Origin of the sequence: Pseudonocardia sp. WMMC193, assembly GCF_021728735.1 — a bacterium.
In the GTDB taxonomy this organism is placed as follows: Bacteria; Actinomycetota; Actinomycetes; order Mycobacteriales; family Pseudonocardiaceae; genus Pseudonocardia; species Pseudonocardia oroxyli.
Genome location: NZ_JAKKDO010000003.1, coordinates 6,054,817 through 6,112,487, shown reverse-complemented (window position 1 = coordinate 6,112,487; position 57,671 = coordinate 6,054,817). Strand labels below are relative to the sequence as shown.

The window sequence follows — 57,671 nt, the reverse complement described above, 5'->3', positions numbered from 1 at the left end:
GCGCACGACGGGCGGATCAAGCTCACCGACTTCGGCATCGCCCGCAACTCCTCGGACGCCCCCATGACCACGGCGGGCCTGGTCCTCGGCTCCCCCGCCTACATCGCCCCCGAGGTCGCGATGGGCAGCGCGGTCACCCCCGCGGCGGACCTCTGGGGCCTGGGCGCCACGCTCTACGCGGCCATCGAGGGCCGCCCGCCCTACGACGTCAAGGGCGACCCGGTCTCGACGATCACCGAGGTCGTGGACGGCGACGTGCCCCGCCCGCGGGACGCCGGGCCGGTGTCCGAGGTCATCGCGGCCCTGATGGTCAAGGAACCCGACCAGCGGATGCCACTGGAGGAGGTCCGCCGCAGGCTCCGCCCCCTGCTCGACGACCCGGACGACCCGCTCTACCCCGGCTCGCCGGACGCGCCGACCTCGTACTCCCTGGTCGCGCCGCGCCCCGAGCCGGTGCCCGAGCCCCGGGTCGCGGCCTCGGGCCCCGTCTGGGAGCCCAGCGCGCGGATGCCCGCACGCGGCGCCCCGCTGGCCGCCGCGCCCGGTCCGCTGCCCAGCGGCTCGTACGCCATGCCCGCCCGTCCGCCCGTGCACGTCGAGACGCCCGTGCGGCCCCGGCCCCCGCAGCCGCCCCCGGGCCTGCCCGCGCGCTGGGCCGTGCCGCTCGCCGTCGCCGGGGCCCTGCTGGTGCTGCTGGGTGCCGCGGGCGGCTACGCGGCCACCCGGACGCTCGGCGGGCAGTCACCGCTGTCGACGGTCACCGTGACCACCGCGACGGACGCGACCACGCTGGTCAGCGAGGGGTGGACGATCGCGGTGCCCGCGGGCTGGGAGCGGGCGGACCGGGACGGGCTGGTGCGCTGGCTGAGCCCGGACTCGTCCGAGGAGCTGGCGCTGTGGCGCACCGGCACGGTCGAGGCCGTCGCGGCCGGGTTCACCGCCGAGCGGCTCGGGGTCGACACGGTCGTCCAGGGGGCGTCCGGGCCGGTCGTGGGCGGGCAGCCGGGCGCCGTCGAGACGCACTACACCTCGGTCCTCGGCGGCGTCTCCCGCTCGACCGTCGTCCGCACGATCCCGGTGCCCGACGGCGTGTGGGCCGTCGCGCTCACCGTGCCGACCCCGCACGCGGGCGGCCGGTCCGAGGCACTGGAGACCGCGGTGGCGAACAGTTTCACCGCTCCGAGCTGAGATCTGTGGACAACTCGGGCCTCCCGGGCCCGTTCTGATCTTCCCGGGGCGTCCCCGCCCTTAGTGTGACGGCCATGAGCAGCGATCTCGCACAGGAGGCCGCCGGGGCGTTGGCCCGGGCGACCGGGGTGGCCGCGCACGACGTGGCGGTGGTCCTCGGCTCGGGCTGGCGCCCGGCGGCGGAGGTCATCGGCGGCGATGCCGAGGTCCCGATGGACGCCCTGCCGGGGTTCGTCCCGCCCACGGTGCAGGGGCACGGCGGCACGATCCGGTCGGTCACCGCGGGCGGCCGGCGGGTCCTCGTGCTGCTGGGCCGCACCCACGCCTACGAGGGCCATCCGGTCGAGGCGGTGGTGCACGGGGTGCGCACCGCGGTCGCGGCGGGCTGTCGCACCGTGGTGCTCACGAACGCGGCGGGCGGCATCCGGGAGGGCATGTCCGTCGGGCAGCCGGTGCTGATCTCCGACCACCTGAACCTGCTCGCCCGCTCGCCGCTGGTCGGGCCGCGCTTCACCGACCTGACCGACCTGTACTCCCCGCGGCTGCGTGCGCTGGCGCGCGAGATCGACCCCTCGCTGGAGGAGGGGGTGTACGCGGGCCTGCCCGGCCCCCACTTCGAGACGCCCGCGGAGATCCGGATGCTGCGCGGGCTGGGCGCCGACCTGGTCGGCATGTCGACGGTGCTGGAGGCGATCGCGGCCCGGGCGGAGGGCGCGGAGGTGTTCGGGCTGTCGCTGGTCACCAACCTCGCCGCCGGGATGACCGGGGAGCCGCTGAACCACGAGGAGGTACTGGAGGCCGGCCGGGCCTCGGCTCGGCGGATGGGCGAGCTGCTCCGCGACCTGGTGGCGCGAGTCTGATGGACCCCACCCTGCGGGACCGCGCGCTGCGCTGGATCGCGGACGACCCGGATCCGGAGACCCGCGCCGAGCTCCAGGCGCTGGTGGCCGCGGGGATGACCGGTGGCGACACGGGCGCGTTGGCGGCGGCGATGGCGGGGCCGCTCACGTTCGGCACCGCCGGCCTGCGCGGGCCCGTGCGCGCCGGCCCCGCGGGGATGAACGTCGCGGTGGTGCGGCGGGCGACGGCGGGGTTGGCGGCGTGGTTGCGGGCGCGGTGGACGGCCGGCGGGACCGGCGGCGGGTCGAGCGTCGGCGCGGGCGCGGGGCCCGGGTCCGGCGGGGCCGGGGCCGGGGCGACTGGGCCGGTCGTGGTCGTCGGGCGGGACGCGCGGCACGGTTCGGAGGTGTTCGCCGCGGAGGCGGCCGGGGTGCTGGCGGCCGCGGGGTTCGCGGCCCACGTGCTGCCCGCACCCCTGCCCACGCCGCTGCTGGCGTTCGCGGTGCGCAGGTTGGGGGCGGTGGCCGGGATCCAGGTCACCGCCTCGCACAACCCCAAGGCGGACAACGGCTACAAGGTCTACCTGGAAGACGGTGCCCAGCTCGTCCCGCCCGCGGACGCCGAGATCGAGGCGGCGATCGCGGCCCAGCCCGCGGCGGTGTCGATCCCCGTCGGCGGCCCCACCGTCGAGTACGACCCGACCGAGGAGTACCTGGCCCGGGTCGCGTCGCTCGGCCGGGCCGGGGGTGAGCTGCGGCTCGCGCTCACCCCGCTGCACGGGGTGGGTGGGGCCCTGGCGGTGCAGGCGCTGTCGCGCAGCGGTTTCACGGACGTCCACGTGGTCCGCGAGCAGGCCGCGCCGGATCCGGACTTCCCCACGGTGGCGTTCCCGAACCCCGAGGAGCCGGGCGCCACCGACCTGCTGCTGGCCCTGGCCGACCGGGTGGGCGCCGACCTCGCGATCGCCCTGGACCCCGATGCGGACCGCTGCGCGCTCGCCGTCCCCACACCCGCGGGGTGGCGGCTGCTGACCGGGGACGAGACGGGGGTGCTGCTCGGCGACGCGATCCTGCGTGAGCGCAGCGGGCTGGTCGCCACCACGGTGGTCTCGTCGAGCATGCTGGCGCGCGTCGCGGCCGCCCACGGGGCCGGGTTCGCCGAGACGCTGACCGGGTTCAAGTGGATCGTCCGGGGCGGGCCCGACCTCGTCTACGGGTACGAGGAGGCGATCGGCTACTGCGTGGACCCGGAGGCGGTGCGGGACAAGGACGGGATCTCCGCCGCGGTGGTCGCCGCGGGTGTCGCGGCCGAGCTGCGGGCGCAGGGCCGCACCCTGCTCGACCGGCTCGACGAGCTGTCCCGGGCGCACGGGGTCCATCGCACGGTGGGGATCTCCCGGCGGATGGAGCCCGCCGCCGGCGCGGCGGCCGTCGCCCGGCTGGTCGCCGACCCGCCCGCGGGCTGGGCGGCCGACCGCCCCGCGCCGGACGTGCTGCGGCTGCGGCGGGCGGGCGCACGGGCGGTGGTGCGCCCGTCGGGGACCGAACCCAAGCTGAAGATCTACCTGGAGGTGGTGGAGGACCCGACGGACGACCTGGCGGGCGCCCGGGCGCGTGCCGACACGCGGATGGCCGCACTGCGGGAGGAGGTCGAGGCGCTCATCGGGTAGGACGGGTGGCGTGGCCACCCTCCTGATCGTCCACCACACGCCCTCCCCCGCCTGCCGGGAGCTGTTCGACGAGGTGCGGCGCGGGGCGTCGGACCCGGAGATCACCGGGGTGGAGGTGCGGGCGCGTGCGGCGCTGGCCGCGACGGCGTCGGATCTGCTGGCGGCGGACGCCGTCGTCCTCGGGACCCCGGCGAACATCGGCTACATGTCCGGCGCGCTGAAGCACTTCTTCGACACCGTGTTCTACCCGTGCGGGGAGGACACCCGCGGTTTGCCCTTCGGGGTGTACGTGCACGGCAACGAGGGCCTCGAGGGCGCGGTCCGGGCCGTCGACGCGATCACCGCGGGGATGGGGTGGACGCGCGTCGCGCCCACGGTGGAGGTGGTGGGCGCGCCGGACGCGGCCGCCCGCGAGGCCTGCTGGGAGCTGGGCGCCACGGTGGCGGCCGGGATCAGCGGCTGAGCGCGACCCACGGCTGAGCGGGATTCACGACCGAGCGGGATTCACGACCGAGCGGGACTCACGACCGAACGGGACTCAGGACGACGAGGGCGCGAGCGGGGCCGCCCGGCGCGCCGCGAGCCAGCCGGAGATCTCCGTGGACCACATCGTGGCGATCTTGGCGTAGCCGCCCGCGTTGGCGTGGAGTGCGTCGGTGAAGTCCTTGCCGCCCAGCAGGTTCGAGGTGTCCACGAACTCGATCGACCGGCCCTGCGCGCGGTAGTCGGCGACGATCCCGGGGACCAGCCGGGCGAACTCGGCCCGGTCGGCGAGATGCGTGGGCAGCGCGGCCCAGATGCCGGCCACGATCACGTGGGTGCGGGGCGCACCTGCGAACACCTCGCCCAGCAGCCGGTCCAGCCGGGCGGCGGCGGTGGCCCCGGAGGCACCGGTGTTCACGTCGTTCGTCCCCATGTGCAGCAGCACGACGTCCGGGTCGGCGGCGGCCACCCAGCCGCGAGCCCGCGGGATCATGCGTTCCAGGGTCCAGCCGGAGTGGCCCTCGTTGTCCGGGTCCGCCATGCCGGGGAAGCCGGTGTGCTGCGAGCCCACGTAGTCGACGCGGATCCCGTCCGCGGCGAGGTCGGTGTAGAGCGGGCCGCGGTACCCCGCGGTCGCCGGGCTGCCGAGGCCCACGGTGCTCGAGGCACCGAGCGGCATCACGCGCAGCGGCAGGCCCGCCGTGCCCAGGGCGCTCTGTCCGGTCGTGCGCACCGTGGGCGGGATCGTCTCGTCCGCGGGCGCCGCGACGAGCACCAGACCGGCGAGCACCAGACCCGCCAGCGGAACCCGGACGAACCGCAGCCGGCCGAACCCGCGCATTCCCGCCTCCACCGCGACGGCGGGGCCCGAGCGGGTCCCGTCCTCCCGGTTGATCTGTCGGGGGGGCTCCGGCGTTACGTGCGGATCGTCACCGCTCCGTCACGCCGGCGTGTCCTGGGCGTGACACACCGATCGGCTCGGCTTGCCGGGCGGACCCGCCCGGTTCGGCGGTAGTGTCCGCCGCGTGCCACGGCCCAAGGTCCACGACGACGTGTTGCGCGCCAAGCTCCGCACCCGCGCGGGCGAGCTGCTCAGCGAACACGGCGTCGCCGGTCTGTCGCTGCGGACGCTGGCCGCGGACGTCGGCACCTCCACGACCGCGGTCTACGCGCTGTTCGGGGGCAAGCCGGGCCTGGTGAAGACCGTGGTGGACGACGCGTTCCGCCGGCTGCGGCACACCCTGGCCGACGTGCCGGAGAGCGCGGACCCGGTGGAGCGGCTCGTCGCGATCGCCGAGGCCTACCGGGCGGACGCCCTGCACGACCCCCACCTGTACGACGCCATGTTCGACCGCGACCGGCTCGACGAGGAGTCCCGCGCCCTGCAGGAGGAGGCGCTGGAGCCGCTCGTCTCCGCCGTGGCGGCGGCGCGGGACGCCAAGGCCCTGCGGGACGACGCGGACGCGGGCACCGTGGCCCTGGGCCTGTGGTCCGCCCTGCACGGGCTCGTGTCGATCCAGCTGCACGCGCACACCCCGACGGACATCGACGACCCGGCCGACGGGTCGCCCGAGGTCCTCCGCGCCGTCGTCGACGGCTGGCGGGCCTGACCCACCCGTCAGACGGCGCCGAACTGGCGGTCCCCCGCGTCGCCGAGCCCGGGGACGATGTAGGCGGAGTCGTTGAGGCGCTCGTCGATCGAGCCGGTGACCAGTCGCACCGGCAGACCGCTGTCCGCCAGCGCCCGCACGCCCTCGGGTGCGGCGAGGACGCAGACGGCCGTGACGTCGTCCGCGCCGCGGGCGGCGAGCAGCTCGACGGTGTGCACCATCGAGCCCCCGGTCGCGAGCATCGGGTCGAGCACGAACACCGGCCTGCCCACGAGTGTCGGGGGCAGCGACTCCATGTACGGCGTCGGGAGGTGGGTCTCCTCGTCCCGGGCCATGCCGACGAACCCGACCTGCGCCTCCGGCAGCAGGCTCTGCGCGGCGTCGACCATGCCGAGGCCCGCGCGCAGCACCGGGACCAGGATCGGCGGGTTCGCCAGCCGGTGCCCCTCGGTGCGCGCGACGGGGGTGTGGATCGGGAACGTCGCCGTCCCGAAGCCCCGGGTCGCCTCCACGACCAGGAGCAGGGTCAGGTCACGCAACGCGGCACGGAAGGCGGCGTTGTCCGTGCGGGCGTCCCGCATGGTCGTGAGTCGGGCGAGGGCCAGCGGGTGCTCGACGACGCGGACGTCCATGACCGGGAACCGTAGCGAGCCCACCGGTGGTGGAGATGAACGGCCAACGATCGTGGTCGAACGGTCACTCTGCGTCTCCGAACGGTGGTTCCCGTACTGCCGCAAGGGGTCCCCCGTACCCCGGTCGCGCAGGTCGGCCCGCACACGGTGCGCACACGAGACACCAAGATCGACATCGTCCCCCGGCGATCGGTCACGATGCGTGCTCGCCCGGCGACGATGACACCAGTGATCATCCCGAATCCTCGCGCTGCGTCCCGAGCCCGGGACCCACGGTGACCACAGGGAGATTTCTTCGCACCCGAACGGGTGGTCTGGCACGAACACTGTCACGCCGGACCCGCCTCCGACGCTGTACTAGGTGACAAGGAGGTGATCCGGTGCCGGAGAACACGACCTCGGAGGAGCAGACCCTGGTGGCTGCCGCCGAGAAGCTCACCCAGTGCGACGGGTACGTGGTGCTCGCCGTCGACCCGCAGACCGGGGAGGTGGACGCGCACGGCCCGTTCGACGGGCTGACCGCGACCGTGAAGGCCGACCAGCTGCGTCGGGACTTCGACCGTGGTGGTCTGGAGGACGTCACCGTGGGCGTCGTCCGCCTGCACAGCTCCACCTGATCCACCGCCGGCGTCGGGCCCCACCGAGCCCTCCGCCGGCAGCCGGACCCCGCACGCTCCCCGATCGGCTCCCCGAGGGCCCCGGGGTCACACTCCCCGCGTGCGGAGCCGGCCGCAGCACGACCAGCCCGCACCGGTCCGCGTCCCGCGGTGGGGACGCGACCGGTGGGCCGTGCACCCGGGCGGCGGAGCGATCAGCCGCCCCTCAGCAACGGCCGCTAGTCTCGCGCCGTGGCCAGTGACATCGTCCCCATCCAGCTCTCCCTCACCGAGGGGGACCTCGTCACGCTCTGGGCGCCGCGGTGGCGCGAGGACGGTGAGGACTGGGAGGCGTTCCTCGGCGACGAGGACGCGTTGTTCGGCTTCCCCGAGGTCGCGCAGCTGGCCGCGTTCGTGCGCACCGCGCCCGAGCACGACCTGGTCGACCACCCCGCCTGGTCCGAGGTCCCGAGCCTGACGGTCGCCGAGCTCACCCCCGAGGAGAGCCGCCGGTTCGACATCATCGGCGTGCCCGAGCTGGTCGCCGAGGAGCCGGACACCTGGACCATCGGCGAGCTCGCCGAGATCGTGGCGATCGTGCGCTCGCTGGCGGACGTCTGCGATCTCGAGCTCGTCGACCGGATCCTCGACTCCACCCCCGGCTTCGCTCTGCTGGACCAGGGCACCCTGCCGTTCAGCGGCCGGGAGGGCGCGCGGCTGTGGATGCAGCTCGCCCAGACCGTGGCCGACCGGTGGGACGAGGTCGTCGACGCGCTCGACGAGATGGTCGCCACCCCCGCGGTCGACGCGGCGGCGCTCGCCCGGGCCGAGCAGGAGGCCGCCGAGCTCGCCGCCCGCCTCGCGGAGGCCGAGGAGGGGCTCACCGACCCCGAGGACATCGAGGCGGCGGACGAGGAGGCCATCGACGACCAGGTGGCCGAGGACGAGGCCGAGCTCGCGCCCACGGGCTTCTGGGAGGACATCGGCATCGACCCGATCCGGGTCACCACGACCACCGGCTCGATGGTCACCCTGCGCTGCTATCTCGACGACAAGCCCGTCTTCCTCGGCTCGGACGGCCGGATCGACGCGTTCGACTCCGAGCGCGCGCTGGCCCGCTGGCTGGCCGACGGCGGCAAGGACGACAACGACCTCGTCGCCGCCTCGACCTGGCAGGACGTGCTCGACAAGGCCGCCGTCGGCGAGCTGACCGTGACCGTGGACCCGATGAACGACTACGTCCTCGTCGGGATCGACGAGGACATCGCCGAGGGCACCCTCGAGGTCGATCCGACGCAGCTGGAGCTGGCCACGGAGCTGGTGCTGGACGTCGCGGAGTGGGCGGGCGACCCCGCTCCCGCCGAGGCGCTGGCCGAGTCGCAGAGCCTCGGCTGGCTCGTCTCGTTCATCATCCGGCCGAACCCGACCCGCCTGGCCCCGAGCCCGCCGTTCACCGCGGAGGCCGCGCGCTGGCGCGACCTCGCCCAGGCCACGGAGGCCCGCTTCCGGTCGCCCGCCTGAGCCGGCGGGCGGCGCGGTCGCTATCGGGAGCGGGCGGCCAGCAGGGCGAGCTGGGTGCGGTTCTGCAGGTCCAGCTTCGTCAGCGCGCTGCTGACGTAACCCTTGACCGTCGCCTCCGTCAGGTGCAGACGCTGCCCCACCTCGGCGTTGGTGCAGCCCTCCGCCAGGAGGAACGCGACCTCGCGCTCGCGGGCCGACAGGACCGCGAGCCGGTCGTCCGCGGGCGGGCCCGCCAACCCGCCGACCGTGGCGCGGGAGAACACCGCGTGCCCCTGCGCGGCGACCCGCACGAGGTCCGCGAGCTCGGTGGGCGGCGTGGACTTGAGCAGGTACCCCGCGGCCCCGGCCTGCAGGGCGCGCCGGACGTGGGCGTCCGCGGCGAAGGTCGTCAGCACGACGACCGTGGGCGGGTCGGCCATCGCCGCGATCCGTGCCGTGGCGGCGATCCCGTCCACCCCGGGCATCCGCAGGTCCATGAGCACGACGTCCGGGGCGTGCCGCACGACCAGCTCGACGGCCTCGGCGCCGTCCCCGGCGGTCGCCACGACGTCGAGCCCCGCGGCGTCGAGGATCGTGGTGAGGTGGGCGCAGACCATCGGCTCGTCGTCCACCACGAGGACGGTCACCATGCCGCCCGCACCTCGAAGCCCCCGTCGGCGGTCGGGCCCGCGTGGAAGGTCCCGCCCGCCACCTCGACGCGTTCCCGCAGCCCCCGCAGCCCCACGCCGCTGCCGGACCCGGCCAGCTCGGGGTCCGGGTCCGCCGCGCCGTTGACCACCGCCACCCCGCGATCGTCCACGGTGATCCACACGTCCGCACCACGGGCGTGCTTGTGCGCGTTCGTCAGGGCCTCCTGGACGACCCGGTGCAGCGTCCGCCCCCGCGGCCCGGCGGGCAGCTCGCCCTCGAGGTGCACCGTCATGCCGGCGGCCGCGGAGGCCTCCACCAGCGCGCACAGGTCCGGGGCGGGCGCGTCCGGGCCGACCCGCGGCGAGGGCCCCTCGGGCACCGACAGCACCCGGACCAGGCCGCGCAGCTCGTCGAGCGCCTGCATGCCGGTCTCGCGCAGCGTGCGGGCGCGCTCGTCGCCGGTCACCTCCATGGCCCCGGCCTGCAGGACCATCAGGGTGATCCGGTGGGAGACGACGTCGTGCATCTCGGCGGCCAGCCGCGCCCGCTCCTCGGCGCGGGCCTGCTCGGCCAGCAGGTGCTGCTCGCGGTCGGTGCGCTCGGCGCGTTCGACCAGGTCCGCCATGATCCGCCTGCGCGCGGCGACGTAGCGGCCCGCCAGCGCGGGCACGGCGGTGGCGAGCAGGCCCAACGGGACGGAGTCCCAGCCCGGGTCCCAGACCCGCACCGCGAACAGGGTCAGCGCCGCGACCAGGATCCAGGTCGCGCGCCGGTCCCGGACCTGGACCAGCACGAAGATCGCCGCGGTGGTCGGGGCGAGCAGCATCGCGCCGCCGTTCACGACGACGGTCGGCACGAACGTCTCCGGCGCGACGACCGCCGCGACCGACCCGGCCGTCAGGAAGGCCAGGACGGCGTAGGGGGCGCGCAGCACGACCAGCAGCGCAAGGTCGGCCGCGAGCTGCAGGGCGAGGCCCGCCCACGGGCCGAGCGCCCCGGTCGTCCGGCCGCCGAGCAGGGCCGCGAGCACGTCGAGCGCGACGAACAGGGCCGTCAGGCCGATCAGCATGCCCGCCGCGCGGCGGTCCGGGAACATGCCCCGAGACTAGGACTCGGAAGGCGCCGGGCACCGCCCACCGAGGGCGGGTAGGGACCCTACTTTCGTCGGGTCGGCTCCCCGCTCCCGACGCCGGCGGCGCGGGCCCGCCGCCCCGTCTCCTGGTGCCATGATCTCTCCACCCGCGAGTCCGGAGCGCAGCCGCGCCGGCGCCGCCCCGTTCGCCACCGCCCCCGTCCTGTTCCTCGGCGCCGCCGCGACCCTGGTCCTGGTGCTCGCCTCGCGCAGCCCCCTGTTCTTCGACGAGCAGTACTTCCTGGCCGCGGGCCGCCTGCACCTCGCGTGGGGCTACATGGACCAGCCGCCGCTGGTCCCCGCGCTCGCCGCGCTGTTCGGGTCCTGGCTGCGGGTGGCGGCGGCGGTGGGCGGCGGGCTCACCGTGGTCCTCGCCGGGGCGATCGTCCGCGAGCTGGGCGGGGGACGGTCCGCGCAGGTCCTGGCCGCCGCGGCGACCGCCTGCTCCGGGGTGCTGCTGATGAGCCACTGGCTCGCCACCTACTCCCTCGACCCGCTCTTCTGGACGGCGATCGTGTGGCTCGTCGCACGGCGGCTGCGGACCGGCGACGACCGGCTGCTCCTCGCCGCGGGTGTGGTCACGGGGCTGTCGCTGAACACCAAGTTCCTGGTCCCGGTGTTGTGGGTGGCGATCCTGGCGGGCGCGCCCGCCCTGCTGAGGGTCCGCGCGGTGTGGGCGGGGCTGGGGATCGCGGCGCTGATGACCGTCCCCACGCTGGTCTGGCAGGCGCGGCACGGCTGGCCGTACCTCGAGATGGCGGCCGTGGTGCGGCGGGAGTCGGAGGCGCCGCTCGCGTTCGCGTTCACCGGCCTCGCCCTGTTCGGGCTGGTCGGGCTGGTGTTGCTGGTGGTGGGGATCGTCCGTGGCCCGTGGTGGCTGCGGATCGTCGTGGTGCTGGTGCCGGTCGCGATCGTGCTGGCCGGTGGCCGCGCGTACTACCTCCTGGAGATCGTGCCGACCGCGATCGCCCTGGGCGCGGCCCGCTTCACCGGCGGACGGGTGCGGTGGGTCCTCGCGGGCGCCGGGCTCGCGGCGACGGCGGCGGGCCTGGCCGTGCTGTTGCCCCTGCCCGGCTCACCCGGCCTGATGGCGGCGGGCGAGGGGACGATGCAGCCCGCGGCGGACGTCGTCCGGCAGCAGTGGCGGGGCGAGCCGGTGGTGGCCCAGATCTACCCGCTGGCCGCCGCGATCGACCTGGAGGGCATCCCGGCCTACAGCGGCCACCGCGGCTACGGCTACTTCGCCCCGCCCGGCGACGGGAGCGACGACGCGCTCTGGATCGGCGTGGACCCGATGCCACAGTCCTTCCGGGACGGGTTCACCACCTGCACCGAGATCCCGGCCGACGGCCTCCACCTGCAGCGCTGCACCGGCCGCACCGCCCCCTGGTCCGCCCTGCTCACCCCCGTCTCGTGAGTGGCGGCCGGGGGAGGCGGTGAGTGGCAATAGTCGCCATGGCGACTATTGCCACTCACGGGTGAGGCGGTCGTACCCGGGCTTGATGATCTCGTCGATGATCGAGAGCCTGCGGTCGAAGTGGACGAACGCGCTCTTCATGGCGTTCGTGGTGAGCCAGCGCAGGTCCGCCCAGCCCCAGTCGAACGTCTCGACCAGCGCGGTCATCTCCGACGTCATGCTGCAGCCGGACATCAGCCGGTTGTCCGTGTTCACCGTGACCCGGAACCGCAGGTCGCGGAGCAGGCCGATGGGGTGCTCGGCGAGGCTGGTCGCGGCGCCGGTGTGGACGTTGGACGTCGGGCACATCTCGAGCGGGATCCGCATGTCCCGCACCCAGGCGGCGAGGCGGCCGAGCTGGGGGACGCCGTCCCGCATCACGATGTCGTCCACGATCCGGACGCCGTGCCCCAGCCGGTCCGCCCCGCAGATCTGCAGCGCCTCCCAGATCGACGGCAGCCCGAACGCCTCGCCCGCGTGGATCGTGACGTGCGCGTTCTGCTGCCGGACGAACTCGAACGCGTCGAGGTGGCGGGTGGGCGGGAAGCCCTTCTCCGCACCCGCGATGTCGAACCCCACCACGCCCTCGTCCCGATAGCGCACGGCCAGCTCGGCGATCTCCCGGGACCGGGCCTGGTGGCGCATCGCGGTGAGCAGGCACCGCACGGTGATCGACGGCGGCCCGGCGGCGAAGCCCTCCAGGACGGCCTGCACGACGGCGTCGAGGTCCAGCCCGAGCTCCACGTGCAGCTCGGGGGCGAACCGGATCTCCGCGTACACCACGCCGTCCGCCGCCAGGTCCTCCGCGGCCTCCCGCGCGACGCGGGTCAGCGCCTCGCGGGTCTGCATGACCGCGACCGTGTGCCCGAAGGTCTCCAGGTAGCGGACCAGGGAGCCGGAGTGGGCGGCGCCGAGGAACCAGCCCGCCAGCTCCTCGGGGTCCCGGCTGGGCAGCGCGTCGTAGCCGACGGCGTCCGCCAGGTCGATCACGGTGCCCGCGCGCAGGCCCCCGTCGAGATGGTCGTGGAGGAGGACCTTGGGGGCCCGGCGGATGTTCTCCGGCGTCAGAGCGGCCATCGGCGCACGCTATACCTGCACTGATCGGGGCAAACAGCCACCCGGATGGCCTAATGGTGACGCGCTGTCGAGGGGAAATGTGGGGGTCGCTACCCTCAGTGCAGCGTTCCCCGCTCCCCCATCCGCGTCACAGGAAGCAACACACCCTATGAGCGATCAGTCTTCGATGTCGTTCGACCGGATGCGCGGCATGCTCATGCGCGCGGCCGAGATCCGCGACAGCGAGCAGCAGCAGGTGTTCGACTCCCTCGATGAGATCCACGCCCGGCTCTCCGCGCTCGACGCGCTGGGCACGGTCCGCAAGCGCCTCACCGAGCTGCCCGACCGCACCGAGGTCGGCGTGCTCGCCGAGCGCCTCGACGAGACCGTCGCCAAGGTGGACGCGCAGGACGCGGTCCTGGCCACCCTGCTGCGGGCCGTCGAGTCGCTGCCGGACAAGCTCGCCAAGCCGTTCGCCCAGCTCGACGGCAGGCTCGACGGCATGGGTGGGCGCCTCGAGGGCGTCTCCGGCCGGATGGACGGCCTGGACGACCGCCTCGGCGGCCTCCACAAGCGACTCGACGACCTGGACAACCGCCTCGACCGCCACGAGATGCGGCTCGACGCGATGCCGAACGCCGTCGCCACGCCGATCCGCGAGCGGATCGAGGGGGTGGAGAAGACGGTGCGCGAGCAGCTCGACGGCGCCGTCCGCTCCGTCGAGGAGAACAACGAGGGCGTGCGGAACCTGCTGGGCGACACCAGCGTCGGCCTGCACCGCAGGCTGGAGGACCTGGCCGGGCGGCCCGCCGTCGACCCGACCGAGGCGCTCGACTCGCTCGCCGAGCGGCTGGAGATCCTCGCGGGCAGGCTCGAGGCCGTCGCGAACCGGGTGGACTCGGTGGAGACCCAGCTGGTCGACAAGCTGGACAACCGGCTCACCGAGGTGGACGGCAAGCTCGGCGACCTGGACTCGGTGCTGCGCGCCCGTCCGGACGAGAGCTCGCTGACCGCGCTGGTCGTCAAGGCCAACGAGGACTCCGAGCGCCGCAACGCGGGCCAGCTGGACGAGGCGATGGCCACCTTCGCCGAGCTCATCCTCGGCCGGGGCAACGGCGGTGGCGCCGCCACCCCGCCGCCCCCGCCCCGCCCGGCGCAGCGCCGCAGCACCCGCAGCCGCGCCGCGGTGAAGGCGAGCTCGAACGGCCACAGCACCACGACGGTGGACGACGACCCGGACGACTGAGTCCCTCCCGCGTCCCTCCCGCCTGCGCGAACGGCGCTCTCGCTCACCCCTGGTGAGTGGGAGCGCCGTTCGCGCGTTCCGGGGCGGTGCCGCTCCCGGGTGCCGGGTCAGAAGGGGAGCCGGCGCCAGAGCGGGTCGAGCTCCCGGACCTTCAGCAGCCTCATGACCAGCAGCATGATCGGGCCCGCCACCGCGAGCGCGAGCAGCAGGACCAGCCAGGCCGCGCTCGCCGACATCCCGGTCCAGCCCTCGACGACCGTCCCCACCGCCCACGCGGCCCCGCCGCCGACCAGCGAGGCCAGCACGGTGCGCCACAGGGTGGCGAGGACCTCGCGGGTGCGGACGTGGCCCAGCCTGCGCGCGATCACGACCTGCCCGATCACCGCCCCGACGACGTAGGACAGGCTGTTCGCCGCGACCAGCCCCAGCACCACGTCCTGCGGCGCCAACAACACCGGGCACAGCAGGAGCAGCGGGATCTTCACCGCGACGATGCCCACCATGATCAGCGTGGGGGTGCGGCTGTCGGTCATCGCGTAGAACACGCGCAGCTGCAGCAGGGTGATCGCGTACGGCAGGAGCCCGAACGCCGACCAGGCCAGCGCGGTGCCGAGCTTGGCCGCGCCGCCGCCCGCGTTGCCCGCCCCCAGGGAGAACAACGCGAGACCGATCTCGGTGCCGAAGAAGGTCAGCAGCGCCGAGATCGGCACCAGGAACACGGTGCTCAGCCGGGAGCCCAACGACAGGTCGGCGACGACGGCGTCGTACCGGTTCTCCGCCGCCGCCCGGCTCATCCGCGGCATCAGCGCGGTCAGCAGGGAGACGCCGAGCACCCCGTAGGGCACCTGCAGGAGCAGCCAGGCGTTCGAGTAGATCGCGTACGCGCCGGGGTCCGCGCCCGTCGCAACCCGGGTGGTGACGATCAGCCCCGCCTGCCCCACCAGCACGTACGCCACGACCCACAGCGCCAGCCCGCCGGCCGAGGACAGCCGCGGGTCCCAGCCCCACAGCGGCTTGAGCGACACCCCGGCCCGCGTGATCGCCGGCAGCAGGATCAGCGCCTGCATCGCGATGCCCAGCGTGGTCCCGACGCCCAGGACCAGCAGCTTCGCGTCCCCCATCCGCACCGGGTCGAGGCTGATCTCCCCCGGCACCAGCACGTAGACGACGAGCACGCCGAACATCACGACGTTGTTCAGCACCGGCGCCCACGCGAACGCCGCGAACCTGCCCTTGCTGTTGAGGATCGCGCCGAACAGCGCCCCGATCCCGTAGAAGAAGATCTCGGGGAGCAGCAGGACGGCGAACGCCCTGGTCAGCTCGGGGTTCGCCGACTCGGTGGTGGCGCTGCCCATGTAGAGGGAGACCAGGGGGCCTGCGGCGAGCACGGCCAGGAGCGTCGCGACGAGCAGGGCGCAGCCCGCCATGGTGACCAGGCGACGGGTGTAGGCCTCGCCGCCGTCGGGATCCTCCTTCTGGGCGCGGACCAGCAGCGGGATCATCACGCTGGTCAGGACGCCGCCGATGAGGAACTCGTAGACGATGTTGGGCAGCGTGTTCGCGATCGTGTACGAGCTGTTGACCAGGCCGAAGGACAGCACCGCGGCCAGCGCGATCTGCCGCAGGAACCCGGTGACCCGGCTCGCGAGGTTCGCGACGGCCATCATCCCGCTCGACCGCAGCAGGGACGGCCCCTTCGGCTGCTCCTGCTGCCGCTGCGGGACGGGCGCGCTGAAGTCCGCCGTGACCGGCTCGATCACGACGGTCGGCAGGTCGAGCGGCGCCATCAGGCGGGTGGGGTCGTCGTAGTTCGCGCCGGGTACCCGCTGCCAGGGCGGCGGGACCGGGCGACGGACGGGTCCGCGGCTCACCGCGCCGCCGGGCGGCGGCCGGTACCCGGGCGGCGGGCCCGGGGGCCGGGCACCGGGCGGCGGTCCGGGTCGGGGGCCCCACGGCCGGGGGCCCTGCGGATCCGGGCCGGGACCGTGCGGGGGGCGCGGCGGTGGGGTGTGTCGGGGGTCGACGGGCGGCGGGCCCGGGGACGGCGCACGCGGATCGGGGCCGCCCCAGGACGGCGGCGCGGCCGGGCCCCGGGAGCGCGAGCGCGGGTCCGGCCCCGCCGGGCCGCCGCGGGAGCGGCTCCACCCCGACCGGGAACGCGGGTCCGCGCCGGGGACGCCCGGTGCGCCACTGCCCGGGTGGCGTGCCTCGGTCGGTCCCCCGGGCTGCCCCTCGCGCTGTGCATCACGCTGCCCCTCGCGCTGTCCCTCGCGCGGCCCCGCGGCGCCCTGCGGACGGTCGTCGGCACCGTCGGGACGCGGTCCGGACGGCGCGTCGGGAGTCCGGTGGTCGCGCATCCCACCCATGGTGCCGCACGGGTCCACCGGCCGCCGCCAGGGCCTCCCGGCGCGCCGGTGCGGACCGCACCCGATCGGGGACGGCGCCGCCCCGCACAATGCGGGTGTGGACGAGACGAGCGTCGTCGTGGACGCGACCCCGGACGAGGTGTGGGACCTGGTGTCCGACCCCACCCGGATCGGCGAGTGGAGCCCGGAGTGCACCGGCGGTGCCTGGACGACACCCGGGCCCGCGGTGGGCGCCCGGTTCGTCGGGCACAACCGGCACGGCCGGATCCGGTGGAGCACGCACTGCCGCGTCACCGAGTGCGTTCCCGGCGAGCGGTTCACCTTCACGGTCCTCGAGAGTGCGATGACCTGGGGTTACCGGATGGAGCCCGAGGACGGCGGCACCCGGCTCACCCAGTGGCGCGAGCGGCGCGGCGGCGTCGTGGCTCCGCTCGCCAAGGCCTTCGCCGCCACCGGGCTGCTCGGCCGGGACCGCGAGGCGATGATGGTCGACGGCATGCGCCGCACCCTGGAGGGCATGCGCGCGACCCTCGAACGGGCCTAGATTCCACCCCGTGCGGGTGGGGGCGGCGGTCGCCGCGGCCGTGGTGGTGCTCGCCCTGGTGTCCCCGGGGACCGCCCGGGCCGCCGGGGTGTGTCTCGGACACGAGGCCCCGGCGGGGCCGCCCGCGCGGGAGGAGGTCGTCGCCGTCCCGCCGCTGCCGGTCCCGGCCGAGCCGGTCGGCGGCCCCGCGCTGGGCGGCTGCGGGGACGTCCTCCCGGAGGGCGCGCCCCCGCCGCCCCCCGTGTCCGCCGCGGGCTGGGTCGTGGCCGACCTCGACTCCGGCGCCGTCCTCGCCGCGCACGATCCGCACGGCAGGCAACGGCCCGCCTCGACGCTGAAGATCCTCACCACGCTCGTCGTGCGCGAGCGGCTCGATCCCGACGCCGAGGTGGTCGCCGTCCCGGAGGACGTCGCGGTGGACGGCAGCCGCGCCGGGATCGGCCCGGGCGGGCACTACACCGTGCGGCAGCTCCTGGCGGGCCTGCTCCTCAACTCCGGCAACGACACCGCGGCCGCTCTGGCACGCACCCTGGGCGGGACCGACGCCACCCTCGCGGCGATGCAGGCCCGCGCCGAGGCCGCCGGGGCCCTCGACACCCGCCCCGCCACGCCGTCCGGGCTCGACGGCCCCGGCATGTCCACCTCGGCCTACGACCTCGCGCTGCTCTTCCGGATCGCCCTGCGCGACCCGCTGGTCCTGCAGACCCTGCAGACCCGGACCGTGCCGTTCCCCGGCTTCGCCGACAAGCCCGGCTTCCTGCTGTCCAACGACGACCCGCTGCTGCGCGCCTACCCGGGCGCGCTGGCGGGCAAGACCGGCTTCACCGACGCGGCCCGGCACACCTTCGTCGGCGCGGCCGAGCGGGACGGCCGACGCCTGGTCGTCGCCCTGGTGCGCGGGGAGCAGCAGCCCGTGCGGATGGTCGGGCAGGCCGCCGCGCTGCTCGACTACGGCTTCGCCCTCCCGGCGACCACGCCCGTCGGCACCCTGGTCGACGCCCGCCCCGCGCCGCCGACGCCGCCCGCGCCGGCCGCCGCGGCGCCGGAACAGCCGACACCGGGACGCACCGACTTCCCGATCTGGCTGGCGACCGCCGCCGCCGTCCTCGCCCTGGGCGTCGCAGCGACCGCAGCCCTGCGCCGCCGCCGCTGAACCCCCGAGCCTGACGTCAGCGGCGGCGGAAGGCCCGGACGCCGAGGAGGCCGCCCAGGGCCGCGCCCGCGCCGACCAGGCCCGCCGCCGCGGCCGGGCTGGGCCCGCTGCGCACGATGACCTCGGGGCGGATGACCGCGGGAGCCGGGACGTCGACCGGCTCGTCCTGCTCGTTCTCCTTCGCCGTGGCCGCCCAGGCGGTCACGAAGAGGATGAAGCGCGACATGAAGAACGCGAAGACCATCAGACCGATGATCGGGCCGAACGCCGCGCCCGCGGGCGAGCTGGTCACCGACGACAGGTAGACCTGCATGACCTGCTTGAGCACCTCGAACCCGATGGCGCCGATGATCGCCGCCCGCACCGCGCTGCGCGCCGCGACGGGTGCGCGCGGCAGCCGCGCGATCACCCACATGAAGACCAGCCAGTTCGCCGCCAACCCCAGGAGCACGGCGAAGACGGCGAGCAGGAACCGGGCCCACCCCTGGTCACCCAGCCCGACGAGGTCGAGCAGCAGCGCGCCGAACGCGTTCCCCGCCGCGGACACGGCGAAGGACACGATCATGGCCAGCCCGAGGCCGATCAACGCGAGCAGGTCGAACACCGTCTTCTTCACGACGTTCGGGGTCTCCGGCGGCTGCGCCCACTGCTCGGACAGCGCCTCGCGCAGGTTCCCCATCCACCCGATGCCGGAGTAGAGCGCGCCGACCAGGCCGAACGCGCCGACCGCGCCCGCCGAGCTGATCGCCTGCTCGATGACCTGGTTGATCGTGTCGCCGAGCTGCCCCGGGACCTGCGCGGTGATGCCGGCCTGGATCTGGGCGAGCAGGTCCGGCTGGCTGCGCAGGATGAACCCGGCGATGGCGAAGGCCACCATCAGGATCGGGACGAGCGCCAGCACCGAGAAGTAGGTGATGGCGGCGGCGTAGTGGTCCCCGTGCCGGTCGGTGTAGCGCTCCCCCGCCCGGACCAGGTGGTCCAGCCAGGGGTAGCGCTCCCGGGCCTTCTCCATGGCGGTCGGTTCGGCAGGCTCGTCCGCCATGGCGCACACCCCTCAGGTCGACTTGGGCAGGAACCCGATCTTCTCGTGAACGAGCGCCAACGTCTCGCCGGCGACCTCACCCGCTCGGGTGGCGCCGCGGGCGAGCACCCGGTCGAGCTCGGCGGGGTCGTCCATCAGGCCCTGTACCCGTTCCCGCAGCGGCTCAACGAACGCGACGACGACGTCCGCCAGGTCCTTCTTCAGGTCACCGTAGCCCTTGCCCTCGTAGTCGGCCTCGAGCTCGGTGATCTTCCGGTCGCTGAGCGCCGAGTAGATGGTCAGCAGGTTCGCGACGCCGGGCTTGTGCTCCGGGTCGTACCGGATCTCCCGCTCGTTGTCCGTGACGGCCGAGCGGAACTTCTTCGCGATCCGCTTCGGGTCCTCGAGCAGCTCCACGATCCCGCCGGGCGCGGACGCCGACTTGCTCATCTTCACCGTCGGGTCCTGCAGATCCTGGATCTTCGCCGCGCCCGGGGGGATGAACGGCTCCGGCACCCGGAAGGTCTGGCCGAAGCGCTGGTTGAAGCGCTGGGCGAGGTTGCGGGTCAGCTCCAGGTGTTGGCGCTGGTCCTCGCCCACGGGCACCCGGTGCGCCTGGTAGAGCAGGATGTCCGCGGCCATCAGGTCCGGGTAGGTGAACAGGCCGACCGACGCCCGGTCGGCGCCCTGCTTGGCGGACTTGTCCTTGAACTGCGTCATCCGCGAGGCCTCGCCGAACCCCGTGTAGCACTGCAGGATCCAGGCCAGCTCGGAGTGCTGGGGCAGGTGCGACTGCACGAAGATCGTGCAGCGCTCCGGGTCCAGCCCCAGCGCGATGAGCTGCGCGACGGCGTTGCGGGTGCGGGCCGCGAGCGTCTTCGGGTCGTGGTCGACGGTGATCGCGTGCAGGTCGGGCACGAAGTAGAACGCGTCGTGGTCCTCCTGCAGCGCCACCCACTGCCGCACCGCGCCCAGGTAGTTGCCCAGGTGGAACGAGTCGGCGGTCGGCTGGATCCCGGACAGCACCCGGGGCCGCGAGGGGACGCTCATGCCCTCAGTCTCTCAACCCGCGGCGACGGATATACGGGGGCCGGACGATGAGTCTGCCTACACGTGCAACCGACCCCTTTGGACCATCCGCGACCAGCGGAGATGCACGCTCCGCGACCGTTGATGCAACTGTCTTCACCCTCGGGGACCGGGCCTGCCGGCCAACAATGAGGAGCCCACCCGAGGAGAGACGTGATGCGCCGCAACCGTTCCTGGTGACTAGGCCGACACCGCGACGGTGCTCCGCGCGCCGCGGGTGAGCAGCAGCGCGGCGGCGAGCACGAGCCCGCCCGCTCCGCAGACGGCCACGGCGATCGCCGACGTCGACGCCTCGGCGACGAGCCCGCACACCAGGATGGCGAGCCCCTGCGCCGCGATCAGCCCGGACGCGGCCAGCCCCGTCGCCCGCCCGCGCACGGGCTCCGGGCAGGTCCGGACGAACGAGGCCTGCGCCGGCACGAGCGCCGCGGTGCACAACGCGCCGGTCAGCGCCCACAGCACGACGACCGTCCACACCCAGGGCGTGAACGCGGACACCACCAGCGGCACCCCCGCGAGCAGCGCGAACGGGATGATCATCCGCTCGCGCCACGCCTCCGGCACCCACCGGCTCACCACGATCGCGCCGAGCACGCTGCCCGCCGGGTCCGCCGCCATCAGCAGCCCGACGGCGGCGGGGCCGGCGCCGAGCTCGTCGGACAGGGGCGCGGCGAGGGCCTCCGGGGCGACGTAGCAGCCGACCAACCACACGGCCAGGGCGAGCGTGCGCAGTCGCGGGTGCGCGAACACCGTGCGCGCGCCCTCTCCGATGTCTCGCACCCAGGCCCCGAGGCCGCCGTCGGTCGACCCGCCGGTGGGCGCGGGGCGGGCCCGCACCCCGAAGCGGACGAGGAGGGCCGAGAACAGGAACGTGCCCGCGTTGGCCAGGATGGCGACACTGGGGTCGATCCACACGAGCAGGGCCCCGCCGAGGGCGAACCCGGCGATCTGCGCCGTCTGGTTCGTGATCTGGCGGACGGCGAAGCCGCGCTCGAGGGCGCTCTCCCCCCGCAGCACCTCCGGCAGCAGCGCGCCCTGCGCCGCGCTGTGCGGGGCGGCGAGGACGACCACGAGGACCAGCAGGGGACAGAGCAGCGCGAGCGGGATGCCGGGGACGGCGAGCGGCACGACCAACAGCGCGCGGGCGACGTCGGAGACGACCATGACCTCGCGGCGGCGGAAGCGGTCGGCGACCCAGCCGAGGAGCACCCCGCCGAGCAGGGCGGGCAGGAAGGTCAGCGCGTAGACGACCGCGGCCCAGGCGGCCGAGCCGGTGCGCCCGTAGACGAGGACGGAGAAGGCGACGCGGGCGAGCTGGTCCCCGCAGATCGACACGAGCTCCGCCGCCCACAGGGCGCGGAACTCGGGGACGCGGAACACGCTCGCACCCGGTCTGGACTCAGCTTCCGGCACTGCTCCCCCGACGCGGTCTCCGGCGAACCACCCGGCGGTCCCGGGTCACCCGATCGATACGGAAAGTGACCGATCAGTCTCCGAGAGTCTAGGCATACGTCTCGCCGGACGGTCGGCGCACGGCGCCGGCCGGTGTGCCGAGGGTAGGGAATCCGCCGGTGTGGGCGTCCGGAGCCACCCGTGCGGGTGGTGGGACGAGGTGTGGGGCGGGCCGTCGACGCCGCCCGGGTTCGGGAGCGGGGGCGTGGGCCTGCGGTGTGTCGTACCGGCGGAACGCGGGTCTCACCAGGCGCGGTTGCGCATTGCGGGGTCCTCTCGGGTCCGTGGGGTCGTCGGGGGCTCGTGTCACCAGGCGCGGTTGCGCATCGGGCACTCCTTCGGCTGTCGGGGTTGTCGGGCGGCTCGTGTCACCAGGCGCGGTTGCGCATTGCGGGTCCTCTCGGGTCGGTACGGGCGGCGGACGTCTCGGCTCACCAGGCGCGGTTGCGCATCGGGCACTCCTTCAGCTGTTGGGGTTGTCGGGCGGCTCGTGTCACCAGGCGCGGTTGCGCATTGCGGGGTCCTCTCGGGTCGGTGGGTCGTCGGGGGCTCGTGTCACCAGGCGCGGTTGCGCATCGGGCACCTCTTTCGGCTGGAGGGTCGTCGGGGGCTTGGCTCACCAGGCGCGGTTGCGCATTGCGGGTCCTCTCGGGTCGGTACGGGCGGCGGACGTCTCGGCTCACCAGGCGCGGTTGCGCATCAGGCACCTCTTTCGGTCGCAGGGACGACGATCAGGGCTCTCACCAGGCGCGATTACGCATCTCGGTCCTTCAGGTTGCAACGATCGGCGGAATGTCGGATGCTCACCAGGCTCGGTTGCGCACGACGCCTCCTCTCACACCGGGGATTCGACGCTGTCGTCGCAGGACACGACGCCAGGCGAGAGAGGGTTCGATGAGGCCGCGGCACACACCTGCCTCCTTCCCGCCGTAACACACGCTCGCCCATCCCCGATCACATGAGCGCCGGCAGTCCCAGGAGTGGCGGACGTCGCACCCGGTACAGCTGGCAACGACGGCCGACTCGGACGGGTACGGCGACCCACGAACGCGTGTTCCTCCGCCTCGGAAGTGGATCTCCGAGGCGTGTGTCACCCAGAGTAGTCGAGAAACTCGATTCGGTACCGGTTCGGGGCATCCGGGTCGAGTGACCCGATGACTACGCTCGGATCATCACGACATCAGTCTGACCGGACGGGAGAGCATCTCGTGGCAGAGTCACCTCGACGGAGGTGCAGCGTCACCCGATGGGCGGTGTGGGCCCAGCCCACCCGGGTGATCGCTGTCCTCGGTGTCGTCGAGATGCTCGCGCTCGTCCTCATCGGCGTCGCCTGGGTGCAGTTCCGGCCGACGTTCGAGTCCGTCGTCCTCGCGGTCCTCCTGGCCGCGGCGGGCATCGTGCACACCGAGGTGGCCACGGGCGTCGAGCGGGCCCGCCGCCAGGTGGGCGAGAAGTCCTACACCGACCTGTCCACCGTCTGGACCTTCGCCGCCGCCCTGCTGCTGCCCCCCGCGCTGGCCACGGCGACGATCGTCGCCGTCTACACCCACCTGTGGTTCCGGGTGTGGAAGCCCGCCCGCTACCCGCTCTTCCGCAACACCTTCACGGCGACCACCGTGCTGCTGGCCGCACTGGCCGCGCAGGAGGTCGTCCGGGTCACCGGCGGCACCGACACCTGGGCGAACGGGCTCGCCGGGCTCGCGGCGCTGAGCGCCGCCACCCTCGCCTACGCCGCGGTCAACTCGCTGCTCATCGCGTTGGCGGTGGCCGTCAGCACGCCGGACGCCACCCGCGAGAACCTGTTCGGCCAGCTGGACGAGATCGCCGTGGAGCTGGCGACCCTCTGTCTGGCGGCGATGCTCGCGCTCACGCTCACCGTGTCCTGGTGGTTCGTGCTACTCGTGTTCATCCCTATCCTGGTGCTGCAGCGGGCGGTGCTCTACCGCGAGCTCGCCGCCGCGGCCACCACCGACGGCAAGACCGGCCTGCTCACCGCCACCGCCTGGAACGCGCGGGCCGTCGAGGCCATCGACCGGGCCCGCCGGGAGCGCTCGACCCTGGCCGTCCTGGTGCTCGACCTCGACCACTTCAAGCGCGTCAACGACACCCACGGGCACGTCGCGGGCGACCGCGTCCTCGCCGCGGTGGCCGACGCGGTGCGCGCCGAGGTCCGCGGCGACGACCTCGTGGGCCGCTTCGGCGGCGAGGAGTTCGTGGTGCTGCTGCCCGGGCTGCCCGAGGCGCGGGCGACCGCGGAGCTGGAGGCGGTCGCCGAGCGGATCCGCGTGCGGGTGACCCACCTGGCCGTCCCGGTCGAGACGCCGGACGGGCCGCTGACGATCTCGGACCTCAGCATCTCCGTGGGCGGCACGATGGTGCCGCACACGCCCGGCACCACGGTCGAGCAGACCATCGCGCTGGCCGACCGCGAGCTGTACCGGGCCAAGGACTCGGGCCGCAACGCCGTGCGCATCGCGACCGCGACCGAGATCCCGACCCAGCGCGCCGAGGAGCCCCGGCCCGCGCCGCGGCCCGAGGTGTCCCCGGAGTCCTGACGGGCAGGCGGTCAGTCCTCCTGCGCGGTCCCGTCCACGTCGCCGGCGGGGTTCTCGGGGGCGGCACCGGTCCGCACCACGGTCACCGTGCCTGCCTCGAGGTCGATCGGGCCCAGGCGGAAGGCCGGCGGCTCGCCGGTGCCGGCCTCGCCCGCCTCGTCGGAGATCTTCGGACCCGGGAACAGCTGACCGAGAACACCCATGCGCCCGACCCTACGCGAGCGTGAGGGGCAGGGACGCCGGCAGCAGGCGCTGCGGGCTCCCCTGGTAGGTCGTGGTGCGCTGGCGCACCGGACGCCCGGCGGAGGCGGCGATGGCGGCGAGCTCCTCGACGGAGCGCTCGGAGCCGTTCTCCGAGCCCGCCATCCGGGAGATCGTCTCCTCCATCAGGGTGCCGCCCATGTCGTCCGCACCGCCGCGCAGGATGTCCGCGGCGAGCGAGTCGCCGAGCTTCACCCAGGAGCACTGGACGTGGTCGATGCGCCCGTGCAGTGCCAGCCGGGCGAACGCGTGCACCGCCCGGTTGTCCCGCTCGGTGGGGCCCGGCCGGGCCAGCCCGGCGAGGTAGATGGGCGCGTTGTGGTGCACGAACGGCAGCGGCACGAACTCGGTGAAGCCGCCGGTGCGGTCCTGGATCGACGCGAGCGTGCGCAGGTGCCCGAGCCAGTGCCGCGGCTCGTCGACGTGCCCGTACATCATCGTGGACGACGACGGGATGCCCAGCCGGTGCGCCGTGGACACGACCTCGATCCACTGCGCCGCGGGCAGCTTGCCCTTGGTCAGCACCCAGCGGACCTCGTCGTCGAGGATCTCCGCCGCGGTCCCGGGGATCGAGCCCAGCCCGGCCGCCTTGAGTTCGGTCAGCCACTCCTCGATGGACACGCCCGCCTTGGCGGCGGCCGACACGATCTCCATCGGCGAGAACGCGTGCACGTGCATGCCCGGCACGGCCTCGCGGACCGCGCGTACCAGGTCGGCGTAGAAGGTGACCGGCAGCTTCGGGTCGATGCCGCCCTGGATGCAGACCTCGGTGGCGCCGTCGCGGGCCGCCTCGACCGCGCGCGCCGCGATCTCGGGCAGCGAGAGACGGTAGGCGTCCGCGTCGCGCTCGCGCTGGGCGAAGGCGCAGAACCGGCAGCCGACGTAGCAGACGTTCGAGAAGTTGATGTTCCGGTTGATCACGTAGGTGACGTCGTCGCCGTTGACCTGGCGGCGGACGTCGTCGGCCAGCTTCACCAGCTCGAGGAGCGCGGGGCCCTCGGCCGTCAGCACGGCCATGGCCGCGTCCTGGTTCGCCGGGTCGAGCAGCGCCGCGGGGTCCGACGCCGCCAGGTCGAGCCCGGCGTGGACGTCTCCGGGGAGCCGCTCCGGGGCGGCGGCCCGTTGCGCCGCGAGCTCGGAGCGCAGCTCGTCCCAGTCGCCGTAGACGGACGCGAAGTCCCCGCGGCGGTCCTCGGTGCGTCCGGTGGTGTCGATGGAGGCGTGCAGGTCGGTGCGCCCGGTGGACTCGAAGCCGCCGTCGGGCTCCTGCCAGGACCGGCCCTCGACCGGCGCGTCCTCGTTCGCCAGGCCGGTCTCGGGGTCGGCCAGCGCGGCGACGTGCGCGTGCAGTCGGGTGTCGATCCACGGCGACCCCGCCAGCACGTACTTCGGGTAGACGGTCAGCCGCTCCCGCAGCGTGAACCCGGACTCCTGCGAGCGTGCCGCCAGCTCGTCGATCGCGGGCCAGGGGCGCTCGGGGTTCACGTGGTCCGGGGTCACCGGCGAGACGCCGCCCCAGTCGTCGATACCCGCGCGCAGCATCAGGGCGAACTCGTCCCCGACGAGGTTCGGCGGGGCCTGCACCCGCATCTTCGGCCCGAGCACCAGCCGCGTGACGGCGATGGTGGCGGCCAGGTCGTCGAGGTCCGCGTCCGGGTCGTTCGCCATCGCGGTGTCCGGCTTGGCCCGGAAGTTCTGCACGATGACTTCCTGGATGTGCCCGTGCGCCCGCGAGGACGAGCGGATCGCGAAGATCGCGTCCGCCCGCTCGGCACGGGTCTCCCCGATGCCGATCAGGATGCCGGTGGTGAACGGGACGCCCACGCGTCCGGCGTCGGTCAGGGTGCGCAGCCGGACCGCGGGCTCCTTGTCGGGCGAGCCGTAGTGCGGGCCGCCCTTCTCCGACCACAGCCGGGTCGCGGTCGTCTCGAGCATCATCCCCATCGACGGGGCCACGGGCTTGAGCCGCGTGAGCTCCTCCCACGACAGCACGCCCGGGTTGAGGTGGGGCAGCAGCCCGGTCTCCTCCAGGACGGCGATCGCGCACGCCCGCACGTACTCCAGCGTGGAGCCGTAGCCGCGCTCCTCGAGCCACTCCTGCGCCTGCGGCCAGCGGTCCTCCGGGCGGTCCCCGAGGGTGAACAGGGCCTCCTTGCAGCCCTGGGCCGCGCCCTGGCGGGCGATCTCCACGACCTCGTCCCGCTCCAGGAACAGCGAGTCCAGCCTGCCGGGCACCGTGGCGAAGGTGCAGTAGTGGCAGCGGTCCCGACACAGCCGGGTCAGCGGGATGAACACCTTGCGCGAGTACGTGACCACGCCGGGGCGACCGGCGTCGACCAGGCCGGCGTCGCGCACGGTCGACGCCGCCGCGAGCAGCGCGTCGAGATGCTCGCCGCGCGCGGCCAGCAGCACCGCGGCCTCGTTCACGTCGAGCACCGCGCCGTCCCGGGCGCGCCGCAGGGCGCGCCGGATTGCGGAGTCCGCGGGCGCCTTCTCGGCGGGGGCGGGTGGGACAGGCGCAGGGAGCGGCTCGGCCATCCGTCCAGACTAGGTCGGGTGTGGGCCCCGGTCGACCAGCGATCATCACGTCGATCCGGGGAATACTCCGGGACCGCGCCACGCGGGACACTGCTCCTGATGCGCCGACTCCTCCCGTTGCTGCTCCTGCTCGCCGCCTGTGCGCCCGCCCCGCCCGCGCCGGCGCCCGCCCCGCCCGCGCCGGCCCCGGGGAGCACGGTCACGCTCACCCGTCCGGAGGGCGCGCGGCAGGCGATCGTGGTGCGGCCCTCGTCCGCAGGCGCGGAGGCCCCGCTCGTGCTGGTGCTGCACGGCAGCGGCGGCACGGCACAGGAGATGCAGGGGCTCGGCTTCGATCCGCTCGCCGCGCGGGACGGGGTGGTCACGGCCTACCCGCAGGGACTCGACGGGACCTGGAACGCGGGCGGCTGCTGCGGCTCCGCGGTGCGGAACGGGGTCGACGACGTGGGCTACCTGACCGCGCTCGTCGCCGACCTGGTCGCGCAGGACGGCGTGGACCCGCACCGCGTCTACGCCGTCGGCTTCTCCAACGGCGCGATGATGAGCTACACGTGGGCCTGCGCGGGCGGCGCGCTCGCCGGGATCGGGCCGGTCGCGGGCGCGCTGACCGGCCCCTGCCCGAGACCGGCCCCGGTCTCGGTCGTGGCGCTGGCGGGCACCGCGGACGACCGGGTGCGCATCGAGGGCCGCCCCGACCGGGGCTGGGCCTCGCTCGACGCCACCCTCGCCCCCTTCGTCGCCGGCTGCGACGCCCCCGTGACGCGGACCGCGATCACGTCCTGGGCCTGCCCCGGCGGGCGCACCGTGACCCGGGAGATCCTCGACGGGCAGGGGCACTCCTGGCCGGACTCCGCGACCGCGTTCCTGTGGGAACGGTTGATCATGGGCCACACTGGGTCCTGATGCGCCGCCTGCTCCCGCTGTTGTTGCTCCTCACCGCCTGCGCCCCCGCCGAACAGGCCGCCGTGCCGCGCGCGGGCGAGCGATCGCTGAGCATCCCGACCCCCGACGGCACCCGCACCGCGACGGTCGTCCACCCGGCCGCCGCGGGCCCGGGCGCGCCGCTGGTCGTGGTGCTGCACGGGCGCGGCGGCACCGCGTCGGCCATGCGGTCGCTCGGTTTCGACGACCTCGCCGCACGCGACGGCGCCGTCGTCGCCTATCCCCAGGGCGTCGGCCGGAGCTGGAACGCGGGCCGCTGCTGCGGCACCGCCCGGTCCCAGGGGGTCGACGACCTCGGCTTCCTGGACACCCTGGTGGCGACCCTCGTGCGCGACGACGGCGTGGACCCCCGTCGCGTCTACGCCGTCGGCTTCTCGAACGGCGGGCACCTCAGCTACGCGTGGGCCTGCGCGGGCGGGGCGCTCGCCGGGATCGCGCCGGTCGCCGGGGCCCTGACCCGGGAGTGCCCGGACCCGACACCGGTGTCGGTCGTCGCCGTGGCGGGGACCGCCGACCGGACGGTGCCGGTGGCGGGCCTGGCGTCGCTGGGCAAGGCCTCGCTCGACGCGAGCATCGCCCCGTTCGTGAGGGTGGGCGTCTGCGGGAGCCCGGTGACCCGCGTCGACGGCGACGCGACCCTGACGACGTGGGACTGCGCCGGCGGGCGCACCGTGACCAAGGACGTGATCACAGACCAGGAGCACGCCTGGCGCCCCGGCACCCGAGACCTGCTGTGGGCGACCCTCCGCATCGGCGCCCCCGCCTGACGGGTCCGGGGGCGGTCGTCGCGCTCCTCGCCGGCAGGTGGATCACCAGGCTCAGGTTCCTGACAGTCCAGGGCGCCGACCATCCGAGCCCCCTCCGACCCGACACCGGCATCGCCGCGCGAAGCTCAGGTTCCTGACGGTCCAGAGACCGCACCATCCGCGCCCACCCAGACCCGGCTGCGGCATCGCCGCGCGAAGCTCAGCTTCCTGACGGTCCAGAGACCGCACCATCCGAGCCCACCCAGACCCGGCTGCGGCACCGCCGCGCGAAGCTCAGCTTCCTGACGGTCCAGAGACCGCACCATCCGCGCCCCCTCCGACCCGGCCTCGGCATCGCCGCGCGAAGCTCAGCTTCCTGATGGTCCGGCGGCCGCACCATCCGAGCTCCTCGGACCCGGCTGCGGCATCCGGGCACGAAGCTCAGGATCCCGACAGTCCGAAGCCCCGACCATCCGAGTGCGGTCTGACCCGCGAACAGCATCGCGTCACCAGGCTCAGGTTCCTGACCATCTCGCACCCGACGGTCCTCGGGCCGGATCGATGGGCTGCCGGACCATCAGGAGCCTGAGCTTCACACCGCCCCTCCATCCACCGACGCAGCTGACAGCAGCGCCGGACGATCCGCCCCGCCGACCGTCGGGTGCGAGATGGTCAGGATCCTGAGCTTCGCGGCGCGAAACCCGCGCCGGATCAGCCCGTCACCGGACCACCGGCGCCCTGGACCGTCAGGAACCTGAGCTTCGCGCCACAACGCCCCTGCCGGGTCAGACCGCACTCGGATGGTCGACACCCAGGACCATCAGAAAGCTGCGCCACGCGCCACCGCACGTCCATCAGGTCGACCCCCCGCCGGACCACCAGCACCCCGGACCATCAGGAACCAGAGCTTCGCGCCACAACGCCCCTGCCCGGTCAAACGGCGCTCGGATGGACGGGGCCTCGGACCGTCAGAACGCGGATCATCAGAAAGCTGCGCCACGCGCCACCACCAGGCCACCCATCCGAGCACAGCGGGCCGCGGCTCGGTGGGCCGTGCGTCGGCGTCCTCGTTCTAAGCGCGTCGGAAGCCGAACCAGGTCCGGCGCCGCTCGCCCGCCTCCTCCAGCTCGGCGAGCGCCTCGTGCACGGTCGGCGGCTCGGCGGAGCGCAGCCGGTCGACGACGTCCGCGAACGGCGGCTCCAGCGCGGCGGTCCGGGCGAGGGTCTCACCCAGGCCACGCAGGTCGTCCGCGGCGCTCACGGGTTCGCCGGTCGCATCGACGGCCAGCCGCGCCCGGGCGAGCCCGGTGTCCGTGAACGCGATCCGCCCGCCCTCGGCGAGCACGACCGCCGCGGGCCGGATCGCCCCGTGCACCAGCCCGACCTCGTGGGCGCGGCCGAGGGTGCCCAGCAGCCTGCGCGCGAGGTCGAGGGCGTCCTCGTAGGACAGCCGACCGCCGGAGGAGGTGTGGTCCGAGAGCCGGACGCCGTCCGTGTACTCCGTGACGAGCAGGTCGAGCTCTCCGTCGGAGAGCACGTCGTGCACGGTGAGCAGGCCCGGGTCGCGCAGGGCGCCGATCAGCCGCGCCTCGCGCAGCAGGGCGTCCCGGAAGCGGGTGTGGTCGGCCGCGGTGGGGCGGCCGGGCAGGTGCAGCTCGCGGACGACGACCGGCCTGCCCGTCACCTTGTCCTGGGCCCGCCAGACCGGTCCCATGGCGCCGGCACCGAGGCCGTCGAGCACGAGGTAGCGGCCGCCGACCAGGCGGGAGGGGATCATGCGAACGTGACCAGGACGGGTGCGTGGTCCGACCAGCGGGTGTCGTAGCTCGCGGCCCGCTCCACCCGCGCCTCGACGGGGGTCAGCCCGGGGGTCGCCAGGACGTGGTCGATGCGCCAGCCCGCGTCGTTGTCGAAGGCCCGGCCGCGGTAGGACCACCAGGTGTACGGGCCCTCGACGCCGGGGTGCAGGGCGCGCACGGTGTCCTGCCAGCCTGCGGCGTGCAGGTCGGCGAGCCAGGCGCGCTCGTGCGGGAGGAACCCGGAGTGGGCGAGGTTGCCCTTCCAGTTCCGGATGTCCGCCTCGGCCGGGGCGATGTTGAAGTCCCCCGCGACGACCGTGTGTCCGCTCGTGCCCGCCAGGTGTTTGGCGAAGGAGGTGAGGAAGCGGTCCTTCTCCTCCTGCTTCGGCGTGCCCGCCGCGCCCTTCGGCAGGTACAGCGACCCGACCGTGACGCCCGGCAGGTCCACCTCGACGTAGCGGCCCTGCTCGGCGAACTCCGGGTCGCCGATCCCGGTGCGCACGGCCAGCGGCTCGTCCCGACTGAGGATCGCGACGCCGTTGCGCCCCTTGGCCGACGCGCCCTGCGCGGGCTCGAGCGTGAGGTGCCACCCGGTTCCGGGGAAGCCCGCGGGCAGCTCATCGGGCCGGGCCCGCACCTCCTGCAGGCAGACGACGGTGGCGGGCGTGGTGGCGAGCCAGTCGAGGAACCCCTTGGCCGAGGCCGCCCGGACGCCGTTGACGTTCGCCGTGGCAAGAACCAACACGGTCTAGCAGGTGCTCCCCTCGGTCGCCGCCAGCCGCTCGTTGACCGCCCAGCGGTTGTCGCCGAGGAGCTTGCGGAACCCGTTCTCGATCAGTCCGGGCTCGGCGTCCACCCGGGCGCCGGGGGCCAGCTGGTCGACGGGCTCGAACTGGGTGCTGGCGCTGCGGTAGACGTCGAGCGGGGCGGCACCCTGGACGGCCATCACGCAGCCGGTCTCGTTCGTGGTGCCCGATCCCTGGGTGAACATCGCGACGACGGCGAGCACCGTGCCCGCGATCAGCACGAACGTCCACCCCTTGAAGGACGACGCCTCCAGCTTGGGCACCGTGAACTTGGGCCGCAGCGCCATGATCGCCCCTCCCCGTGACACCGTGGGTCCCCACCGTAGCCCAGTGCGATGTCGGCGACCTCGGGATGAAACAGGACGCGCGTACGGTATAGCGTGGGCGCCGAGAGAAGTCGACGGAGTCTGCGGAGATTTGGAGCGGCGTGCAGTGAAGGTCATCTACACCTATACCGATGAGGCGCCTGCCCTGGCGACCCACTCCCTCCTCCCGGTCATCGAGGCCTACGCCGGAAAGGCGGGGATCGACGTCGAGACCCGGGACATCTCGCTCGCCGCCCGGATCCTCGCGCAGTTCCCGGACCTGCTGAGCGACTCGCAGCGGGTGTCCGACGCGCTCACCGAGCTCGGTGAGCTGGCCAAGACACCCGAGGCCAACATCATCAAGCTGCCGAACGTCTCGGCCTCGATCCCCCAGCTCAAGGCCGCGATCGCCGAGCTGCAGGCGGCGGGCTACGCGGTGCCGGACTACCCGGAGAACCCGCAGTCCGAGGCCGAGAAGGCCGCACGCGCCGCGTACGACGCCGTCAAGGGCTCCGCGGTCAACCCGGTGCTGCGCGAGGGCAACTCCGACCGCCGCGCGCCCGCCTCGGTGAAGAACTTCGCCAAGAAGCACCCGCACTCGATGGGCGCCTGGTCGCCCGAGTCGAAGTCCCACGTCTCGACCATGAGCGACGGGGACTTCCGGCACTCCGAGAAGTCCGTGACGCTCCCCGCGGCCACCACGCTGCGGATCGTGCACACCGCCGCCGACGGCACCGAGACCGTGCTCAAGGACGGGCTGAAGGTCCTCGAGGGCGAGGTCGTGGATGCCGCGGTCATGAGCGCCGCCGCGCTGAACACCTTCCTCGCCGAGCAGGTCGCGGACGCCGCCGAGCAGGGCGTGCTGTTCTCCGTGCACCTCAAGGCCACGATGATGAAGGTGTCCGACCCGATCCTGTTCGGGCACGCCGTGAAGGCGTACTTCAAGGACGTCTTCGCGCAGTACGGCGAGGACCTGGCCTCGGTCGGCGCGTCGCCGAACGACGGGCTCGCCTCCGTGCTGACCGCGCTGGACAAGCTCCCGGCCGACAAGAAGCAGGCCATCAGCGACGCGATCGAGGCCGGCTACACCTCCGGTCCGCGCCTGGCGATGGTCGACTCCGCGCGCGGGATCACCAACCTCCACGTGCCGTCCGACGTCATCATCGACGCCTCGATGCCGGCCGCCATCCGGTCGTCGGGCCAGATGTGGAACGCGGACGACGCCCAGCAGGACACCAAGTTCGTCATCCCGGACTCGTCCTACGCGCCGCTCTACGCCGAGACCGTCGACTTCTGCCGCGAGCACGGCGCCTTCGACCCGACGACCATGGGCACCACCCCCAACGTGGGCCTGATGGCGCAGAAGGCCGAGGAGTACGGCTCGCACGACAAGACGTTCGAGATCGAGACCGCGGGCACCGTCCGGGTCCTCGACGGGGACGACGTGCTGCTCGAGCACGCCGTCGAGCCGGGTGACATCTGGCGTGCCTGCCAGACCAAGGACGCGCCGGTCCGCAACTGGGTGGAGCTGGCCGTCGGGCGGGCGCGGGCCACCGGCTGGCCCGCCGTGTTCTGGCTGGACGAGACCCGCGGCCACGACGCGGAGATCATCAAGAAGGTGCGGGCCCAGCTCGGCGAGCTGGACACCGACGGCCTCACGATCGAGATCCTCCCGGTCGCCGAGGCCACCCGGTACACGCTGCAGCGCGCCAAGGCGGGCGAGGACACCATCTCGGTCACCGGCAACGTGCTGCGCGACTACCTCACCGACCTCTTCCCGATCCTCGAGCTGGGGACCTCGGCGAAGATGCTCTCGATCGTCCCGCTGATGAACGGCGGCGGCCTGTTCGAGACCGGCGCGGGCGGCTCGGCGCCGAAGCACGTGCAGCAGCTGGTCAAGGAGAACCACCTGCGCTGGGACTCCCTCGGTGAGTTCCTGGCGCTGGCGGTCTCGCTGGAGTTCCTGGCGGAGAAGACCGACAACGAGCGGGCGAAGATCCTCGGGGCCACGCTGGACGCCGCCACCGGCACGCTGCTCGAGACGGGCAAGTCGCCGTCGCGCAAGGTCGGCGAGCTCGACAACCGCGGCTCGCACTTCTACATCGCGCTGTACTGGGCGCAGGAGCTGGCGCGCCAGACCGCCGACCCGGAGCTCGCCGCGATCTTCGCTCCGCTGGCCGAGAAGCTGGCCGCGGACGAGTCGACCATCGTGGAGGAGCTGAACGCGGTCCAGGGCTCGCCCGTGGACCTCGGCGGCTACTACTACGTCGACAAGGCCAAGACCGACGCGGTGATGAAGCCGAGCAAGACCCTGAACGAGGCGCTCTCCTCCTTCTGACCCGCCGCTCCGCGGCCCGTGAGTGGTAAGTGGTGCCAGAGCACCACTTACCACTCACGAGCGCCGGAGGCGCCGCTCAGCCGACGGTGAGCGAGCCGCGGGTGATCGTGAGGGCGAGCAGCAGCACCGCAATGCCGAAGCCCGTGTAGCAGACGACGTCGACGATCCGGCCCCGGATCGCGAGCAGTCCCGCCCGCGGGGGCGGCAACACCCCGCGCAGCACCGCGGCGACCAGCAGCGACCCGCCCAGCAGGGCCGATCCCTGCCGCCAGTGCTCGGTGAGCACCTGCACCATGCCGAACGCGGCGATCAGCAGCACGATCAGCAGCGCGCCGTGGGTCTCCAGCCACGCCCGCGCCCCGACCCGGGTGGGCGTGGTCCGCGGCACGTCGGTGGAGTGCGGCCCGCCTGCCCCGAGGGTCTCGGCCTCCGGCGGCATGGGCGTGCCGGTCCGGCGTTCGGCCGCGGACCGGACGACCGGGGTCGGCTGGGTCCGGGCGCTAGGCCCGCCCACCCCGCCCTCCAGGATGACGGGCGACGGGTTCGGCGGCGGGTTCGTCGACGAGCCGCCCTGCGGGGGGTTCTTCGACGGGCTCGTCGCCGGCCCACCCTGCAACGGGCCCTGGGACGGGCCCTGCGACGGGTTCGGGGGCGGGCTCGGGATTCTCCACGGCGGACCGGCGGGCGGACCGGCCGCCTGGGTGGCAGGCCGAACCGTCGGCCGGCCGGGCGGCGGGCCCGACGAGGCGTCGGGTCGGGCGGCGGGCGGGTCGACGGGCAGGGCGGCGGGCGCGGCGGCGGACTGGGCAGCGGGCCAGGGCCTGCGGGACCAGCCGGGCCGGATCGCCGCGTCACGTTCGGAGGGGTGCGGGGCAGAGGCCGGATCGCTCGCCGCCCGGCGGTCCCGCTCGGAACGGGCGGGCCAGACGTCGGCACGGTCGGGGAGATCCGGCTGGTCGGGTTCCTCCTCGGCGCGGCTCACCGCGTCGCCCCCGCGGCGGGCAGGGCGCACCGCGTCGCCGCCGTCCGTCTCGCCGTCACGGGGCCATCCTCGCAGAACCGTCGGGACCGGGCCGGGGCGCCGCCCGCGCGCCCCGTTCACCACGTCGTGGCTGCCCGAACGGTCAGCTCACCCCGCCGACCGAGACGGTTGCACCGAGAAAGTCGAGGTCGGGGTCTGCCCGTTCGTAGGGTCCGCCGCGTCTGTGACGCCGCGCACAATCGCTGCGCCGGCGCTGACGTCCCGTCTCCGGGGCAAGCCCTGCCGGCTGACTCGACGAGGAGCATTCATGACTGTCGAAAGCGACGTGCAGACCGGGGCGCATGCCGCACCAGAGGCCCCGGTGGCCCCCGCTCCGGCGGGCAATCCGGCGCTGCTGGGCCTGATCACCTTCCTCCCTTCGGGCGTCACGCTCGGCCTGTGGTTCCTCGGCTACCTGGACACGGCGGCCCTGCCGGGCGGCATGATCCCGATCGTCAGCCTGTCCGCGGGCCTGTTCCTGATGATCTCGGCGGTGTGGGCGGCACGCCTGGCCGCCAACACCGTGGCCGCGATCTTCGGGGTGTTCTCGGCGTTCTGGCTCAGCTTCGGCGCGCTGCTGACCGGCCTGACCAGCGGCTGGTGGGGGGTCGCCGACGCCGCGGCCGTGGCGAACGTGCAGCGCACCTACCTGCTGTCGTTCACCCTGGTGTTCATCCTGCTGACCCTGGCGACGCTGCGGCTGCCGATCGCGTTCACCGCCGGCTTCGTGTTCGTGGACATCACGTTCGCGCTGGCCTTCCTCGGCGTGAGCACGGGCAACGCCGGGCTGTTCCCGATCGCGGGCATCACGACCCTGATCTTCTGCGCGATCTTCGCCTACATCCTGTTCGACGGGTTCGCCCAGGACCTGGGCGGGAAGGCGATGCCCCTGGGCAACGCCCTGGTGAAGTAGCCCCCGCACCCCGACGACGAGCCCGGGCACCCGCCCGGGTTCGTCGTCGTGTGTCAGATCGAGACAGCGGCACCGCCCGATGTGGACGTTAATACGTGTGACGGAGCACACAGCACACCCGCGCCCGTGCTCGCTCCGCGCTCGGATCAACGACGTCTGGAGCGTGTCATGACCACTGAGAGCCCCGCGAGCACCGCGACCACGAGCCCGGTGGAGGCGCCACCCGCAGCGCCGACCGGCAATCCCGCCCTCCTCGGCCTGCCCGCCTTCCTCGTGGGCGGGATCGGCCTGACGCTCTACCTGTTCGGATACCTGCCCGCGGCGGCGGTGGGCACGCTCGTCCCGATGACGCTCGTCGTCTCGGGTCTCGGCCTGCTGGTGGCGGGCTGGTGGGCGATCCGGATCGGGCAGGGCGCCGTGGGCGCGATCTTCACCGTGTTCGCGACCTTCTGGCTGAGCTACGCCTACCTCGTCCTCTCCCTGGTCAACGACTGGTTGAAGATCCCGGCGGACGACACGGCCACCGCGCAGGCGACCTTCCTGATCGGCTGGCTCGCCGTCTTCGCGGTGCTCACCCTGGCCACGCTGCGGCTACCGCTGGCCTTCACCACACTGTTCACCCTGGTCACGATCACGGTGGCGCTCGTCCTGGTGGCCACCCTGACCGGGAGCACGGGCCTGCTCACGATCGCGGGGATCGGCGCGGCGCTGTTCTGCCTCGTCGCGATCTACATCTTCGTGGACGGCATGACCCAGGAACTGGGCGGCCCGGCCCGTTCCATGGGCAACCCGCTCGTCCACTGAGGCTCGGGGCGCGGCCGGCCGCTCGAGCCCGGCCGCGTCCCGTCTCACCGGAAGTCCCGGGACTTCACCGCGACCGTCAGCGGGAGGCGCTGGAGGCGGTCCGCCAGCAGGTTGAGGACGCCCTCGGGGCTTCGTTCCAGCCTTCCCCGCACCAGCAGCGCCGCGCTGCCCAACGCCACGGAGCGGTACCGGGCCCACAGCCCCTCGGAGCACGTGACGTTGAGCATCCCGCTCTCGTCCTCCAGGTTCACGAACGTGACCCCGCGGGCGGTCGCGGGCCGCTGCCGGTGCGTGACCAGCCCGCCGACCAGCACCCGCCGCGGCGGGCGGTCCGGATCGTGCGGGTCCCCGCCCAACGGGTCGAGCCGGTCGATCCGGACGGCGCCGAGCCCGTCGAGCTTCTCCCGGAGGTGCTGCATCGGGTGGGAGTCCGGCGAGACCCCGGTGGCCCAGACGTCCGCCACCGTCTCCTCGACGTCCGTCATCCCCGGCAGGGCGGGCGCCGCCAGCCCGACGGCCGCCCCCGGCAGGTGTTCCGGGCGGACCCTCGCGACCACCCCGGCCGCCCACAACGCGGCCCGCCGGTCGATCCCGAAGCAGCCGAACGCCCCCGCCGTCGCGAGAGCCTCCGCCTGGGGTCCGGTGAGCTGGACCCGGCGGGCCAGGTCGGCGAGGTCGGCGTACGGGCCGCCCCGCACGCGCTCCTCCTCGATCCGCTCGGCGAGCTCGGTGCCGATCGTGCGGATCTCCCGCAGTCCGGTCCGGACCGCCCAGCCGCCGGCGCTCGCGGCGTCGGGTTCGAGGATCGCGGCCGCGCCGCCGCGGTTGACGTCCGGACCGAAGGCCTTCACCCCGTGCCGCCGTGCGTCCGCGACCAGGGACTGCGGCGAGTAGAACCCCATCGGCTGGGAGTTGAGCAGCGCCGCGCAGAAGGCGGCGGGGTGGTAGAGCTTGAACCAGGAGCTGGCGTAGACCAGCGAGGCGAAGCTGATCGAGTGGCTCTCCGGGAAGCCGAAGTTCGAGAAGGCCAGCATCTTCTGGAAGATCGTCTCCGCGACGTCCGGCGGGATCCCCTTGTCCGCCATGCCCGCGAAGAACCGCTCCCGCAGGTTCTCCATCCGCTCCGCGGACCGCTTGGAGCCCATGGCGCGGCGCAGCTCGTCCGCGTCCGACGCCGAGAAGCCCGCCACGTCCACGGCGATCTGCATCAGCTGCTCCTGGAACAGCGGCACGCCGAGGGTCTTCTCCAGCGCCCCGACCAGCAGCGGGTGGTCGTACTCCCAGGTCTCCAGCCCGTTCCGGCGCCGGATGTAGGGGTGCACCGACCCGCCCTGGATCGGCCCCGGCCGGATCAGCGCCACCTCGACCACGAGGTCGTAGAACTCGCGGGGCTTCAGCCGCGGCAGCGTGGCCATCTGGGCCCGCGACTCCACCTGGAACACACCCACGGAGTCCGCCCGCTGCAGCATCGCGTAGACGGCGGGATCGCTCTGGTCGAGATCGTGCAGCTCGACCTTCGTGCCGTCGTACCGCGCGACGAGGTCCTGCATGAGGTGCAGTGCCGTGAGCATCCCCAGCCCGAGCAGGTCGAACTTGACCAGCCCGGCCGCCGCACAGTCCTCCTTGTCCCACTGCACGACGGTCCGGTCCGCCATCCGCGCCCACTCCACCGGCACCACCTCGGACACCGGACGGTCGCAGATCACCATGCCGCCGGAGTGGATCCCGAGGTGGCGCGGGAACCCCAGCAGCTGCCCCGCCAGGTCCAGCACCGGCTGCGGCAGCCCCTCGTCTCCCGACAGCCCGCCCCAGCGCTCGATCCGCTTGCTCCACGCGTCCTGCTGGCCGGGCGAGAAGCCCAGCGCCTTCGCCATGTCCCGCACCGCCGAGCGGGGCCGGTAGGTGATCACGTTCGCCACCTGGGCGGCGTGGGTGCGCGCGTACCGCTCGTAGACGTACTGGATCACCTCCTCCCGACGGCCGGACTCGATGTCCAGGTCGATGTCCGGGTAGCCGTCCCGGTCCGGGGACAGGAACCGCTCGAAGAGCAGACCGTGGCGCACCGCGTCGACGTGGGTGATCCCCAGCGCGTAGCAGACCGCGGAGTTCGCGGCGGAGCCCCGGCCCTGGCAGAGGATGTTCGCGCGGCGGCAGAACGCCACGATGTCCGCGACGATCAGGAAGTAGCCGGGGAAGTTCTTGCTCTCGATGATCTCCAGCTCGTGCTTCACCATGTCCGCGGCGAACCGGTTCTCCGCACCGCTGCCGTACCGCTGCATGACCCCCCGCCAGGTCAGCGCCCGCAGCCAGCTCGCCTCGGTCTCCCCGGGCGGGACGTCGAACGGGGGCAGGTCCGGCGCCACCAGCCGCAGCTCGAACGCCAGCTCCCGACCCAGCACGGCCGCGCGTTCGACCGCCCCCGGGTAGCGGGCGAAGCGCCGCGCCATCTCGTCCCCGCCGCGCAGGTGCCCCGAGACCGCGGCGGGCAGCCAGGGGTCCGCGTCGTCCAGGCTGCGGCGGGCCCGCACCGCCGCCACCGCGCTCGCCAGCGGGAACCGCTCTCGCCGCGCGTAGTGCGCCGCCGTGGTCGCGACGACCGGGACGCCCTCCTCGGCGGCGAGCGCGGCCAGCAGGTCGTTCCGTTCGGTGTCCTCGGGCAGCGCCTGGTGGGTCAGCTCGACGACGACGTGCTCCCGGCCGAACCGGTCCACCAGACCCCGTAGCGCCTCCGCCCCCGCCCGGGGACCGCCGCGGCGCAGCGCCTGCTGCACCGTGCCCTTGCGGCACCCGGTGAGCGCGACGACCCGCCCCCGCACGTCTTCCACGACCTCCGCCGGGGCATAGACCGGGCGGCCCTTCTCCGCCCCGCGCAGCTGCGCCGCGCTGATCGTGCGGCACAGCGCCCCGTACCCCTCCGGGCCTCGGGCGAGCAGCAGCAGGTGGCTGCCCTCCGGATCGGGCACCCCGTTCTGCGGCGCGGACAGCCCCACGCTCAGCTCGGCGCCGAAGACCGTGCGCATCCCCAGCCCGCGCGCGGCCTCGGCGAAGCGGACCACGCCGTACATCCCGTCGTGGTCGGTGAGCGCGAGCGCCTCCAGACCCAGCTCGTGAGCCCGTTCGACGAGCTCCTCCGGATGGCTCGCCCCGTCGAGGAAGCTGAAGTTCGAGTGGCAGTGCAGCTCCGCGTAGGGCGTGGCGGACTCGCCCCGCTCCAGGGGTGGCGCCTCGTACGGCCCACGCCTGGCGGACCAGGCGGGCGAGTCCCCGCCGTCCCGCTCCGGGCCGCCCGTCAGGCTCGCCCCGGAGCGGCCCGAGAGGATCCCCTCCAGCTCGCGCCAGCTGACGTCCGGGTTGCTCCACCCCATCCCCCCACTCTACTCGAACATGTGTTCGATCAGGCGACCACCGGGAGGAACGGGCCCAGCCAGGATCGGAGCGCCGCCTTCGGCCGCGCACCCGTGACCTGCGCGACCACCGCACCGCCCCGGTACAGCGCGAGCGTGGGCATGCCCAGTACCCCCGCGGCGGCCGCGGTGCGCGGGTTCTCGTCGACGTCCAGCGCCACGATCTCGACCCGCCCCGCCAGCTCCTGCGCCAGCTCGGCGAGCACCGGCGCGATCATCCGGCACGGCGGGCACCAGGTCGCCGTGAACTCCACCAGCACCGGCAGCGGCGACTCCAGCACCCGCGGCGCGAACCCCGCGTCCGTGACTTCCTCGATCATGTCTCTCCCCCGGTGAACTGGCAGCGGGCCTGTTCCAGCTGCCCCTCGAGCTCGGCGCGGATCGCCTGCAGCCGGGCCAGCGACGCATCGACCTCGGCGAGCTTCGCCCGGTAGACCGCGATCGAGTCCGGACAGCTCCCGCCGCTCGGGTGCCCCGCCCGCAGGCACTCGACGAACGGGCGCGTCTCCTCCAGCGACATGCCGAGATCCACCAGCGCCCGGATCTCCGCGACCGCCGCGACGTCCTCCGCGCCGTAGGCCCGGTACCCGTTCGCCGCCCGCCGCGCGGGCAGCAGGCCCAACTCCTCGTAGTGCCGCAACGCCCGCGGGCTCACCCCCGCGCGCTCGGCCAGCTCCCCGATCCGCATGGGCGCGACGCTAGACCTTGCCCTCGACGAGAAGGCCAGCCCGAAAGGCGCGACGGCCGAGTCATCCACAGGTTCGGACGAGTGCCACCCGAACGGACCACCGCCGGGGACGTCCGTGCAGCGCACAGAGCTGACCGGATGACACCGGCCGGGCCGCTCCCCAGCCCCCGACCGGCGTCATCCGGTCCGACGGGGGGCGCGGACCCGGGGGCTCCCCAGCTACCGGTCGCGCTCACTCCCGATGCTTCTGATTCCACTCCCTCAGCCTGAGAGGAGCCTGTGCCGCAGCCGTGGAGCGTCCGTGGATACTCCGGCCCGGCACACGGCGCCCGAATGGCGGACACTGATCGAAACCGGACGAACGGGGTATCGATGCGCGGACGACTGGCGGGGCTCGTGGGGCTCGCGGGACTCACGGCCCTCCTGGTGGGCTGCGGTGCAGCCCCGGCACCCGCCGCGGCGCCGGCGAGCGACCCGACGCTGCCCGCGCGACTCGTCGCGACCGCGAGCGGCGACCGCGCCCACGCCCACCTGGAGCGGCTCCAGGCGATCGCCGACGAGCACGGCGGCAACCGCGCCCTGGGCACCCCGGGCTACGACGCGAGCGTCGACTACGTGGCCGAGACGCTGCGAGCGGCGGGCTTCACCGTGGACACCCCGTCGTTCGACGTCCGGGCGTTCGCGGTCCAGGACAAGCGGCTGACCGTGGACGGCGCCCCGGTCGAGGCGGGGGCCATGGGTTTCTCCCCCGCAGGCGAGGTCAGCGCACCGCTGCACGTGGCGGGCACGCTCGGCTGCACACCGGAGGAACTCGCCGGGACACCCACGGGCGCCGTCGTGCTCGTCCAGCGGGGAACCTGCCCGTTCGGGGTGAAGTCCCAGAACGCGCGCACGGCGGGGGCCGCCGCGTTGATCGTCTCCAACAGCGAGGACGGCCCGCTCGACGGGACCCTCGGCGACCTCGACGGCACGGTCCCGTCCCTGGGCGTCTCGAAGGTCGTCGGGGAGCAGCTCGCCACCCGCGCCGGGGCGCCGGTCACCCTGCTCGTCGCGGCCACGACCACCGAGACGACCAGCCGGAACGTCATCGCGCAGACCACCACCGGGAACCCGGACCGGGTCGTGATGGCCGGGGCGCACCTCGACTCCGTGCCGGAGGGACCCGGGATCAACGACAACGGCACCGGATCGGCCGCGCTGCTGGACGTCGCCCTGGCCCTGGGCCCCGCCCCCGCCGCCGAGCAGGCCGTGCGGTTCGCGTGGTGGGGCGCCGAGGAGGTCGGCCTGGTCGGCTCCACGCGGTACGTCGAAGGACTCGCACCGGAGGATGCGGCGCGGATCGCGCTCTACCTGAACCTGGACATGGTCGGGTCGCCCAACCCCGGCTACCTCGTCTACGACGGCGACGACTCCGACCGCGAGGGCGAGGGCCCGGGCCCGGCGGGGTCGGCCGCGGTGGAGCAGGTGCTGCTCGAGCAGCTGGCCGCGGTCGGGGTGCAGGGCTCCGGCACGGACTTCGACGGCCGCTCGGACTACGGCCCCTTCATCGAGGCGGGCATCCCCGCGGGCGGGCTGTTCACCGGCGCGGAGGAGGCGAAGACCCCCGAGCAGGCGACACAGTGGGGCGGCACGGCGGGCACCCCGTACGACGCCTGCTACCACCAGGCCTGCGACACCCTCGCCAACGCCGACCGCCAGGCCCTGGACCGCAACGTGGACGCCCTCGCGGGCACGATCGGCCGCTTCGCCCTCACCCTGAACGGCGTCCCGCCCCGCTGACCGCGAGTCCCCCACTCCGGACACGCGAGTCGGACATCGGGCGGGCACCGCGGCCGACGGGTCCGGCGGCGCGACCACTCCGGGCCCGGCTCAGTCGTAGATCCCGACGACCCACCAGCGCTGCTCCCGGTACCGGAGCAGGAGGGCGACACCGTCCGACAGCTCGACCTGCAGCCGGGAACCCACCGCGCCCTCCGGCGACCACCAGCGCTGCACCACCGGCCACGGCCCCGCCCAGCCGCGGATCTCCCGGGGCGGGTGCGGCGGCAGCAGCAGGCGGTGCGGGTCGGCGCTGAGCAGGTCCGGTTCGGGCAGGTGGACGGGCTGGTCCGCGGCGTCTCGCAGCTCGACGGGCAGGGGTTCGGCGGGCACCGTCGCGGGCGAGGGCGCGGGCAACCGGCCGGGCCAGGCGGGCACCGGGTCCCGCGCCGCCGCGGCCGTGCGCACCGCCTGGGAGCGGGCGGGCCCGCGGGCCACGGGCTCCTTGTGGTTCGCGGGTGCGGTGCCGCGCAGCGCGGCCTCCGGAGCGTCCGGGGCGAACCCGCGCGGGGCGGCGCGCTCGAGGGGACGCGGGGGCTGCGGCGCCGAGTCCGGCGTGGCACCCGACCCGACACCCGCGGGGGCATCACCCGAGACCTCCTCTCCAGCGCCGGTGTCCGACTCGCGAGCCTGCAGCAGAGGACTCGCGGGCTCGGTGAGGGGGACGCGCGTGTCCGGACCGAGGGGCTCACGGGTCCGGTCCGGGGGACTCGCGGGTCCGGGGTGCGGGACTCGTGTGTCCGAGGTGCGGGACTCGCGGGGCCGGGGTGCGGGACTCGCGGGGCCGGAGTGGGGGACTCGCGGGTCCGGGGTGGGGGACTCGCGGACGAGGTGGAGGGCCGGGGGTGTGCGGACGCCCAGCGCTCGGCCGGCAGGGTGGGCGAGCACGGACCGGCGCAGGGCGTCCGGGTAGGGGCCGTAGCCGGGGGTCGGCACAGGGGCGGGCGGGCCCTCGAGCGGACCGGCGCCGCGGGTGCCCGCCTCGCGGTCGTCTCCCCACGGCACGAGCCGCACCCGCTCCCCGGGATCACGGCCGCCCGTCAGCACCGCCGTGACCACGGACTCCGGCCCGAGCAGGGCCTGCACCCGGACCAGGGCGCGGCCTGCGCGCTCGTCGGACTCCCCGACGTCTCCCCACAGCCCGAGCTGCAGCGCCCCCGCGGTGACCGTCTCCTCCGGGGTGAGCCGCAGCGCGACGACCGCGCCGGAGCCGCCGCGGGTGAGCCAGGCGTCGAGCTGCCAGCGGACCCGGTCGACCGTGCCCGAGGGGGTGAGCGGCTCCGCGCACCGCCACACCCGCACCAGCTCCTCGCCCTGCTCGGTGCGCGCCCACACCCCGAGCCGCGTGCACGACAGACCGTGCCCGGCCAGCGTGCGGTGCAGCCGCTCCGCGAGCGACCGGGCGGCGAACGCGGCCGCGTCCACCCGCTCCACCGGCGGGTCCAGCTCGACCTCGGCGGCCAGCTCCTCCGGCGGTCGACGACGGACGGGCGGGCGGGGGTCCAGGCCGCGGGCGAGCCGGTGGGCCAGCACCGCGTCGGCGCCGAAACGGGAGGCGACGTCCGCGGCCGCGAGCGCGCCGAACGCCCCCAGGCTCCGCAGCCCCAGGCGGCGCAGCAGGTCGACGAGCTCGGCCCGGTCGACGTCCGGCTCCCGGTCGAGCTCCGCCACGCTCAGCGGGGCGAGGAACTCCGCGCTGCGCCCGGCCTCGACGCCCACGCCGCGCCGCGCCGCGAGCACCGCCGCGAACAGCCCGTCCGCGAACCCGATCTGCACCTCGACGCCGGTCCGCGCGGCCACCTGGTCGACCAGCCGCTCGGCCGCGGCCCGCTCGCCGCCGAAGTACCCGACCGGGCCCTTCGCGGGCAGCACGAGCAACCCCGGCCGGACCACCTCCACGCCCGGCGCCAGCTCCTCCACCGCGACGACGACGGGCTCGAACGCCCGCGTGTCCCGCTCGGTGTCCGGGGTCAGGACCGCGATGTCGGGACACCGTGCCTGCGCCTCGCGCCGGCGCAACCCCCGGCGCACCCCCGAGGACCGGGCCCCCGCCGAGCACGCCACCACCCGGTTGGCCAGGAACACCGCCGCGGGCCGGTGGGGGGACACATGCGCGGCCTTCATGGCCGCGACCACCGGCCAGTCCGGCGCCCACACCGCCACCACCCGCTCCGCGCTCATCGGGGCCACCCGATCGCGGCCTGCGGTGCATAGGTGCCGTATCCGGCACCTGCGCGCCGCGGACGGCGATCGTCGGCGCCGCCGCTCACGACACCGCCGCCCGGGCCACCGGCTCCTCCGCGCCCGGGCCCGCGCCGGGCCACCCGGGATCGGCCACACCGGGATCGGCCACGTGCCCCACCTCCGCGACCCCCCGCGCACCCGGCAGCAGCAGTTCCGCCTCCCGACCCGCGACCCCCGTGCCCCGGCCGCCGCAGTGCACCACCGCGCGGCGCGCGCGCAGCCTGCCCGCGCCCCGATCGGTCCCGCGCCAGCGCACGTCCCGACAGCCCAGGGTCAGGTCCGCGCCGGGCCAGGGGCCCAGCGCGAGCAGCACCGACCCGCGTTGCCGGGCACGGGCGGCCAGCCGCTGCCGGTCCCCCGCCCGCACCCCGCGGGCACCGGCCAGCACCACGAGGTCCAGCCCGTCGAGCAGCGCGGACGCCACCGCCACCAGGTCCGCACCCGGCTGGGGCACGAGCGCGAGCCGCTCGAGCCGCACCCCGGCCTCCGCGGCGGCGACCGCACCGAGCCCGGGCACCCCGACCACCCCCGCCCACGCGCCCTCCGCCGACGCCTCGGCGAGCAGCGCGAACAGCAGGGACAGCGACCCGGGGCCACCCGCGACCGCCACCGTGCTCCCCCGCCGCAGCCCTCCCGCGGGCAGCAGCGGGGACAGCGCCGCCGCGACCGGGAGCACCCGGCCGTCCTCCCCCGGAGCGGGTGCGGGGCGCTCCGTCCCGGCGGTCCGCTCCTCCATCCGGCGCAGCAGCCCACGGGCCGCGGCGAGCCGGTCGGCGGCACTCTCCCCCGAGCGCGCCGCCGACCGCTCCGGGCCCGCGGACCGGCGGGCCTCCTCCGGGTGGCTCCCCGGCCCTCGCGCCGCACCGGGCGGACGGCCGCTCCCCACCACCGTGCCGCCAGGCTCCTGCTCGGGCCAGTCCGTCCACTCCGCGGGCGGCCACGGCTCCGCCGCCCTCACCGGTCCCCCGACCCGGCGTGACCACCACCGCGCTCCTCGTCACCCTCCCGGGTGGTCTTCGCCGAGCGGATCTCACGCAGAGCATGCCCGCCCGCACTCTCCGACCACCCCGCACGGCCCGGCCGGCGACCCGCATCGCCGACACACACCCCGCCGCGGACCCCTCCGGCGACGAGCCCGCCCAGCGACCGGGGAGACCCCTTCCCACCAGCAACGACCCGGACACCACGACGGCACACGGCGACACCTCTCCCACGCGACGAGCGACACCGCGGGGAGACGGTGTTCGAACTGACGTTCGAACTCTAACGCAGCCGCCCGGCTCGCTCAAGCCACGATCGGGTAGCCGAAGATCCGCGAAAAGACAAGATGGCCTTGAGGCTGTACGGCGCAGCAGGATTGCGCCTGATGGAGCACACACGGATCGTCGCGCTGGTCCCCGCGCACGACGAGGAGCGCGCCCTGCCCGCGGCCCTGGCGTCGCTGCGGGCACAGCGCGTCGGCCCGGACCGGGTGGTCGTCGTGGCCGACGGGTGCACCGACGGGACCGCGGCGGTCGCCCTCGCGCACGGCGCCGAGGTGCTCGAGACGGTCGGCAACACCGATCGCAAGGCGGGCGCCCTGAACCAGGCCCTGCGCGTCCTGCTCCCCACCCTCGACGACGCCGACCTGCTCCTCGTCCTCGACGCCGACAGCGCCCTGAGCAGCGACTTCCTCGCGCTCGCGCGCGCCCACCTCGACGACCCGACCGTCGGCGCGATCGGCGGGATCTTCCACGGCCGCCCCGACGACGCGCACGGCCTGCTCGGCGAGCTCCGGCTCCGCGCGCTGCCGGGCGCCCTGCAGCGCAACGAGTACACCCGCTACGCCCGCGAGATCGCCCGCCGCGGCGGCCGCGCCCGCGTGCTCACGGGCACCGCGACCCTCTTCCGGGTGCGCACCCTGCGCCGCATCGCCGCCGAGCGCGGCACCGGCCTGCCCGGCCGCCCCGGCGACGTCTACGACTCCCGCGCGCTCACCGAGGACAACGAGATCACCCTGGCCGTACGCACGCTCGGCCTGCGCGCCGTGTCGCCTGCCGGGTGCACCGTCGAGACCGAGGTCATGCCGACCTGGCGCGACCTCTGGCACCAGCGGATGCGCTGGCAGCGCGGTGCGCTGGAGAACCTGCGCGCATACGGCTTCTCCCGGGTCACCGCGCCGTACTGGCTCCAGCAGGTCGGAATGTATCTCGGCATCCTCGCCGTGGTGCTGTTCCTGCTGGCCACGGCGCTGTTCGCGGCGTTGGGCGAGCTCGGGCCGCCGCGCGATGTCTGGCTGCTGGTCACCGCGGTGTTCGTGGTCGAGCGGATCTGGACGGTCCGCCGCCGCGGGTGGCGCGGGATCCTGCTGGCCGCACCGATCGTCGTCGAGTTCGGCTACGACCTGTTCCAGCAGGCCGTCTACCTCGCCGCCGCGACCGCCCTGGCCCAGGGCCGCACGGCGCGCTGGCACCATCTCAGCCCGGCCCCGATCTGATGTACGGGAGGGTCGGTGACACCGCGCTCACGGCCGCGCCCGCGGGCGCCCTCGCCGTCGGCGGGCTCGACGTCCTGTGGTGGGTGGTCGCGATCAGCACCCTGATCGCGGCCACCCTGGCCCTGCTCCGGCTGCTGCCCCGCCGGGTCAGTGGGCGAAGTGCCGGGTCCCGGTCAGGTAGAGGGTCACGCCCGCGGCGGCCGCGGCGGCGGTGACCTCCTCGTCCCGGATCGACCCGCCCGGGTGCACGACGGCCCGCACGCCGCCGTCGATCAGCACCTGGAGGCCGTCGGGGAAGGGGAAGAAGGCGTCCGAGGCGGCGACCGAGCCCTCGGCGCGGTCCTCGGCGCGGGTCACCGCGAGCCGGCAGGAGTCGACCCGGTTGACCTGCCCCATCCCGACGCCGACAGCCGCCCCGTCCCGCGCCAGCAGGATCGCGTTGGACTTCACCGCGCGGCAGGCCCGCCACGCGAACGCCAGGTCGGCGAGGGTCTGCTCGTCCGCGGCCTCGCCCGCGACGAGCTTCCAGGACGTGGGGTCGTCGCCGGGGGCGTCGATCGCGTCCCGCTGCTGCATGAGCAGCCCACCGCTGATCGGACGCATCTCGGCACCCGTCCGGACGACCTCGCCGGGCAGCCGCAGCAGCCGGATGTTCTTCTTGGTCTGCAGGATCTCCAGCGCCTCGGGGGCGAAGCCGGGGGCGAGCACGACCTCGGTGAAGATGTCCTTGACCTGCCGCGCCATCTCGGCCGACACCTCGCGGTTGGTGGCGATGACGCCGCCGTACGCGCTGACCGGGTCGGTGGCGTGGGCCTTGCGGTGCGCCTCGGCGACGTCCGCGCCCACCGCGATCCCGCACGGGTTGGCGTGCTTGATCACCGCGACGGTCGGCTGGTCGCCGTGGTCGTGGGCGGCCCGCCAGGCGGCGTCGGCGTCGACGTAGTTGTTGTAGGACATCTCCTTGCCGTGCAGCTGCTCGGCGGCGGCGAGGCCGGGCGTGCCGTTCGCGTACAGCGCCGCGGCCTGGTGCGGGTTCTCGCCGTAGCGCAGCGACGCCGTGCGGGTCCAGGTCGCGCCCGCCCACTCGGGGAAGGCACCGTCCCCGGGGGCCAGGACGCTGCCCATCCAGGAGGCGACCGCGACGTCGTAGGCGGCGGTGTGCCGGAAGGCCTCGGCCGCGAGCGCCCGCCGGTCCGCCAGGGTGAACCCGCCCGCGCCGATCTGCTCCAGCACCCACCCGTAGCGCGTCGGGTCGGTGATCACGGCGAGGCTGTCGTGGTTCTTCGCCGACGCGCGGACCATCGCCGGCCCGCCGATGTCGATCTGCTCGACGCACTCGTCCGGCGTGGCGCCCGACGCCACCGTCTCGGTGAACGGGTACAGGTTAGACACCAGCATGTCGAACGGCGCGATGCCGAGCTGCTCCAGCTGGGCGAGGTGCTCCGGCTTGCGGGTGTCCGCGAGCAGGCCGGCGTGGACGCGCGGGTGGAGGGTCTTGACCCGGCCGTCGAGACACTCGGGGAACCCGGTCAGCTCCTCGACGGGGGTCACGGGAACGCCCGCGTCCGCGATGCGCTGGGCCGTGGACCCGGTGGAGACGATCTCGATCCCGGCGGCGTGCAGCCCGGTCGCGAGGTCGAGCAGACCGGCCTTGTCGTAGACGCTGATCAGGACCCGCTTGATGGGACGGCGCTCGCTCACTGGTCTCTCTCTCCGTTGCACAGCTCGGCGACGGTGGACAGCAGCAGCCGTCGCTCGGTGATCTTGATGCGGTCGTGGAGGGTGGCCTCGGTGTCCCCGGGCAGCACCGGGACGGCCTCCTGGGCGAGGATCGGGCCGGTGTCGACCCCGGCGTCCACCAGGTGCACGGTGCTCCCGGTGACCTTCACGCCGTGGGCCAGGGCGTCCCGGACCGCGTGCGCACCGGGGAAGGCGGGCAGCAACGCGGGGTGGGTGTTGACGATCGGGCAGCCGATCCCGTCGAGGAACGCGGCACCCAGGATCCGCATGAACCCGGCGCAGACGACCAGGTCGGGGCGGTGCGGACGGGTCGCCTCCAGCAACGCGAGGTTCCAGGCGGCGCGGTCCGCGTGAGCCTTCGGGGGCACGGTGAACGTGGCCGTGCCCACGCGGTCCGCGCGGTCGAGGGCATGGGCGTCCGCCCGGTCGCTGCCGACGGCGATGACCTCGCCGGGGAAGTCCGCGCCCGCGTCCAGCAGGGCCTGCAGCAGAGTGCCTGCTCCGGAGGCGAGGACGACGAGCCGGGCTCGGCCGGGTACGCGGGCCCCCGCGGTGGGGTCTGCGCTCGACGAGGCGGGCACCTGTCTCCTCGGGCCGGGTTCGGTACCCCACCAGCGTAAGCCGCGACGGCGGTCACAGCGCGGGGACCTGCCCTTTCGGGTCCGCCGACGCGCTCGGGCCCGCTCAGTCCTCGGCTGGACGAGCGGCCTCGGCCTGGCGTTTCCGCAGCGCGACGAGCTCGGCCACCGTCCGCGGGGCGGGCTCGGTCTCCTGGGCGGCGGGGGGCGTCCGGCCCGGTGGGTCCGTCTTCTCCCGGGGGTCGCGGCGGCGGAGCAGTCCGCGTCGTGCGGTGGGGGGTTGGTCGGGACCGGGCTGTTCGGTGCTCGAGTGTTCGGTGCTCGAGTGTTCGATGCTCGCGTGCTCAGGGCGGGGCTGCTCGGCACGGGGCCGGTCTGCGCGCGTCGACTCCGCGCGAGGCCCGTCGCTGTTGGACTGCTCGGCGCCGCGCCCCTCGGGCCGCGGCTGCTCAGCGCGGGGTCGCCGGGAACGCGACTGCTCGGCACGGGGCTGGTCTGCGCGCGTCGACTCGGCGCGAGGCCCGTCGCTGCTGGACTGCTCGGCACGGGGCCCCTCGGCGCTGAGGCCCTCGGCACGCGGCCGCTCGACCGCCTCCGACCGCGGGGTCTCCGCTGCGGCGCCACGGGCCAAGCGGGCTTCGCGCCGGCGTCGGGCGGCGTCGACCGCTGCCGTCCGGTCGCCGCGGCGACCACCGTGCCCCCGCGGGCCCGCGGCGGCCGAACGCCGCCCCCGACCCGGGGACGTCGCACCGCCCGTACGACTGTCCATCCCGTCGCCGTCGTTCTCCGGGGCCGGCGCCGCGGCGGGGTCGCCGTCCTCCGATCCCTCCTCCGCGGCGGGGCCCTCGGTGTCGGCGGCGTCGGCGTCGGCGCTGTCGAGGCCGTCGGTGCCCGCCCGGTCGTCGCCGCCCGAAGGCCCGCTGAACTCGAGGTCCTCGACGGTGTCGGCCGCAGGCGACGCCTCCTCGTCCCGCGCGGCCTCGTCGTCCTCGACCAGCGGCTGATCCTCGGTGTAGCCGTCGCGGTACCAGGCCAGGTCCTCGTCCGCGGAGTCCGACCGGGCAGGCGGTCCGCCCCGCTGCACGAGCGCGACGACCGCCGCCGGGCCACCGACCCACACCAGCACCGCGAGGACCGTCAGACCGGCGGGCATCGCCACGGGGTCGAAGTCGCCCGCGGAGAGCCGCCCGCCCGCCGCGAGGGCGACCACCGCGGCACCGAGCGCCAGCACCCCCGTCGCGACGCCGACGGCACGCAGCCGCTCGGCGGCCGTCGCGCCGCCGAGGGCGGTGCGGCAGACCCCGCCGACCACGAGCCCGATCCCGACCGGCACCACCACCACGACGACCGCCCAGGCCGGGGACGGGACCGTCGGCAGGGCGGCGAGCAGCGGGAACGGCGGCACCGCATCGGGCGCACCGCCGAACGGGGTCCAGGCCCCCAGCCCGATGTCGACGCCCGGGCCGAGCAGCCAGGCGGCCCCGCCGACCACGGCGTTGGGGAGATAGGCGATACAGAGCAGGGTCAGGCCCAGCGCGCCGCCCCCGGTGGGGGTCAGGGACTCGAACATGTCGTGGGCACGGCCCGCGCCGAACACCAGCCCGACGACGAGCACGATCGACCCGGCGAACGCCAGCGCCGCACCCCCGACCACGGCCCCGGCCAGGCCCGCGGCGGGCCAGCCCTGCAGTCGTGCGCGCCAGCTCTCGGGGAGGGTGCACGCCCGCAGCACGCCGGCCCCGGCGCCGATGGCGGCGACCAGCCCGGCGCCGAGCATGGCCGCCCAGGGCGCGGCACCGACCTCGGCGGCGCTGGGCAGCAGCGCACTGCCCAACACCGCGACGGCGGCGTGGGCCCCGGCCGAGGCGGCGACGACGGCACCGGCGTCGTGCCGGAAGCGGCCCCCCAGCCTGCGCACCGCCCAGCGCGCCCCCACCGACACGATCGCGACGACGAGGAGCGCGGGCAGCAGCGGGAGCACGCTCAGGGGCTGGCCCTGCAGGTCCAGTGGGATCAGGTGCGCGGCGAGCCAGAGCGGGATGGCCGCGGCGAACGCGCCGTCCACCGAGCCGCCCCCGCCGCCCGCCAGCACCACGACCAGCGCGGGCGGGACGAGCAGCGCGTAGCCGACGAGCACCGTGCCCATCGCCGCGGCGAGGACGATCCGGAACCGGTCCAGCCCCTCGGGCGGTCGGGGCCCGCGCGCCTCGTCGGCCGCACCGTCGGACTCGAGATCGGCGTCGGGATCCGGGTCGCGGCCGACGCGCGAGGAGCCCGCCTCGGCGGCGCGGGGTGCACGCAGCGATCGGGTCATCCCCCGAGCCTTACAGCGCGACCCCCGAGAGTCAGCCCGCCACGCCGCAGCGGCCTGTGGCGAGCCGGGTCGTCGAGCATCGAGAACCGGGCGCAGCACCCGAGCCGAGCCGGATCCCGACAACCCGCCCATCCCGCACCCCGGCACCCCGGCACCCCGGCACCCCGGCACCCCGGCACCCCGGCCATGATCCACGAGCCGGGAGGGCAGCGGTCGAGTTGCGACCGGACCGCTCCCCACGAATGGATCATGGCGGTCCGGGTGGGCGGCCGAGGTTCCGCACCGAGGGCCGCCGGCCCCGAGGTTGACGAGCACCCGGCAACCCGGCGGCCTGGGGACCGTCGCCCGAGCCTCGACCTCGTTGCCCGACCCCTCGAGCGTCGCCATCCCGGCACGGGCCGACCCGCGCCCGCCGACCCGCCGACCCGCCCGACCCGGCGACCCGGCGACCCGCCCGACCCGCCGACCCGCCCGACCCGGCGCCCCGGCGACCCGGCGACCCGGCGACCCGGCGACCCGGCGACCCGGCCATGATCCACGAGCCGGGAGAGCAGCGGTCGACTCGCGACCGGATCGCTCCCCACGAATGGATCATCACGTTCCGGGCAGGCGGCGGAGGTTCCTCGCCGCGCGCCCCGACCCCGAGGTCAACGAGCACCCGCACCACCCCGGCGAGCGGGGAGGACCGCCGCCCGTCCCTCGTTCTCGTCGCCCGACACCCCGCCGAGCTCGGCGTCCCGCCGTCCCGCCGTCCCGCCGTCCCGCCGTCCCGCCGACCCGCCGACCCGCCGACCCGCCGACCCGCCGACCCGCCGACCCGCCGACCCGCCGACCCGCCGACCCGGCCATGATCCACAATCCGGGAGGGCAGCGGTCGATTCGCGACCGGACCGCTCCCTAAGAGTGGATCTTTCCAGCCTGGGCGGCGGCAAGGACACCTCACTGAGGGCCGGCAGCAAGCGCGACGAACTCGACCCGGGTCGAACCGGTGACGCGAGACATGCCTCAAGCCCGCGTCTCGCGCATCAGAAGCGCGAGACTCGCGGGGTCGAACGCGGGACTCGCGGGGTTGAGGCGCGAGACTCGCTGGGCTCGAACGCGAGACTCGCGGGGTTGAGACGCGAGACTCGCGGGACCGGTCCGCGCGCCTCGAGCGCCCCACTCGCGGAGCCGAATCGCGAGTCGCGCAGAAGCGCGCGAGTTCCGCACGACCGGAGCGCGGGACTCGCTCAACCGGAGTGCGCGGCTCCCTGAGCGTCAGGTGTCGCGGCGCTCCGGGTCGACGGCGATGGTGGTGGTCCGGTCGCTGTCCGGGACGCCGCCGGAGTGCCTGCCTTCGGCGGGCGACTCGATGCGGGTCTGCTCCACCTCGGTGGGGGTGTGCTGACCCGCGGGCGGGGTGGGCGGGGCGGGCGGGGATCCGTGTTGCGGTCCGGGCTGGGGGTGGGCACCCGGCTGGCCGTACGCACCCACCGGAGCCGGCTGGCCCGGCTGACCCTGCTGCCCCGGCTGACCCGGCTGACCCGGCTGACCCGGCTGACCCCCCTGACCCGACCAACCCGTGGCGGGCGGCTGACCGTAGCCGGCCTGCGCCTCGGCCGGGCCGCCCCAGCCCTGCGGGGGGCCGTAACCGGGCTGCTGCGGGTAGCCGCCGTAGGGCTGCTGCTGCGGCGGGTAGCCGTAGGAGTACGGGGTGGGCTGCTGCTGGTACCCGCCGCCCTGCGGCGGTGGGTACTGCCCGCCGTAGTACGGCTGCGGCGGGGCGGCGGGCTTCGGGGCGGGCAGCGAGACGACGCCCGCCTCCAGCAGCACCGCACCCACCAGCACGGCGGCCTCGAGGAACGCCAGCACCAGCGCGGCGATCTCGATGCCGCCGAGCGAGCCGCCCGCCAGCCCGGCGACCTGCGAGCCGAGCACTCCCAGCTGCACGAACAGCAGGAACCCGACGGCGGCCAGCACCGCCGCGGGGATCAGGAAGCGGTCCGCCCGCGGGAGCAGCGCCACCGCGGCCAGCGCGCCACCGCCGAGCAGCAGCGCGGGCGCCACCTGCACGATCGGGAAGACCGAGAAGAAGCCGAGCAGCCACACGACCACCGCGAGCCCGGCGCCCGCCATGACCATCGTGCGTGCAGGGCCCGCCAGTGCGGCCCGTTCCGGGTTGGGACTCTCGCTCATCACCGCTCCTCGAAGACTGCCCCGACGCTAACCCACCCGGATGAACGCGTGAGCCCCGGGAGGGTTCCCTCCCGGGGCTCACGTGACGATCGGACCTCAGAGCCGTGTCACAGCGCTGCGATGATCTCCTTCATCAGCGCGGCGGTCTCGGACGGCGTCTTGCCGACCTTGACGCCGGCGGCCTCGAGGGCCTCCTTCTTCGCCTGCGCGGTGCCCGCCGAGCCGGAGACGATGGCGCCCGCGTGGCCCATCGTCTTGCCCTCGGGGGCGGTGAAGCCCGCGACGTAGCCGACGACCGGCTTGGTCACGTTCTCCTTGATGTACGCGGCGGCGCGCTCCTCGGCGTCTCCGCCGATCTCGCCGATCATCACGATCGCCTTGGTCTCGGGGTCGGCCTGGAAGGCCTCGAGGGCGTCGATGTGCGTGGTGCCGATGATCGGGTCGCCGCCGATGCCGATGGCGGTGGAGAAGCCGAACTCCTTGAGCTCGTACATCATCTGGTAGGTCAGCGTGCCGGACTTGCTGACCAGGCCGATCGGACCGGGGCCCGCGATGTCCGCCGGGATGATGCCCGCGTTGGACTTGCTCGGGGAGATGATGCCGGGGCAGTTCGGCCCGATGATCCGGGTCTGGTTGCCCTTCGCCACGGCGTGCGCCCAGAAGTAGGCGGAGTCGTGGACCGGGATGCCCTCGGTGATCACCACGGCGAGCGGGATCGCGGCGTCGATGGCCTCGATCACGGCGTCCTTGGCGAACTTCGGCGGCACGAAGATGACCGAGACGTCCGCGCCGGTCTCCTTGATGGCCTCCTCGACGGTGCCGAAGACCTTCAGGTCCTTGCCGCCGATGGTGACCGTGGTGCCGGCCTTGCGCGCGTTCACGCCGCCGACGATGTTCGTGCCCGCCGCCAGCATCTTGGTGGCGTGCTTGGTGCCCTCCGAGCCGGTGAGGCCCTGGACGATCACCTTGGAGTTCTCGTTCAGAAAGATCGACATGTCAGGTTCCCTCAGACCGCAGCGGCGAGCTCGGCGGCCTTGTCGGCCGCGTCGTCCATGGTGCCCACGACGGTCACCAGGGGGTGGTTCGCGTCGGCCAGGATCTGGCGACCCTCGACGACGTTGTTGCCGTCCAGCCGGACGACGAGCGGCTTGGTGGCGCCGTCACCCAGGATCTTCAGGGCCTCGACGATGCCGTTGGCGACCGCGTCGCACGCGGTGATGCCGCCGAACACGTTGACGAACACGGACTTGACGTCCGGGTCGCCCAGGATGACGTCCAGCCCGTCCGCCATGACCTGCGCCGACGCGCCGCCGCCGATGTCGAGGAAGTTGGCGGGCTTCTGGCCGCCGTGCTTCTCGCCCGCGTAGGCGACGACGTCCAGGGTGCTCATGACCAGGCCCGCGCCGTTGCCGATGATGCCGACGGTGCCGCCGTCGAGCTTGACGTAGTTCAGGCCCTTGGCCTTCGCCTTCGCCTCGAGCGCGTTCTCGGTGCGCTCGTCGACGAGCTCGGCGTGCGCCGGGTGCCGGAAGCCGGCGTTCTCGTCGAGGGTCACCTTGCCGTCGAGGGCGATGACCTTGTCCTCGGGGTCGCGCACCAGCGGGTTGACCTCGACGAGGGTGGCGTCCTCGGCGACGAAGGTCTCCCACAGCTTCACGATGACGTCCGCGGCCTGCTCGGCCACCACGGCGGGGATCTTGCCCGCGGCGACGATCTCGTCCGCCTTCGCCTTGTCCACACCCGCGATCGCGTCGATCGGGATGCGCGCCAGCGCGTCCGGCCGCTCGACGGCCAGCTGCTCGATCTCCATGCCGCCCTCGGCCGAGCACATGGCCAGGAAGGTGCGGTTGGACCGGTCGAGCAGGAAGGAGAAGTAGTACTCCTCCGCGATGTCGCTGGCCGTGGTCACCAGCACCTGGTGCACGGTGTGGCCCTTGATGTCCAGGCCGAGGATGGCGGTCGCCTTCTCCTTGGCCTCGGCGGGCGACTCGGCCAGCTTGACGCCGCCCGCCTTGCCCCGGCCACCCGTCTTGACCTGGGCCTTCACCACGACGGCGGTGCCCAGCTCGGCGGCGGCGGCCTCGGCGGCCTCGGCCGTGTCCACCGTCTTGCCCGGAAGCACCGGGACTCCGTGGGCGGCGAAGAGGTCCTTCGCCTGGTACTCGTACAGGTCCACTCGGCTCTCCCGATTCAACACGTCGCTGTGCCGGCTGCGCGGGGAACGATGCGCCCGCGCGAATGCCCGCACGTCAGAGACCTACTCCGGTCCAGGACCCTAGCCATGCGGGTCGGCCCACATGACATCCGCCCAGGTGAGCTGCCTCACCGCCACCCTGCGTGCACGTCCCGTGCCAGGCAGAGCGGGTCGGCGGGGGCCACCGGTGTGACCAAGGCGTCGTCCGGTCGACACGTCCTCGTCACAGAGAGCGAGGAGAACGGGACACTCGGATGTTTCCTGCGCGTTTCCGCGCGAGAGCGACGTGGCCCGGTTACTCTTGGGTATGGCGACGGTCCGGGCCGGACTGCACCGCCTGGCCACGGCGGCCGGCGGTGGGTTCTCCGCTGTCTCCTACGCCGCCCGCGCCCTCGCCTCCCCCGCCGGGGTCCGCGGCATCGCCCTCGAATGGGCCTGGCTGAGCGCGCACGTGGCGCTGTACCCGGTCGGCCTGGCGGGCGAGAAGATCGCGCCGCGGGACCTGTACCGCACCGACGACCTGGACCCCGTGCAGCGCAGCCTCGTCTGTGCCGACCCGCACACCGCGGGCACCCCGATCCTGCTGATCCACGGGATCATGGACAACCGCTCCGTGTTCACCGTCTTCCGCAGGGCGCTGCGCCGCCGCGGCTTCGGGCTGGTGCACGCCGTCAACTACAGCCTGTTCACCGGCGACCTGCGGTCGGCGGCCCGCGAGGTGGCCGAGCACGTCGCGCGGCTGCGCGAGGCGACCGGCGCGGACCGGGTCCACATCGTCGGGCACTCGCTGGGCGGCGTGATCGCCCGCTACTACGTGCAGTGCCTCGGCGGGGCGGAGTCGGTGGACACGCTCGTCACGCTCGGCAGCCCCCACACCGGCACGAACACCGCCTACCTGCTGCCGACCCCGCTGGCCCGGCAGCTGCGGCCGGGATCGGACGTCATGGCCGAGCTCGCCGCCCCCGCCCCGGACTGCCCGACCCGGTTCGTGGTCGTCTGGAGCCGGATCGACGAGATGATCGTCCCGCAGCGCAACGCCCGGCTGCGCCATCCGGACCTCCTGGTGGAGGAGCTCGAGGTCGACGACGTCGGGCACCTGGCCATGCCCGTCGACCCGCGGGTGGTGCACGGGGTGGTCTCCCGGCTGGCGCACGGCGCGCTCCCGCTGCACCTCGCGCGCAGGCTGCGCAACCGTTCGTCGACGGAGAACGCGCGCTCCTCGCCCGCCTAGTGACCGGAGCGTGATCGGGTCGCGACACACCGCACCCCGGGTTGGACGGCCGCCGGACGGCCCGCTACCTTTGCTCCGTTCGTGTCACAGCGCGATC

At 74.4% G+C, this 57,671-nt stretch carries 45 protein-coding genes and 1 pseudogene (1 of these 46 running past the window's edge); 20 read left to right on the top strand and 26 right to left on the bottom strand.

Going from position 1 to position 57,671, the window contains the following annotated elements:
* The 4 genes from L3X23_RS31285 to L3X23_RS31270 form a co-directional block, all read left to right on the top strand.
* Positions 1–1,188, top strand: the 3' portion of a protein-coding gene (locus tag L3X23_RS31285; protein WP_237196817.1) for a serine/threonine-protein kinase. 456 nt of this gene lie to the left of the window's left edge; 1,188 of the gene's 1,644 nt are visible here — the last part of the coding sequence; its start codon lies beyond the left edge, outside the window; it ends in the stop codon at positions 1,186–1,188.
* A 74-nt stretch (positions 1,189–1,262) separates the two neighbouring features.
* Positions 1,263–2,048, top strand: coding sequence for a purine-nucleoside phosphorylase (locus L3X23_RS31280; protein ID WP_237196815.1), 786 nt, complete (start codon positions 1,263–1,265; stop codon positions 2,046–2,048).
* Positions 2,048–3,697, top strand: coding sequence for a phospho-sugar mutase (locus L3X23_RS31275; RefSeq protein WP_237196813.1), 1,650 nt, complete (start codon positions 2,048–2,050; stop codon positions 3,695–3,697). The genes L3X23_RS31280 and L3X23_RS31275 overlap by 1 nt, the downstream gene beginning before the upstream one ends.
* 10 nt (positions 3,698–3,707) lie before the next feature.
* Positions 3,708–4,160, top strand: coding sequence for a flavodoxin family protein (locus L3X23_RS31270; RefSeq protein WP_093077296.1), 453 nt, complete (start codon positions 3,708–3,710; stop codon positions 4,158–4,160).
* Positions 4,161–4,235: 75 nt separating this feature from the next.
* Here the strand turns inward: L3X23_RS31270 and L3X23_RS31265 are convergent, their stop codons facing one another.
* Positions 4,236–5,021: an SGNH/GDSL hydrolase family protein gene (locus tag L3X23_RS31265; RefSeq protein ID WP_237196811.1), complete on the bottom strand. Its 786-nt coding sequence runs from the start codon at positions 5,019–5,021 to the stop codon at positions 4,236–4,238.
* A gap of 184 nt (positions 5,022–5,205) precedes the next feature.
* On the opposite strand from L3X23_RS31265, the gene L3X23_RS31260 reads away from it, so the two are divergent.
* Complete coding sequence (locus tag L3X23_RS31260; protein ID WP_237196810.1) at positions 5,206–5,790, top strand: TetR/AcrR family transcriptional regulator; 585 nt, start codon at positions 5,206–5,208, stop codon at positions 5,788–5,790.
* A gap of 8 nt (positions 5,791–5,798) precedes the next feature.
* Here L3X23_RS31260 and upp read toward each other — a convergent pair whose 3' ends face one another.
* Positions 5,799–6,422, bottom strand: a complete 624-nt coding sequence (upp, locus tag L3X23_RS31255) for a uracil phosphoribosyltransferase (protein WP_237196809.1) — start codon at positions 6,420–6,422, stop codon at positions 5,799–5,801.
* 380 nt (positions 6,423–6,802) lie between these two features.
* On the opposite strand from upp, the gene L3X23_RS31250 reads away from it, so the two are divergent.
* Together L3X23_RS31250 and L3X23_RS31245 are read left to right on the top strand one after the other, a co-directional pair.
* Positions 6,803–7,039, top strand: coding sequence for a hypothetical protein (locus L3X23_RS31250; RefSeq protein WP_093077288.1), 237 nt, complete (start codon positions 6,803–6,805; stop codon positions 7,037–7,039).
* Between the two features lie 231 nt (positions 7,040–7,270).
* A complete protein-coding gene (locus L3X23_RS31245) occupies positions 7,271–8,539 on the top strand; it encodes a primosomal protein (RefSeq protein WP_237196806.1) in 1,269 nt (422 codons plus the stop codon).
* 20 nt (positions 8,540–8,559) lie between these two features.
* Here the strand turns inward: L3X23_RS31245 and L3X23_RS31240 are convergent, their stop codons facing one another.
* Entirely contained in the window at positions 8,560–9,168 is a 609-nt protein-coding gene (locus L3X23_RS31240) for a response regulator transcription factor (RefSeq protein ID WP_093077282.1), read from the bottom strand.
* Positions 9,162–10,265: a sensor histidine kinase gene (locus tag L3X23_RS31235; RefSeq protein WP_237196804.1), complete on the bottom strand. Its 1,104-nt coding sequence runs from the start codon at positions 10,263–10,265 to the stop codon at positions 9,162–9,164. The genes L3X23_RS31240 and L3X23_RS31235 overlap by 7 nt, the downstream gene beginning before the upstream one ends.
* Before the next feature lie 130 nt (positions 10,266–10,395).
* On the opposite strand from L3X23_RS31235, the gene L3X23_RS31230 reads away from it, so the two are divergent.
* Complete coding sequence (locus L3X23_RS31230; RefSeq protein WP_237196802.1) at positions 10,396–11,718, top strand: glycosyltransferase family 39 protein; 1,323 nt, start codon at positions 10,396–10,398, stop codon at positions 11,716–11,718.
* A 45-nt stretch (positions 11,719–11,763) separates the two neighbouring features.
* On the opposite strand, the gene L3X23_RS31225 is transcribed toward L3X23_RS31230, so the two are convergent.
* Positions 11,764–12,834: an adenosine deaminase gene (locus L3X23_RS31225; protein ID WP_093077273.1), complete on the bottom strand. Its 1,071-nt coding sequence runs from the start codon at positions 12,832–12,834 to the stop codon at positions 11,764–11,766.
* Positions 12,835–12,982: 148 nt separating this feature from the next.
* On the opposite strand from L3X23_RS31225, the gene L3X23_RS31220 reads away from it, so the two are divergent.
* The gene (locus L3X23_RS31220) at positions 12,983–14,059 is read left to right on the top strand and encodes a PA containing protein (protein ID WP_093077270.1); all 1,077 of its coding nucleotides are present in this window, start codon (positions 12,983–12,985) and stop codon (positions 14,057–14,059) included.
* Positions 14,060–14,166: 107 nt separating this feature from the next.
* On the opposite strand, the gene murJ is transcribed toward L3X23_RS31220, so the two are convergent.
* Complete coding sequence (murJ, locus tag L3X23_RS31215; protein WP_237196800.1) at positions 14,167–15,930, bottom strand: murein biosynthesis integral membrane protein MurJ; 1,764 nt, start codon at positions 15,928–15,930, stop codon at positions 14,167–14,169.
* A gap of 592 nt (positions 15,931–16,522) precedes the next feature.
* On the opposite strand from murJ, the gene L3X23_RS31210 reads away from it, so the two are divergent.
* Positions 16,523–16,969 (top strand): SRPBCC family protein, encoded by a 447-nt coding sequence (locus L3X23_RS31210; protein ID WP_237196797.1) that lies wholly within the window; start codon positions 16,523–16,525, stop codon positions 16,967–16,969.
* A gap of 10 nt (positions 16,970–16,979) precedes the next feature.
* Positions 16,980–18,122, top strand: a complete 1,143-nt coding sequence (locus tag L3X23_RS31205; RefSeq protein WP_237196795.1) for a D-alanyl-D-alanine carboxypeptidase family protein — start codon at positions 16,980–16,982, stop codon at positions 18,120–18,122.
* Between the two features lie 16 nt (positions 18,123–18,138).
* Here L3X23_RS31205 and yhjD read toward each other — a convergent pair whose 3' ends face one another.
* The 3 genes from yhjD to L3X23_RS31190 all read right to left on the bottom strand — a co-directional run bounded on the left by yhjD (position 18,139) and on the right by L3X23_RS31190 (position 21,612).
* On the bottom strand, positions 18,139–19,164 hold the full coding sequence (gene yhjD, locus L3X23_RS31200; protein WP_237196794.1) for an inner membrane protein YhjD: 1,026 nt from the start codon (positions 19,162–19,164) through the stop codon (positions 18,139–18,141).
* Positions 19,165–19,176: 12 nt separating this feature from the next.
* Positions 19,177–20,193, bottom strand: coding sequence for a tryptophan--tRNA ligase (gene trpS / locus L3X23_RS31195; RefSeq protein ID WP_237196792.1), 1,017 nt, complete (start codon positions 20,191–20,193; stop codon positions 19,177–19,179).
* A 219-nt stretch (positions 20,194–20,412) separates the two neighbouring features.
* The gene (locus L3X23_RS31190; RefSeq protein WP_237196790.1) at positions 20,413–21,612 is read right to left on the bottom strand and encodes an MFS transporter; all 1,200 of its coding nucleotides are present in this window, start codon (positions 21,610–21,612) and stop codon (positions 20,413–20,415) included.
* Positions 21,613–22,958: 1,346 nt separating this feature from the next.
* Between L3X23_RS31190 and L3X23_RS36410 the strand changes: the two genes are divergently transcribed.
* Entirely contained in the window at positions 22,959–24,239 is a 1,281-nt protein-coding gene (locus tag L3X23_RS36410; protein WP_237196788.1) for a GGDEF domain-containing protein, read from the top strand.
* Positions 24,240–24,250: 11 nt separating this feature from the next.
* Here the strand turns inward: L3X23_RS36410 and L3X23_RS31180 are convergent, their stop codons facing one another.
* Both L3X23_RS31180 and L3X23_RS31175 read right to left on the bottom strand, forming a co-directional pair.
* Complete coding sequence (locus L3X23_RS31180) at positions 24,251–24,442, bottom strand: hypothetical protein (protein WP_237196785.1); 192 nt, start codon at positions 24,440–24,442, stop codon at positions 24,251–24,253.
* Positions 24,443–24,452: 10 nt separating this feature from the next.
* Complete coding sequence (locus L3X23_RS31175; RefSeq protein WP_237196784.1) at positions 24,453–27,038, bottom strand: bifunctional FO biosynthesis protein CofGH; 2,586 nt, start codon at positions 27,036–27,038, stop codon at positions 24,453–24,455.
* A gap of 99 nt (positions 27,039–27,137) precedes the next feature.
* Between L3X23_RS31175 and L3X23_RS31170 the strand changes: the two genes are divergently transcribed.
* Together L3X23_RS31170 and L3X23_RS31165 are read left to right on the top strand one after the other, a co-directional pair.
* Positions 27,138–27,941, top strand: a complete 804-nt coding sequence (locus tag L3X23_RS31170) for a PHB depolymerase family esterase (RefSeq protein ID WP_237196782.1) — start codon at positions 27,138–27,140, stop codon at positions 27,939–27,941.
* Positions 27,941–28,747 carry a PHB depolymerase family esterase gene (locus L3X23_RS31165; protein ID WP_237196780.1) on the top strand — a complete coding sequence of 269 codons (807 nt, stop codon included), beginning with the start codon at positions 27,941–27,943 and terminating at the stop codon, positions 28,745–28,747. Before L3X23_RS31170 ends, L3X23_RS31165 begins: the two co-directional genes overlap by 1 nt.
* A 1,051-nt stretch (positions 28,748–29,798) precedes the next feature.
* On the opposite strand, the gene L3X23_RS31160 is transcribed toward L3X23_RS31165, so the two are convergent.
* The 3 genes from L3X23_RS31160 to L3X23_RS31150 are packed head-to-tail and all read right to left on the bottom strand — an operon-like array spanning position 29,799 to position 31,618.
* Positions 29,799–30,503, bottom strand: coding sequence for a protein kinase (locus tag L3X23_RS31160; RefSeq protein WP_237196777.1), 705 nt, complete (start codon positions 30,501–30,503; stop codon positions 29,799–29,801).
* Positions 30,500–31,270, bottom strand: coding sequence for an exodeoxyribonuclease III (locus L3X23_RS31155; RefSeq protein WP_237196775.1), 771 nt, complete (start codon positions 31,268–31,270; stop codon positions 30,500–30,502). The genes L3X23_RS31160 and L3X23_RS31155 overlap by 4 nt, the downstream gene beginning before the upstream one ends.
* Positions 31,271–31,273: 3 nt before the next feature.
* Positions 31,274–31,618 (bottom strand): hypothetical protein, encoded by a 345-nt coding sequence (locus tag L3X23_RS31150; RefSeq protein ID WP_093077236.1) that lies wholly within the window; start codon positions 31,616–31,618, stop codon positions 31,274–31,276.
* 145 nt (positions 31,619–31,763) lie between these two features.
* Here L3X23_RS31150 and L3X23_RS31145 point away from each other — a divergent pair, with 145 nt between their 5' ends.
* Positions 31,764–33,974: an NADP-dependent isocitrate dehydrogenase gene (locus L3X23_RS31145; protein ID WP_237196773.1), complete on the top strand. Its 2,211-nt coding sequence runs from the start codon at positions 31,764–31,766 to the stop codon at positions 33,972–33,974.
* Positions 33,975–34,050: 76 nt separating this feature from the next.
* Here the strand turns inward: L3X23_RS31145 and L3X23_RS36405 are convergent, their stop codons facing one another.
* The gene (locus tag L3X23_RS36405; RefSeq protein ID WP_237196771.1) at positions 34,051–34,956 is read right to left on the bottom strand and encodes a DUF3017 domain-containing protein; all 906 of its coding nucleotides are present in this window, start codon (positions 34,954–34,956) and stop codon (positions 34,051–34,053) included.
* A gap of 307 nt (positions 34,957–35,263) precedes the next feature.
* On the opposite strand from L3X23_RS36405, the gene L3X23_RS31135 reads away from it, so the two are divergent.
* The gene (locus L3X23_RS31135; protein WP_237196769.1) at positions 35,264–35,908 is read left to right on the top strand and encodes a GPR1/FUN34/YaaH family transporter; all 645 of its coding nucleotides are present in this window, start codon (positions 35,264–35,266) and stop codon (positions 35,906–35,908) included.
* A gap of 168 nt (positions 35,909–36,076) precedes the next feature.
* The gene (locus tag L3X23_RS31130; protein WP_237196768.1) at positions 36,077–36,712 is read left to right on the top strand and encodes an acetate uptake transporter family protein; all 636 of its coding nucleotides are present in this window, start codon (positions 36,077–36,079) and stop codon (positions 36,710–36,712) included.
* A gap of 44 nt (positions 36,713–36,756) precedes the next feature.
* On the opposite strand, the gene L3X23_RS31125 is transcribed toward L3X23_RS31130, so the two are convergent.
* Genes L3X23_RS31125 through L3X23_RS31115 form a run of 3 tightly spaced genes read right to left on the bottom strand, consistent with a single transcriptional unit; the run spans position 36,757 to position 40,804 of the window.
* Positions 36,757–40,077 carry an error-prone DNA polymerase gene (locus L3X23_RS31125; RefSeq protein WP_237196766.1) on the bottom strand — a complete coding sequence of 1,107 codons (3,321 nt, stop codon included), beginning with the start codon at positions 40,075–40,077 and terminating at the stop codon, positions 36,757–36,759.
* Between the two features lie 29 nt (positions 40,078–40,106).
* On the bottom strand, positions 40,107–40,436 hold the full coding sequence (locus L3X23_RS31120) for a co-chaperone YbbN (protein ID WP_255734029.1): 330 nt from the start codon (positions 40,434–40,436) through the stop codon (positions 40,107–40,109).
* Entirely contained in the window at positions 40,433–40,804 is a 372-nt protein-coding gene (locus L3X23_RS31115) for a MerR family transcriptional regulator (RefSeq protein WP_093077221.1), read from the bottom strand. Before L3X23_RS31115 ends, L3X23_RS31120 begins: the two co-directional genes overlap by 4 nt.
* Positions 40,805–41,176: 372 nt before the next feature.
* Here L3X23_RS31115 and L3X23_RS31110 point away from each other — a divergent pair, with 372 nt between their 5' ends.
* Positions 41,177–42,583, top strand: a complete 1,407-nt coding sequence (locus L3X23_RS31110; protein WP_237196764.1) for a M28 family peptidase — start codon at positions 41,177–41,179, stop codon at positions 42,581–42,583.
* A 963-nt stretch (positions 42,584–43,546) separates the two neighbouring features.
* On the opposite strand, the pseudogene L3X23_RS31105 reads toward L3X23_RS31110, so the two are convergent.
* Together L3X23_RS31105 and L3X23_RS31100 are read right to left on the bottom strand one after the other, a co-directional pair.
* Positions 43,547–44,803: pseudogene (locus L3X23_RS31105) on the bottom strand (DNA polymerase Y family protein); the annotation flags it as partial.
* An 85-nt stretch (positions 44,804–44,888) separates the two neighbouring features.
* Positions 44,889–45,824, bottom strand: a complete 936-nt coding sequence (locus L3X23_RS31100) for a hypothetical protein (protein ID WP_374204949.1) — start codon at positions 45,822–45,824, stop codon at positions 44,889–44,891.
* Between the two features lie 408 nt (positions 45,825–46,232).
* Between L3X23_RS31100 and L3X23_RS31095 the strand changes: the two genes are divergently transcribed.
* Positions 46,233–47,342: a glycosyltransferase family 2 protein gene (locus L3X23_RS31095; RefSeq protein ID WP_237196762.1), complete on the top strand. Its 1,110-nt coding sequence runs from the start codon at positions 46,233–46,235 to the stop codon at positions 47,340–47,342.
* Between the two features lie 147 nt (positions 47,343–47,489).
* Here L3X23_RS31095 and purH read toward each other — a convergent pair whose 3' ends face one another.
* The 6 genes from purH to sucC all read right to left on the bottom strand — a co-directional run bounded on the left by purH (position 47,490) and on the right by sucC (position 56,325).
* The gene (purH, locus tag L3X23_RS31090) at positions 47,490–49,043 is read right to left on the bottom strand and encodes a bifunctional phosphoribosylaminoimidazolecarboxamide formyltransferase/IMP cyclohydrolase (protein ID WP_237196760.1); all 1,554 of its coding nucleotides are present in this window, start codon (positions 49,041–49,043) and stop codon (positions 47,490–47,492) included.
* The gene (gene purN, locus L3X23_RS31085) at positions 49,040–49,663 is read right to left on the bottom strand and encodes a phosphoribosylglycinamide formyltransferase (RefSeq protein ID WP_237196759.1); all 624 of its coding nucleotides are present in this window, start codon (positions 49,661–49,663) and stop codon (positions 49,040–49,042) included. The genes purH and purN overlap by 4 nt, the downstream gene beginning before the upstream one ends.
* Positions 49,664–49,766: 103 nt before the next feature.
* Positions 49,767–51,974, bottom strand: coding sequence for a DUF6350 family protein (locus L3X23_RS31080; RefSeq protein ID WP_237196757.1), 2,208 nt, complete (start codon positions 51,972–51,974; stop codon positions 49,767–49,769).
* A 1,257-nt stretch (positions 51,975–53,231) separates the two neighbouring features.
* Positions 53,232–54,149 carry a DUF5336 domain-containing protein gene (locus tag L3X23_RS31075; RefSeq protein WP_237196755.1) on the bottom strand — a complete coding sequence of 306 codons (918 nt, stop codon included), beginning with the start codon at positions 54,147–54,149 and terminating at the stop codon, positions 53,232–53,234.
* A 107-nt stretch (positions 54,150–54,256) separates the two neighbouring features.
* Complete coding sequence (gene sucD, locus L3X23_RS31070) at positions 54,257–55,144, bottom strand: succinate--CoA ligase subunit alpha (protein WP_237196753.1); 888 nt, start codon at positions 55,142–55,144, stop codon at positions 54,257–54,259.
* An 11-nt stretch (positions 55,145–55,155) separates the two neighbouring features.
* Positions 55,156–56,325, bottom strand: a complete 1,170-nt coding sequence (gene sucC / locus L3X23_RS31065; protein ID WP_093077198.1) for an ADP-forming succinate--CoA ligase subunit beta — start codon at positions 56,323–56,325, stop codon at positions 55,156–55,158.
* Between the two features lie 325 nt (positions 56,326–56,650).
* Between sucC and L3X23_RS31060 the strand changes: the two genes are divergently transcribed.
* Positions 56,651–57,574 (top strand): triacylglycerol lipase, encoded by a 924-nt coding sequence (locus tag L3X23_RS31060; RefSeq protein WP_093077195.1) that lies wholly within the window; start codon positions 56,651–56,653, stop codon positions 57,572–57,574.
* Positions 57,575–57,671 lie beyond the last annotated feature (97 nt).

Coding starts and splice junctions, on each gene's coding strand:
- L3X23_RS31280 (WP_237196815.1), top strand. CDS start 1,263: ATGAGCAGCGATCTCGCACAGGAGGCCGCCGGGGCGTTGGCCCGGGCG.
- L3X23_RS31275 (WP_237196813.1), top strand. CDS start 2,048: ATGGACCCCACCCTGCGGGACCGCGCGCTGCGCTGGATCGCGGACGAC.
- L3X23_RS31265 (WP_237196811.1), bottom strand. CDS start 5,021: ATGCGCGGGTTCGGCCGGCTGCGGTTCGTCCGGGTTCCGCTGGCGGGT.
- upp (WP_237196809.1), bottom strand. CDS start 6,422: ATGGACGTCCGCGTCGTCGAGCACCCGCTGGCCCTCGCCCGACTCACG.
- L3X23_RS31240 (WP_093077282.1), bottom strand. CDS start 9,168: ATGGTGACCGTCCTCGTGGTGGACGACGAGCCGATGGTCTGCGCCCAC.
- L3X23_RS31235 (WP_237196804.1), bottom strand. CDS start 10,265: ATGTTCCCGGACCGCCGCGCGGCGGGCATGCTGATCGGCCTGACGGCC.
- L3X23_RS31230 (WP_237196802.1), top strand. CDS start 10,396: ATGATCTCTCCACCCGCGAGTCCGGAGCGCAGCCGCGCCGGCGCCGCC.
- L3X23_RS31225 (WP_093077273.1), bottom strand. CDS start 12,834: ATGGCCGCTCTGACGCCGGAGAACATCCGCCGGGCCCCCAAGGTCCTC.
- L3X23_RS31220 (WP_093077270.1), top strand. CDS start 12,983: ATGAGCGATCAGTCTTCGATGTCGTTCGACCGGATGCGCGGCATGCTC.
- yhjD (WP_237196794.1), bottom strand. CDS start 19,164: ATGGCGGACGAGCCTGCCGAACCGACCGCCATGGAGAAGGCCCGGGAG.
- trpS (WP_237196792.1), bottom strand. CDS start 20,193: ATGAGCGTCCCCTCGCGGCCCCGGGTGCTGTCCGGGATCCAGCCGACC.
- L3X23_RS31180 (WP_237196785.1), bottom strand. CDS start 24,442: ATGGGTGTTCTCGGTCAGCTGTTCCCGGGTCCGAAGATCTCCGACGAG.
- L3X23_RS31175 (WP_237196784.1), bottom strand. CDS start 27,038: ATGGCCGAGCCGCTCCCTGCGCCTGTCCCACCCGCCCCCGCCGAGAAG.
- L3X23_RS31170 (WP_237196782.1), top strand. CDS start 27,138: ATGCGCCGACTCCTCCCGTTGCTGCTCCTGCTCGCCGCCTGTGCGCCC.
- L3X23_RS31165 (WP_237196780.1), top strand. CDS start 27,941: ATGCGCCGCCTGCTCCCGCTGTTGTTGCTCCTCACCGCCTGCGCCCCC.
- L3X23_RS31160 (WP_237196777.1), bottom strand. CDS start 30,503: ATGATCCCCTCCCGCCTGGTCGGCGGCCGCTACCTCGTGCTCGACGGC.
- L3X23_RS31150 (WP_093077236.1), bottom strand. CDS start 31,618: ATGGCGCTGCGGCCCAAGTTCACGGTGCCCAAGCTGGAGGCGTCGTCC.
- L3X23_RS31135 (WP_237196769.1), top strand. CDS start 35,264: ATGACTGTCGAAAGCGACGTGCAGACCGGGGCGCATGCCGCACCAGAG.
- L3X23_RS31130 (WP_237196768.1), top strand. CDS start 36,077: ATGACCACTGAGAGCCCCGCGAGCACCGCGACCACGAGCCCGGTGGAG.
- L3X23_RS31125 (WP_237196766.1), bottom strand. CDS start 40,077: ATGGGGTGGAGCAACCCGGACGTCAGCTGGCGCGAGCTGGAGGGGATC.
- L3X23_RS31120 (WP_255734029.1), bottom strand. CDS start 40,436: ATGATCGAGGAAGTCACGGACGCGGGGTTCGCGCCGCGGGTGCTGGAG.
- L3X23_RS31115 (WP_093077221.1), bottom strand. CDS start 40,804: ATGCGGATCGGGGAGCTGGCCGAGCGCGCGGGGGTGAGCCCGCGGGCG.
- L3X23_RS31110 (WP_237196764.1), top strand. CDS start 41,177: ATGCGCGGACGACTGGCGGGGCTCGTGGGGCTCGCGGGACTCACGGCC.
- L3X23_RS31095 (WP_237196762.1), top strand. CDS start 46,233: ATGGAGCACACACGGATCGTCGCGCTGGTCCCCGCGCACGACGAGGAG.
- L3X23_RS31080 (WP_237196757.1), bottom strand. CDS start 51,974: ATGACCCGATCGCTGCGTGCACCCCGCGCCGCCGAGGCGGGCTCCTCG.
- L3X23_RS31075 (WP_237196755.1), bottom strand. CDS start 54,149: ATGAGCGAGAGTCCCAACCCGGAACGGGCCGCACTGGCGGGCCCTGCA.
- sucD (WP_237196753.1), bottom strand. CDS start 55,144: ATGTCGATCTTTCTGAACGAGAACTCCAAGGTGATCGTCCAGGGCCTC.
- L3X23_RS31060 (WP_093077195.1), top strand. CDS start 56,651: ATGGCGACGGTCCGGGCCGGACTGCACCGCCTGGCCACGGCGGCCGGC.